This is a genomic window from Salinispora sp. CH2A1_6, from assembly GCF_056820975.1.
The window spans coordinates 1079295-1136965 of record NZ_JBXEDG010000003.1 but is presented as its reverse complement, the minus strand read 5'-3'; the positions used below and the strand labels follow the sequence as shown (position 1 = coordinate 1136965).

Genomic DNA, 57671 nt, shown 5'->3' with positions numbered 1-57671 from the left:
TCGTGGGTACGGCGGAGCAGCTCCAGCACCCGCCGGACGGTGAACTGGTCGAGCCGCTGGGCGAAACGGGGACTCTCCTCACCCGCCAGCACGTCGTACGAGCCGTCCGCGGCGTGCCGGAGATAGTCGTCGAGCTGGTCCAGCAGCTCCGGCCCTTCCTTGATCTCGATGTGCGCGAGGTCGCTGATCAGGTGCCGGATCGTACGGGCGTGCCGGGCGCTGCCCGCACGTAGCCCGAGCGTGCCCCGTAGCTCGTTGTCGTCCCAGGCCAGCACGCCCCGGCCTCGTACGCTGCCAACGGTCGCGGCGGCCAGCACGGTCGCAGTGGTTTTGTGCACGCCACCCTTGGGATTCGCGAACGCCAGCACCCGGGGGCTACCGAGCTCCCCCCGAAGGACGGTGGCGGCACGTTCCGATCCACTTGTCGCTGCGGGCTGCCGCCACTCCACCCTGGCGTAGCCGCGGCTTACCGCGGGCGGGTGCGCCGGCGCAGAGCGATAGTCGTTCCCAGACCGATACCCGGGATCGGCTGGATAGGTCGGCTCGGACCGATGGACCGAATCAGACTGGTAGCCGTTCCCTGCTGGCGGGGCGTGCCGGTAACCATTGTCGAGCAAGGCGTAGCGGGACTGCACCGGCGGCGACTCCGGTTCGGAGTAGCGGGACTGCACCGGCGGCGACTCCGGTTCGGAGTAGCGAGGCTCCGGGCCTGGGGTCCGATAGCCCAGATCAGCCCCATACGCCGGCTCGGCCGGTAATCCCCGCTCGCCCCGGTATGCCGGCTCACCTCGGTGCCCCGCTTCCCGCGGATCGGCCCCATAGGTTCGCGCCTGCCTGCCATAGGACAACTCGGCGGGCGGCGAGCCGGGGCCTGGCACCTGCGATCCGGCTGCCGGCACACGGGCCGCGTAGCCGCTGCCGCCGGCCCGTCGTGGCGATGGCTCGGCTGGGGCCGCAGGCCCCGACCGGTCCGGCCCGGCTGGCTCAGCCGCACGGCTACCGAGCCGCGCCCGGTCGAGCAACGCCCGCCACCGCGGTGCCGGTTCGGCCGGCTGGCCCCAGCCGGTCTCGCTGCCCTCCACGGCTCGCCCTCCCAAGCTCCATGCTGCCCCGCCTGACAGGCTACGAACGAAAGCCTATTAGGGCTATACCGGTCCGCCTGCCACCGGGCCGACCCCACCTTCCGAAACCGGTTCGGATACGCCGCCGTCGACCGTGTTCGCCGAGGTAGCCGGCGTGGTCGGCACCTCAGCGGCGGAGCTGGAGCCTGGTGAAATCGAGGGCGACTTCCGCGCGTCCGGGACTGGGTCGGCGACGGGCTCCTCCGTCGGCGTCGGCGTCGGCGGGCTGGGGGTGACCGGTTCGGGGTCCGGGGTGGGGGCGGCCGGGTCCGGGACGTACGGGGTGGGGGCGGCCGGCGTAGGCGTGGGGACCGGATCCGGGACCACCGGGTCGGGAACAGCCACATCCGGGACCACCGGATCAGGGACCACCGGATCAGGGACAACCGGATCGGGGACAACAACCGGATCGGGGACAACCGGATCCACCGGGGCGGGGGTGGTCAGATCAGAGTCCGTAAGGGGGTGCGCGACCACATCCTGCTCCGGCAGGGGCGGGGTGAAGACGGTACGGTCCAGCCGAAGCACCTCCGGCGCGGGGTCAACGACCCGTACATCCGGCTGGGACGCCACCTGGCGCAGCTCGATCGGCTCTGCGCGAACCACCGCCGCATAGACACAGGCGCACCCACCCCGGTAGGCCTTGGCTTCGGCCTCCGCCATCTGCGCCGCGCTGAGGTAGAGCCCGCGCTGCTCGCGCTGCTCCGGTCTCCCGTCACTGATCGCGGCGGCCCGGGCCCGATAGTCGCCCGCCTCCTGTTCCTTACGAGCCGCCAATTCGGCCACGGCGGTGATCACGTCACCTGGCAGGCCCGGCACGTCGATTCGGACAACCTCGGTCTGCCGCTCTGGTAACGGCACCCTACCGATGACAGCGGCGACCGGCACGGCATCGAAGACATCGGCGGCCTGATACGGCGTGAGGTACGTCGACAGCGAGACCAGCGCGAAGGTGCCGTTCTCCGGAGACGGGGACGCCGTCGGCAGGGCCGCCAAATCGTCCGTGGCGTCCTGCAGATAGCCGGGGATTGACTCCCCGGCAGCCACCCCGACCCGGGTCACCTCGTCCGCGGTGGGGGCACCGGCCTGCGGAGCACCAATCCCCCACACCGCGGTGACCGTCACCGCAAGGCAGGAGAGCAGCACAGCCGCGAGGAGGACCCCGGGTTGGGCAGGGCCCTGGGCCAGCCGGTTCGCCGTGCCCAAAAGGTGGGGTAGGAGCCGCTGATCCAGCTGGCGCAGCAGGTCACCGGAGCGCACGGACGGAGATCCCCCTCATCGCGTTGGATCGGTCAGGTCATCGCCGCGCCTAGTCCCGCAATAGTCCCAGCGCACGGCCCAGGTCGTCAGGGTAGTCGCTGACGAAGCAGACCTCCGCCCCTGTTCGGGGATGGCGGAACCCCAACTCCCGGGCATGTAGCCACTGCCGATCCAGGCCGAGCCGCTTGGCGAGGGTGGGATCGGCTCCGTACGTGAGGTCGCCCACACATGGATGACGCAACGTCGAAAAGTGCACTCGGATCTGGTGCGTACGGCCCGTCTCCAGCCGCACGTCCACCAGGCTGGCCGCCGGAAACGCCTCAAGCGTGTCGTAGTGGGTGATGCTGGGCTTACCACCCGAGACCACCGCCCAGCGGTAGTCGTGGTGTGGGTGCCGATCGATCGGAGCATCGACGGTGCCGCGCAACGGATCGAGGTGCCCCTGCACCACGGCGTGGTAGCGCTTCTCCACCTCGCGGTACTTGAACGCCCGCTTCAGGACGGTGTAAGCCTGCTCGCTCTTGGCCACCACCATGATCCCGGTCGTACCGACGTCGAGTCGATGCACCACGCCCTGCCGCTCGGCCGCACCGCTGGTGGCGATCCGGTGGCCGATCGCGGCAAGCCCACCGATCACGGTCGGTCCGGTCCAACCGGGACTGGGATGGGCAGCCACACCGACCGGCTTGTCCACCACCACGATGTCGTCGTCGGCATACACGACGCGGAGGCCGGACACCGCCTGCGGCACGACGGCCGGCGGAGCCGCCGGCGCCGGCAGCGTCACCTCCAGCCAGGACCCGGCCCGAATCTTGTAGGAATTTGCCCGCACCGCGCCGTCAACGACGGCAGCGCCCTCGTCAACCAGGGCCGCCGCGGTTGTCCGGGAGAGCCCGAAGAGCCGCGCGACGGCCTGGTCGAGGCGGAGTCCGTCGAGTCCGTCCGGGACTGGCAGCGATCGTTGGCCACCGCCGGCCGCGTACGCCGCCGTCATGCCCGCTCCCGCGGCACGGTGGGGTTCACCCGTCGTCCGTCCCGGCCGAGCCGGCTGCCGTCGCGCTGACGGCCGGTCAGTTCGAGGAACACCGCGAGGCAGACGCCACAGACCAGGGCGCTGTCAGCCACGTTGAACACCGGAAATGCCCGGCCGTACGGCTCGAGAACACTGATCATGTCAACCACGTGACCGACGAACCAGCCCGGTGCACGGAAGATCCGGTCCATCAGGTTACCGAGGGCCCCGCCAAGCACCAGCCCCAACGACACCGCCCAGGGCAGGGAGCGCAGGCGCAACGCCGCCCAGAGGATCCAGCCGATCACGAGGATGGTGATCAGCGAGAAGATCCAGGTGTGGTCGGCGCCGATGCTCCACGCCGCGCCGCTGTTGCGGGTGAGGCTGAGATAGACCAGGCCGCCCAGAAGCTCGACTGACTCCCGACCCTCCAGTGCCTGAAGTGCCAACTGCTTGGTCACGAAGTCGAGCGCCAACACGGCGAGGCCGATGCCGAACAGGATCGACGCGGCGCGGCGGCGATTCGTCCCACCGTCGGTCACTACGGGCCCGTCCGCCACGACGGGCCGGTCCGGCTCGGCCGGCTTGTCCGCTGCGACGGGCCGGTCCGGCTCGACGGCACTGTCCGGCTCGGGGGCCGGGCTGCCCACCGGCTCGGCGGGCCCGGCCGCCTCGGCGCGGCCGGATCCCGGGGTCGGTCCTGCGGTCATCTGCTCCCCATCGACGCTCGCGGCGGCGGCGCCGCCTCACCGGGCTGCTGAGGAGCGAGGCCTCAGCGCCGCTCCGCCAGCTGCTTACAGGTCACACAGAGGGTCGCTGACGGGAAGGCAGCCAGCCGCTCCACCGGAATCGGGTTGCCGCACCGCTCGCACCAGCCGTAGCCACCCTCGTCGAGCCGCTCCAGTGCCCGCTCGACCTGCGTGATCCGTTCCAGGATGCTGTTGGCGAGGGAGATCTCCTGCTCCCGCTCGAACGTCTTGGTGCCGGTATCGGCCTGGTCGTCCCCGGCCGAGTCGGTCAGCCGGTCGCGCTGCAGCTCGGTGATCTCGCTCAACGTCTGATCATACTCGGCACGAAGCTCGTCCCGCCGTGCTGCCAGGGCTGCCCGGATCTTCTCGGTCTCCGCCGCGCTGCGGGTGGACTTGGCCGCCGGCTTACGGCCGGCGGTCCTGGTGTCGGCTGGCTTCGCCATCGTCGCTCCCTTAGCCGCGGAGCCGCGGAGGACCGCGGCACCTGGACAGAGGCCGCCGCGTTCGGCGCCCCCAGGTACAAAACGGGCGCGCAGCCACAGGGCCGCGCACTCCGGAGGTTCGCAAGGATACGGAACGTACAGGCGTCCGACAATGTGGCGCACCGACGCCCTGACGCCCACCCCGAATTAACTCATCTCGGGCAAAAGGAACGCTAGCAGACCGATCACTCCAACCCTCGCCGTAATCACCAAACCCATACGCCGCCCTCCGCTGCCCGCCACCGCTCCGCCTCGTTCCGCAGCGCCCCAGTGCCTCAGCAGCGTCCCGGTGTCTCGGAAGCGTCCCGGTGTTCGCAAGCAAGAAGATCAGACTGCCGCCGGCCCTCGGCGGAAGTAGCCACCACCACCGCACCCCGCCAGCAGCACCCGTGGTCCAGGGCGGGGCGCAGCAGGGCAACGGTCAGGAACCGGGGACAGGGCACCGAGGGCAGGGCCGCGCACCAGACGCAAGACCAGGGACCGTGTGGCGGCCGACCGCCTCATCCGTCGCGGAGCTGGTGCAACTTCCGGGCGATCTCGGCGCCGACCCCACCGACATAAAAGATCTTGTTTCGACCAACCACCCCAGCGCCCAGTGAAACCGCTCCCCGCCGGACTCCAAGCGCCTCGGCGAGCGCACGGCGCGCCGCCTCGGTGGCCCGCCCGTCCACTGGGGGTGCCGTCACCGCGATTACCAGAGCAGGGCCGTAAGGACCCAGGTAGCGGCCCCCAACCCAGGACCGAGACGACCCCGGTTTGACCCGGACCGCGACGGTCAATGAGTCACCGCCGCGGGCGTCTGGCGCCTCAGGCACCGGTCCCGCCGCTGGCGATCCGCCCTTCTCCGGTCGACAGGGCCGCGACCGGGGCGCAGTGGGCACAAGGCGTAAAGCCGAGGTCCACCGCCTCGGCGACGGGAAGCGGCTCGGGCTCGCCGAGCAGCCGGGAACAGCCGGCCAGGTGATAGCGGGGGCGGGCGTCAACCACCCACACCTCGCGGTCGAGTCGGGCCAGCCGCGCTGCCTCCACCGGGGAAACCGACTCGGGAGCCGGCTCGTCGTTCGCGACCGGTCCGGAGACTGTGACCGGCGGCCCGGGTGGTTGCCGCCACCCGGTGCCGCCATGGTCGATCGGGGACCCATGCTGGCCGGGAAGCACAAAGCCGCCCGGTTGCCGGTCGACACTCCCGCCGCCTCGATCAGTCTCGGGCGGGGTCCGCTCCGCCCCAGCCCGGGCCGTGGCCGCCTGGCGGGCACCCACGACAAGCGCGACGGCGGCCAACAGACTGGCCGCGATGGAGACAACCAGCAGGAGGCTGGAGCCATCAGCGAGGCCAGCCACCAGCAGCACCACGGCAACGAGAATGAGCAGGATACTGGCGACTATCAAAGCCCACCCCCGCGTCTCGTTCCGAATCTGAGCGAGACCGGGCGACCGTCAGCGCGACGACCGCCGGCCAGTGTGGTCAGCGACCGGCCTCCAGCGCACCAGAGCGACCGCCACCGTAGGAGCCGGCGAGTCCGGCCGCGGCGAGGCCGTTGCCACCAGCGGCACGCCCCCCACCATCAGTCCGGTCAATCTCGATATCCGGGCCCTGCCCACGGCTGTCAAGGTCACGCAGCTGGCTCTCCAGGTAAGCCTTGAGGCGGGTGCGGTACTCGCGCTCGAACTGCTTGAGCTCCTCGATGTGCTTCTGCAACGCGGTGCGCTTGGTGTCCAGGCCACCCATGGCCTCCTGGTGCCGCTGGCGAGCGTCCCGCTCCAGGGCATCGGCCTTGGCTCGCGCCTCGCGGGTGACCTCTTCGGCCTTCGACCGAGCCTCAGAGAGCACCTGGTCGGCTTCCCGACGGGCGTCGGTGACGTGATCGTCAGCGGTCCGCTGGGCCATCATCAGCACCCGGAGTGCCTGCTGCTCGCCGTCGCCGCCGGCCGGCACGGCACCGGCGCCGCGGACCTGCTCCAGCTCCGCCTGCATCGCGCGAGCCGCCTGCTCGGCCCCGGCCTTGTCCCGCTGGACCCGGTCGAGCTGGGCCTTCACGTCGTTGAGCTCGGCGGCGAGCCGGGCGTCACCGCCGGGGCCGACCGGACCGGCGGGGCCACCGCCGCGCCCACCGCGCTCTACCTGAGCGCGCAGCTCGTTGTTCTCCTCGATCAGACGGGCCAGCTCACGCTCGACCTCGTCCAGGAAGGCATCGACCTCCTCCTCGTCGTACCCCCGCTTGCCGATCGGCGGCTTTTTGAAGGCGACGTTGTGGACGTCGGCCGGGGTCAGCGGCATCGAAACTCCTCGGGTCAGTTGCGGCCGCGAAAGCGCATCGGTCATCCAGCGGTCCTGATGATCGACGGCCCTAACACGAACTCCATCAGCACGAACAGGATAACCAGGAGCACAAGGGAGGCCAGGTCGATGCTCACGGTACCAATTCGCAGCGGAGGGATCACACGCCTCAACGCGTGGAGCGGAGGATCAGTGACGCTCCACACGGTTTCCAGCCCCGCAGACGCGCCACGCCCTGGTTGCCAACGCCGGCCGTACTGGAGCACCGCACTCAACACAAATCGGGACAACAAGATTAGAAGAAAGACAAACAAGACCAGATAAAGAACCTGGAGCAGGATTGACAACACGCTAGTGACGTCCCTTGCACTCGGGCTGATCAACTGAGGCTGAAGAAACCGCCCTCAGCGATCTTGGCTTTGTCCTCCGCAGTGACCTGGACATTGGCCGGCGAAAGCAGGAACACCCGGTTGGTCACGCGCTCGATCGTACCGCGCAGCCCGAACGCCAGCCCGGCGGCGAAATCGACCAGTCGCCGCGCATCCGCCTCATCCATCTCCGTCAGGTTGATGATGACGGGGACGCCGTCGCGGAAGTGCTCGCCAATCGTCCGCGCCTCCCGGTAGGTCGTCGGGTGCAGCGTGGTGATCTGGTAGCGCTGCTCCTCCTCCACCGGCACCCGCTCCCGGACCGGCGCCTGCGGCGCCAAGGCCAGATTGTCACGGGTGTGGTAGGTCAGGGCTCCAGACGACTCGGGAGCGGACCGGGTGATCGACCGGACGCTGGTGCGCTCGACCCGCTCCGACTCCTCACCCTCCTCGTGGTGATCCACGTCACTCGACCGCGCCGCTGCCCGCTCCAGGCGCCCCCGGTCGCCGAGCCGCGAACGGGGCGGAGCGGCCTCCTCGACGTCGTCGTCTTCTTCTCCGAAGTCCTCGGAGTATCGGCTCGACCGATACCGCGACTCGCGGTAGCCCCCCTTGTCGTAACCACCGTCGTCGTAAGCCCGCTCGTCGTCCTCCTCGACCAGACCGAGCCAGACCCCCGCCTTGCGCAGCGCACCCATCCCGCGCCCTTCCCGTCCGCCCTACGGCACGCACCCCCGTGCCATGTCGCCTGCCGCAAGTGGATCAACTTCTGCTCGTCGGATCGACACCCCCACGGCACGCGCTTCGCGTCGCGCGCCACAACCCCGACGAGAGGAATGCCACTCCCACCAAACAACACCGATGTAATTTGCTCCTGGCGGCCAGGCTACCGCAGCGTGGGGCGCATTCCGAGTAACGCGCTGCCTACCCGGACATGTGTCGCGCCGTGCCGGATCGCCGATTCCAGGTCCCCACTCATGCCAGCCGACAACAACCTCGCCTGCGGGTGCTGGACCCGGAACCCGGCCGCCACCTCCGCCAACCGGGCAAACGCCCGGTCCGCTTCCCAGCCCAGCGGTGCCACCGCCATCAATCCGCTGAGCCGCAGCCCATCGGCACCGGCCACCACCTCGGCCACCGGATCGAGACCCGTGTCCGGGTCGGTGGAGTCGGGTAACGCACCGCCGCGACCCACCGCCCCGTCGATGCTGACCTGGAGGAGCACCTCCAACGGCCGGTCCCGTTCGGCCGCCGCGGCCCGATCCAACGCCCGGGCCAACCGGACACTGTCGACCGACTGCACCACGTCGGCGTACCGGACCACCGACTTCGCCTTGTTCCGCTGCAGCTGGCCGATGAAGTGCCACCGGGGCGTCACGCCCGCCGCGGCCACCTCGGCGGCCTTCACCGCGGCCTCCTGGTCCCGGTTCTCCCCCACCTCGACAGCCCCGAGCCCCACCAGGGCGACAACGTCACTCGCCGGGTACGTCTTGGTCACCGCGATCATGGCCACCTCCCCCGGGTCCCGACCCGCCGCCGTACAGGCGTCGGCGATTCGGGTACGGACTCGGGCAAGGCCAGCTGCGAGATCGGCGCTCCGGTTGGTGGGCACCGCGGCGGGGGTGTTGGTCATCGGCAGGACTCAGGAACCGTTCTTGAGGAAGTCGGGGACATCGACGTCGTCGAAGAGAACCCGACGTGGCGACTGTTGCGGGGCGGGAGTGGTGGGCGGCGCCGGTACCGCTGGCGTGGCCGGTGCCGGCTGATTCTGATTCGTCTTACGGGCCGGCTCGGCCGCCTTGTAGGCGGGCGCGCCTCCGTCGAAGCCTGCGGCGATGACGGTGACCCGCACCTCGTCGCCGAGGGCGTCGTCGATAACCGCACCGAAGATGATGTTGGCCTCTGGGTGGGCCGCGTCGGTGACCAGTTGCGCCGCATCGTTGATCTCGAACAGTCCCAGGTCGGAACCGCCAGCGATCGAGAGCAACACGCCGCGCGCGCCATCCATGCTCTGCTCCAGCAGCGGGCTGGAGATGGCCGCCTCGGCCGCCTCCACCGCCCGGTTCTCACCCCGAGCACTACCGATGCCCATCAGGGCGCTGCCGGCGCCGCTCATCACACTCTTGACGTCGGCGAAGTCCAGATTGATCAGACCGGGAGTGGTGATCAGGTCGGTGATCCCCTGCACACCGGAGAGGAGCACCTGGTCCGCGGTGCGGAAGGCATCCATCATGGAGATGTTGCGGTCACCGAGCGCGAGGAGTCGATCGTTCGGGATCACGATCAGCGTGTCGCACTGGTTCCGCAACTCGTCGATGCCGGCCTCAGCCTGCACCTGGCGGCGCTTGCCCTCGAACGAGAACGGCCGGGTGACCACGCCGATGGTGAGCGCGCCGAGCTTGCGGGCGATGTTCGCCACCACCGGCGCTCCGCCGGTGCCGGTGCCCCCGCCCTCGCCGCAGGTCACGAAGACCATGTCGGCGCCCTTCAGAACCTCCTCGATCTCGTCGCGGTGGTCCTCGGCCGCGTTCTTGCCGACATCCGGGTTGGCACCGGCACCCAGACCGCGGGTCAGCTCCCGCCCCACATCGAGCTTGACATCGGCGTCACTCATCAGCAGTGCCTGTGCATCGGTGTTGATCGCGATGAACTCGACGCCCTTGAGCCCAACCTCGATCATTCGGTTGACGGCGTTCACGCCGCCGCCACCGATACCGACGACCTTGATGACCGCCAGGTAGTTGTGCGGAGGTGTCATCTGAAGGTCCTTTCCCCCTCGAGATTGGCATGGGCCGCGCCACTCGGCTTGCCCAGGATCAACGGTTGACGACGCGGCCATCACCAGGGCTCGGGTGTCAACCCTCACCCTCTACTAGAGGGTTACATTTATGTCAACCACTGATCCTCTTCGGGGCAACGTAAGCGCCTCCGCCCCATGTGCCAAGCAACCCGGCGGCGTGTCGCCCCGGCGGGCAGATCACACATCACCGGACGGTCACCACGTCCGGAGCGCTGACATCGATCGTGGCCGCCGCCCCGTTCAGCAACGCGGTGGCCACCTGCGCCTTGTCTGCCCCCCGGCTCGCGTCCCCCCACACCACCCGCCGCTCATCGCGCAGGTGAAGCGTGAGTCGGGCCAGCCCTTCCACCGTGATGTCCACGAGTTCGGCCCGCAGCTGCGGGGTGAGCACGGCGAGCACCGCCAGTGCGGCCCGGGTCTCCGAATCGGCCGGGCCCGGTGCCGCCAGCCGAATCACCGGTAAGCCGTCGGGGGGAGCCGACAGCCGGCGGAAGACGACCCCGGCAGCATCCACCACGAGAAACTGCCCCTCCTGCGGCACCACCGCCGCACCGGTCCGCTCGGTTAACCGGACCACGAGGGCATCCGGCCAGTCCCGCGTCACGTCAACCCGCTCGACTGCCGGCAGCCCACCGATGCGCTCCGCGGTGGCCGCGAGGTCCACCCGGGCCAACGGCGTGCCGTCGGGTACACCGGCGATATCACGCACCTCGACCGAGGTCACCAACTCGGCGCCCTCTACCCGCACCTCACGCACCCCGAACAGGCCAGTGCCGACCAGCACCCAACCGACCAACCCCGACAGCGCCAGTCCGCCAGCCGCGAGCGCCCACGGCAGAACCGCGCGCATTCGGCGCCGCCGGGCCCGGGCCATGAATCGTCGGGTTGAGGCGGGAACCGCGTCCCGCCCGGCCCGAACCAGCTGCCAGCGACGGACCGGCCCCCGGCGGCCAACACCCCCCTCCACCCCAGAGCTACGCCGACGCGTAGGCCCCGAACTCATCCGGCGGTGGAAGCATCGGGAGTGGAGCTACCCGGGAGGTCGGGGACGGTGCCCCCGATCGTCGTCGCACCCCCGACGTCACCGCCGGGCACGATGCCGGTGGGGCCCGCGGCACCCCGCTCCGACAACGCGTCGAGTAGCTGGTCGCCCAGGAGCGAACTGGGCGGTGCGCCCATCGTCACCACCACATCGCCCGGCTTGGCCCGGCGGGCCACCTCGACCGGAGCCGCCTCCCAGGAGTCCACGAAGACCTTCCGGTCGGCCGGCAGGGGCACCGCCTCGATCAGCGCCGCCGACCCCTCCCCCGGCTCCCGCAGTTCCCCGGGGCCGAAGACCTCCAGCAGCACCAACTCATCGGCGATGGCGAGGGCCTCGGCGATCTCCGCCTGCAGATCCCGGGTGCGGTAGAGCCGATAGGGCTGGAACACCACGATCAGCCCTCCGTCGCCGGCCACCTCCCGCAGCGTCCGCAGGGCCAGCGCAATAGGTGTCGGGTGGTAGGCGTACTCGTCGTAGACCAGCACATCGTCCGCGACGCCCTTTCGCTCGAAGCGCCGCCGCACGCCGGGAAAGGCCGCGAGCGCGGCCTGCGACGCCTCCAACGGCAGGTCCAACAGGTACGCGGCGAGTACCGCCGAGGCACTGTTGAGGCCCATGTGCCGCCCCGGCACCGGCAGCCGGAACTCCCCCAGCGACCGCCCGTCGATCTCGGCGAGGTACCGGATGCCCCGGGTGGATGAGGCCATCTCGGTCAGCCGTAGGTCCGCGTCGGCCGAGGTGCCATACGTGTACACCCGCCGTCCCTCGGCACGCAGCGTCTCGACCAGTCGCCGGCTACCCGCGTCGTCAGCGCAGGTGATGATGAAGCCGTCCGGGTCGGTGAGGCGGGCGAAATCAGCGAAGGCCGCTTCCAGGTTGGCCAGGTCACCGTAGGTGTTCAGGTGGTCGGCCTCGATATTGGTGATGATCGAGACAAACGGTCGATAGATCAGAAAGGAGCGGTCGCTCTCGTCCGCTTCCACCACGAAGTACTCGCCCGTGCCATGGTGCGCACCGGAGCCGACCTCGGATATCTCCCCGCCGATCACGAAGGACGGATCCACCCCGGCCTGTTGGAGCACCATGGTCACCATTGAGGTGGTGGTGGTCTTGCCGTGAGTGCCCGCCACCGCGACCGTCCGCCGGCCCGTCATCGCCGCGGCAAGTGCCTCGGAGCGGTGCAGCACCCGCAGGCCACGACGGCGCGCCTCCACCAGTTCCAGGTGGTCGGGCGGGATTGCCGAAGAGTAGACGACGGTGTCCACACCGTCGAGGTTGGCCACCTCATGACTCATGTGGATGGTGCCACCCAGGGCTCGCAGGCCCGCCAGCGATGGCCACTCGCGCAGTTCGCTGCCGGAGACCGAGATCCCGCGGGTGAGGAAGAGTCGGGCCAGGCCGCTCATCCCGACCCCACCCGCCCCAATCAGGTGGATGGCGCCGAGATCCTCCGCAGTCAGCTGACCGGCCGGCGAGAACTTCGCCGCACTCATCCCACTCACCGGACCACCGCCTCATAGACAAAATTGAGTAATGCTTCGTCGCCGTCGCGATGCCCGTACGCGGCCGCGGCAGCCCCCATGGTGGCCAGCCGGTGCGGGTCCCGGATCAGCGGAATCACCGTGCTCTCCACCCAGGCCGGCGTCAGCTCGGCGTCGTCAACGAGGAGCCCACCCCCGGCCTCCACCACCGGCAACGCGTTACGTCGCTGCTCCTGGTTGCTGTGCGGGTACGGCACATAGACCGTCGGCAGCCCGACCGCCGCCACCTCTGCGCAGGTCATCGCCCCGCCCCGGCCGAGCATCAGGTCGGCCGCGGCGTACCCCAGCTCCATCTGCGACAGGTAGGGCAACGTCACGTACGGTGCGGGCAGATCGGTCGGCACCGACACCGCCTCATTGCGTGCACCGACCACGTGCAGCACCTGCACGCCGTTGCGGGCCAGTTCCTTGGCCGCCCCGGAGACCGCAAGGTTGATCGAGCGGGCGCCCTGCGATCCGCCGGCGACGAAGAGCACCGGCAGGTCCGGACGGAGACCGAAGTGGGCGCGGGCGGCGGTCCGCATGGCGGCCCGGTCCAGACCGGCGATGCCCCGGCGTAGCGGCACCCCCACCACCCGGGCCCCGCGCAGCGACTCGGCCTGCGTCGGCTGGTGTGGGAAGCCCACCGCGACGTGCTTGGTGAACTTCATGCCCAGCCGGTTGGCCACCCCCGGCGGCACATTGACCTCGTGGATGACGATCGGCAGTTCCCGTCGCCAGGCGGCGAGGTACGCCGGGACCGAGACGTATCCGCCAAACCCCACCACCGCATCGGCCTGCACCTCGTCGATGACCTTGCCGGCCGCCCGGGCCGCGGTCCACATCCGGCCCGGGGTCTTCACCAGGTCCAGATTGACCGAACGGGGCAGTTGGTGTGCGGGGATCTGACGCAGGTCGTAGCCGGCGGGCGGGATCAGCTCGTTCTCCAGCCCCTTGGGAGTGCCCAGGCAGGTGATCCGGATACCGGAGTCGTGCCGGCGCAGGCAGTCGGCGAAGGCGAGTAGCGGGTAGATGTGCCCCCCGGTGCCACCTCCCGCAAGCACCACCGAACGCAGCGGACCCATCACCGTCTCCTCTCCTCCGCCGACCCACGCCGGGTCCGGTTCGCCCGGACGGCACGCGGTGCGGCCTGGTCCTCTTCATGCCGCCCCCGGGGCGCCCGGGCCCGGGGAGCTGGTGGGGAACTCGGGCGGCGCCGGCCGGGGAGCGGCGGCAACGGGGCCCAGACTAGTCGGACCCATCGGGCCGGCGGACGGGCATGCAGGGCTCTCGCCGCATCAGGTTCGGCGCGCGCGAACGAGGCGAGCATGCCGACCGCGGCGAACGTGACCACCAGGGCCGTCCCACCCTCGGAGATGAATGGCAGCGGCACGCCGGTCAGCGGCAGCAACCCGATCACGCCACCGATGTTGATCACTGCCTGGCCGATCAGCCAGGCGGTCGCCCCGGCGGCGGCGAGCTGCCGGAACCGGCCGGTCACCCGACGGGCGATCCGCAGCCCGGTGTACGCGAGCACCGCGAAGAGCGCCACGACCACACCGCACCCGACAGCACCCAACTCCTCAGCGATGATCACGAAGATGAAGTCGTTCTCCGCCGCCGGGAGCGCGCCCCACTTCAGGGAACCCTTGCCCAACCCGGTGCCGAACCAGCCCCCGTGCTCGATCGCGTACCGCGCTTGGAGCATCTGGTAGCACTCGTGCGCCTTGCAGGTGTCGAGCGGCGGCGGGTCAAAGAAAGTCGTCAGCCGGAGCAGCCGGAAATTGGGCCCCTCCCCGCCCGACCCGTTCGACCCGGCACCGAGGGAGGCGACCGCCACCAGCAGACCGACACCGAACAGGCCGATCGCGCTCAACACCGCGAAGACGCGCAACCGCACCCCGGCTGCCCACAACAGCCCGACGACCAGGGCCAGCAGACAGAGCAGCGTGCCGAGGTCGTTGTAGCCGACCAGTACGAACAGCAGCCCCAGCACCGGGAAGAGCGGCGTGGCCAACTCCCGCCACCAGCCGAGCCGGGCACCCTTTCGGGCGAGCACGTCCGCCCCCCACAGGACGAGGGCGAACTTCGCCAGCTCGGAGGGTTGGAGCTGGAGCGGCCCAAAGTACAGCCAGTTCCGGTCCGCGGAGAACGGGCCGACCTGTTCGACACCGGCCAGCGAGCCGACCACGAGCAAGAGATTCAGGAGCAGCAGCAGCCCCACCGCGCCCCCGAGGGCCGGCCAGGCGACCGCCTGGAAGGTGCGGACCGGCAGCCGCTGGCACGCCCAGAAGGCCACGATCCCGAACACCGCGAAGATGGCCTGCTCGGTCAGCGACGCGGTGGCGTCGCCGCGTACGGCGAAGTCCTCCACGCTGGTCACCGAGAAGACCATGGTGAGACCGATCAGCAGCAGCAGGCCGACGCTGAACAGCAGAAGGTAGTAGGAGGCCAGCGGCCGGTCCAGCAGGCCACGTAGCGCGGCCAACCCGCCGGTGGCGCTCAGACCGCGCAGGGGTGGAGCGTCCGGAGCCTCCTCGGGTGGCCGCGCTGCCGGCCGAGCCTCGGCGGTACGCGTACTCCCCGGCGGCCGGCGCCGCCCCGCCCCCGGGCTGTCCTCTTCATCTGGTCCCTCCCCCACCCGCCCATCATCGCGGGTGGGGGAGGCGTGGCCCTCGCAACCGTCTCCTCGGCGTGTCGAGACGCTGGGTCCGGTCAACCGACGCGGGCGAGGAACTCGCTGTAGAACAGGCCCAGGGCAATCGCCACACCGATGCCGGCGATGATCCAGAACCGCACCACGATGTTGACCTCGCTCCAGCCGGCGAGCTCGAAGTGGTGCTGCAGCGGTGACATCCGGAAGACCCGCTTGCCGGTGGTCCGGAAGGAGATGATCTGGATCACCACGGACATCGTGATGATGACGAAGAGTCCGCCGATGATCGGCAGCAGCAGGATCGTCCGGGTCGACATCGCCATCCCGGCGATCAGACCACCGAGGCCCAGCGCCCCGGTGTCGCCCATGAAGATCCTCGCTGGCGACGTGTTCCACCAGAGGAACCCAACGCAGGCGCCGGCCGCCGCGCCAGCTATCAACGCGATCTCCAGCGGGTCCCGCACCGCGTAGCAGTACTCCTGGGTGTAGTTCGGGTCCGCGCACCAGTGCCGGTACTGCCAGAAGGCGATCAGCGCGTACGCCGCGAGCACCATCACCGAGGCGCCGGTGGCCAGACCGTCCAGACCGTCGGTGAGGTTGACGCCGTTGGTGGCGGCCATCACCACGAAGATGAAGAGGATGACCGCACCGACCTTGGTGAGCTCCAGCGCCGGGATGTCCCGGATGAAACTCAACGTCGTGCTGCCGACCGTCTCCGTGTTGGTCACCGTGCCCTGAGAGTCGGTCATGGTGCTCGGGAAGTAGAGCGCGATCACCCCGAACACCGCGCCGACCAGGATCTGGCCAAGCAGCTTGCCGCGCTTGTTGAGGCCACCGCTGTGCCGCTTGCGGACCTTCAGGAAGTCGTCAATGAAACCCACCGCGCCGGAGAACACCATCAGCCCCAGCAGCACCAGCGCCGTGATGGTCGGCTCGACCTGGGCGATCTGCGCGTCCGGCAGCGTGGTCAGGGCCAGGTGCCCGGCGACGTACGCGATGACGGTGGCCAGGATGAAGACCACCCCACCCATCGTCGGCGTGCCCTTCTTGCCCTGGTGCATCACCGGCCCCTCGGCCCGAATGGGCTGGCCGGCCTTCAACCGGGTGAAGACCTTGATCGCAATTGGGGTGCAGAACAGCGAGACCAGGAAGGCCACCCCGACCGCGACGATGACTGCCCTCATGCCAGGCCACCGTCCGCCCCCGCGCCCCGATCGGTCCCGGCGTCGGCGCGCAGCGCGTCCGCCACCTCCCAGGTGCGGTACCGCGAGCCCTTCACCAGGACGACGTCACCGGGCCGCAGGTCTCCCCGCAGCACCTCGACGGCGCCCGCCTGATCGGTGAGCTGCACCGATTCTCCTTCCCAGTCACGTACCGATGTTGCGCCCTGATGGATGGGAGCCGCCGCCTCGCCCACCACGAGCAGGCGGTCCACCCCGAGGTCGGCCGCGAGTCGCCCGACCTCGACATGCCCGTCCTGCTCGTACGGCCCCAGTTCGGCCATGTAGCCGAGCACCGCGATGGTGCGCCGCCGCTCGAACCCGGCCAGCGCCCGCAGGGCGGCGGCCATCGAGGCGGGGTTGGCGTTGTACGAGTCGTCAATGACGGTGACCCCGTCCACCCGCTCGAAGACGTCCATCCGACGACTCGAGACCAGCCCGAGCTCGCCCAGGGCGGTCGCCAGCTCGGTCACCGGCATTCCCAGCTCCCGGGCCACCGCGGCGGCCGCGAGCGAGTTGGACACCTGGTGCCGGCCGGTCAGCCCGAGCCGCACCGGCGCGCGCCCCTCCGGTGTCACCAGCGTGAACGACGGCCGGCCCCGCTCGTCCAGCACCACGTCAACCGCGCGTACGTCCGCATCGGCCGCCTCACCGAAGCGGACCACCCGCGCCCGGGTTCGCGTCGCCATCGCGGCGACGAGGTCATCGTCGGCGTTGAGCACGGCCAGCCCTTCGGCCGGCAGCGCCGCAACCAGTTCCCCCTTCGCCAGGGCGATGGTCTCTCGGGAACCGAACTCGCCGATGTGGGCCACGCCCACGTTGAGCACCACGGAGATCTGCGGCGGCACCACCTCGCAGAGGTAGCTGACGTGGCCCACCCCGCGGGCCCCCTTCTCCAGCACGAGGTAGCGAGTGCCCAGGTCGGCCTGGAGTGCGGTGTAGGGGTGCCCCAGCTCGTTGTTGAACGACCCGGGCGGGGCGACCGTCGGCCCGAGCCGAGCGGTGAGGGCAGCGATCAGGTCCTTGGTGCTGGTCTTACCCGAGGAGCCGGTGAGGCCGACGACGGTCAGCTCGGGCAGCCGGTCCACCACCGCCCGGGCCAGTCGCCCCAGCGCCAGCCGGGCGTCAGCTACCAGCACCATCGGCACGCCGGGCAGTACCCGGGTGCCGAGCACCGCCACCGCACCTGTCCGGATCGCCCCTTCGGCGTAGTCGTGCCCATCCACCCGTTCCCCGGGGAAGGCCACGAAGAGCCCGCCTGGACCGACCTTGCGGGAGTCGAACTCGACCGAGCCGGTGACCGCGGCGCTCGGGTCAGCGGCGACCAACCGGCCGTCAACCGCTGCCGCCACCTCGGCCAGACTCAGCCGGATCACGGCTGCCCCGCCCGGTCGCCGAAGCGGGCTCGCAGCGCGGCGGCCAGCTCAGTGCGGTCATCGAAGGGATGCACCTGCCCACCTACCTCCTGCCCCTGCTCGTGCCCCTTGCCCAACAGCGCCACCACGTCCCCCGGCGCGGCGAGCTCGACCGCCTCCGCGATCGCCGCACGCCGACCGGGTACCTCCATAACCTGCGCCTCGGTGTCGGCCCGGCGTACGCCGGCGAGCACCTCGGCCCGAATCTCGGCGGGATCCTCGGTCCGCGGGTTGTCGTCGGTCACCAGCACCACATCCGCTCCCTCGGCGGCGGCGACGCCCATCAGGGGCCGCTTGCCCCGGTCCCGGTCGCCGCCGGCGCCGAGTAGGCAGATCAGCCGCCCGGTGCTGAACTCCCGCAGGGCCGCCAGCGCGGCGACGATCGCATCGGTCTTGTGCGCGTAGTCGACGACACCGCGCACCGGGCCCGGGGACGGCACCAGCTCCAGCCGACCGGGAACGCCGCCGCAGTCGGCCACCCCCGCGACGGCGGGCCGCGGCGCCACCCCGGCCGCCACCAGCAGGGCGACAGCGAGCAACGCGTTGGCGACGTTGTGCCGACCGGGCAGGGCCACCCCGGCGGGCAGGGTCAGCTCGTCCGGGCCGTGCAGGGTGAAGCGCTGTGCGTACCCCTCGCCACCGACCTCGTCGGCCCACCAGGTGGCGGAGCGGTCGCCGGCCGCGGAGTAGGTCACGGTGGCGGGCCGGCGCAGCGGAATCAGCGCCGGGTCGTCGTGGTTGAGCACCTCCATCTCGCAGCGGCCGTCGAAGAGCTTCGCCTTGGCGGCGAAGTAGTCCGCGGAGTCGGCGTGGAAGTCGAGGTGGTCCGAGCCGAAGTTGGTGTAGCCGCCGACGGTGAACCGAACGCCGCCGACCCGCCCCATCGCCAGGGCGTGGCTGGACACCTCCATGACCACGGCGGTGACGCCGCGCTCTCGGGCAGCGGCGAGCATGGCGTGCAGGTCGGTCGCCTCGGGCGTGGTCCGGACGCTGTCGATCACCAGATCCCCGAGGCGGGTCTCCACGGTGCCGATCAGGCCCGTGGTGTGCCCGGCCGCCCGCAGCCCCGACTCGACCAGGTACGCCGTGGAGGTCTTGCCCGCGGTTCCGGTTATCCCGATCACCGTCACCCCGGCCGTCGGGTCGCCGTACACCACACTGGCAACGTCACCCAGCACGGCCCGCGGGTGCGGCACCACCAGCATGGGCAGACCGGCTTCCGCGGTCGCCGCCACGCCATCCGGGTCGGTCAACACGGCCACCGCACCGGCCTGGGCCGCGGCCGAGACGAACTCGGCACCATGCCGCCGGGCACCGGGCAGGGCCGCGTACAGGTCGCCGGGGCGGACCTCCTGGCTGGCGTGCGTCACCCCGGTGATCGTCGGTTCCGCTGGACCGGACCGGAGGTCAACGGCGTCCGCACCGGGCTCGGCAGCGAGCCGAGCGGCGAGGTTACCGAGCCGGATTCCGGTCACGCTACGAGGGCGAGGATTGCCGGACACGGCGTCAGACCCTACCCGGTCGTCCGGTTCCGGCCACACAGCCGCCCCGGCGGTTCGTCGACACGCACCGATGATGTCCCGTCTACGCTGGTCAACGGGGAAAGACGGCAAAGTTGGGCGGTGGGGACGGCGACTGCGGCACCCGATAGTGCTGCAGAGTGAACCGCATCATGTCGGCGAACACCGGCGCGGCGATGTCGCCGCCCCCGCCACCCGGGGTCTGGGCGAAGACAGCGATCACGTAACGGGGCTTCTCCGCTGGAGCCATCCCGATGAACGACGCCACGCCGGGCTGCTTCTGCCCGTCAACCCACCGCAAGCCCGTGCCGCTCTTCCCGGCCACCCGGTATCCGGAGATCGCCGCGGCCCGACCGGTCGCGCCGTCAACGGTGGTCACCGCCTCCAGGATGGTACGCAGCTCGGCGGCGGTCTCCGGGGTCAGCACCTCCCGGGTCGTCGGCGCCTCCGGCGCTATCCGCTCTCCCTGCGGCCGGATGATCTCCTTCACCAGCCGCGGCGCGACGTACGTGCCGTCGTTGGCGATGGTCGCGTACGCGGCAGCCATCTGGATCGCGGTGGCGTCCACGCTGTGCCCGATCGGCACGGAGCCGTGCGACGAGTCGCTCCACTGGTCAGCGGGGAGCAGCGCGCCACCCGCCTCGCCGAACAACCCGACACCGGTCGGCTCGCCCAGCCCGAAGCGCTTCTGATAGTCGATGAGCCGGTCCGGACCAAGCTGGTCGGCGATGGCGATGGTGCCGACATTGGACGAATACGCCATCATCCCCGCCAGGCTCATCCGTCGACCGTTCGCCTTGGTGGTGTCCTCGAACGTGGTGCCGCCGAGGCGGACGGTGTTGGGGACGGGCAGCGTGGTGTCCGGGGTGATGACGCCTTCCTGGAGAGCGGCGCCGAACGTGATCGCTTTGTGCACCGACCCCGGTTCGACCACGAACCCGGTCGCCACGTCGACCCGGTCGGCCGGGTCGCTGTCGCGCCAGTTCGCGACGTCGTAGGTGGGGTAGGAGGCCTGGGCCAGCACCTCGCTGGTGCCCACCTCCAGGACGACCGCGGTGGCGGTCGAACCGTTGACCGCTTCCATCGCCTCGGCCAGCTTGGCCTGCACCATGTACTGCAGGTCCCGGTCGAGGGTGAGGCAGAGCGAGCTGCCCGGCTTCGCCTCGGTCGTCTCGCTGAAGCCCCCGGGGATCTGCGCGCCCCACCCCGCCTCGTAGCGTTCTTTACCGTCCTTGCCAGCGAGCACCTTGTCGTAGCCGGCCTCGAGCCCTTCCAAGCCGACCATGTCGTCGCTGGTGAAGCCGATCAGGTTGGCGGCCAGGCCCCCGCCGGGGACCTCCCGTCCCTCATCACGCCGGGTGTCGACACCCTTCAGCTCAAGGTCCTCGATCTGCTCGGCCACGTCAATGTCCACCCCCCGTTTGAGGTACACGAACTCCAGTTCGTAGCCGTTGCTCTTGCGTTTTCGCATCTTCTCGGCGAGTTCCGCCGCCGGGATGCCGAGCGGCTCGGAGAGCGCCTGCGCGGTGGTGACCGGGTCGTCGATCTGACTCGGGTCGGCGAAGACATACCGAGCCTCGACACTGTGCGCCAGCACCTCGCCGTCCCGGTCGTAGATCGAGCCACGAGGCGCCGGCAGGATGACGTTCCTCAGCCGGTCCTCGATTCCGGCACCGGCGTAATCCGGGTTCTCCACGACCTGCAGCACGACGAGCCGAATACCGATGACGGTGAACAGGGTCAGCGCCAGCGCGGTGCCGAGCCGCAGCCGACGGCCGGGGTCGGCCAGGCGGGGTGGCCTCAGCCGGCGGCGTCGCGTCGGCCGGGCTGAGGTTGGGCGCGGCGGGCGTCGCCGCGGTGGCGGCTCCTCCGCCGGTGAACGCCGGGGCACGGTGCGCACCACGGAGGTGCGACGTGGCGGGTTCGCCCGCCGGGCAGCGCTGGCCCGCCCACCGCTGAGCACCTGGAGTGCCGGACGGAACGGGTCACCGGAGCGACCGCGGTCCCCTCGCGGTGTCCGACGCGGCTCGGCGCGACCTCCGCGGGCATCCCCCAGCCGCTGCTCACCGATGCTGCGGCCGCGGGGGGTGTAGGCCCGGGCACCAGAGATGCCACCACCCGACTCTGCCGGGCGGGGATCGGCGGAACTGTCGGTGCGGGACGGGCCGCGCCGAGACCCCTTGGCGTCCCGGCGCGGCTCCTCCGATCTCGGCGGCACAGCTACCCCCCGGTACCCGGCTGGCCGACCCCCGACGCGGGCCCGCTGCCCGGCTGCGGCACATCAATGGCCGCGCCGCCGTCGGGGAGCTGGATGTAACCCGGCTCGAGCTCGACAAGACCAAGCTTGCGAGCGGCTTCGAGTAGATTGCCCGGCGCCTTCGCCTCGGTGATCTGTTGGTTCAGCTGCTGCTGCTCCAGGTTGAGGGTGGCCTGCTCCTTCTGGAGTTGAGACAGCCGAATCGCGTTCTCGTTGATCTTGGTGTTGACCAACAGGATGCCGAGCACCCCGCCGACCACCAGGACGACGATCAACGCGGCGAACGGGGCCCGCGGCACCGATACCGGAGCCGGTGGCGCCACCCGCAGCCGAGTCGTTCGGGTGTTGACAGTCCGCGCGCTCGGGCGCAGCGCCGCGGTGCCCTGGGTCGGGAACGCACGCGTGTCCCGCGCGCGGGTCGTCCCCGGCCGCCCCACCGGGGGCGTCTGGGTGCCGGTACGCGTGGCCCGCTCCGCCGCGACCCGGCCCCCCGGCCGCGGTGTGCGCTGCCCGCCGCCGGCCCCGTTCCGGCGGTCGCGCTTGTCAATCGTCATGTCCCTCCCCCTCATCATCCGTCCCTGTCCCGTCGTCCCCCGAGGCAGGCCGCCGCACGGCCGCCCCCGTCCCCGGTTGGTGCATCGCTTGGACCCGCCGCCGGTACCGTTCGCGGTCGGTACGCTGGCGCTGCTGCAGGGTCGGGTCGAGCCGTTCGGCGGCCCGCAGCCGCACCGAGGCGGCCCGAGGGTTCACCGCGACCTCCGCCTCACCCGGCAGCTCCGCCCCTCGGCTGAGGAGCCGGAAGGTCGGGCCGGTCCCGGGCAGTTCGACCGGAAGGTCGATCGGACCCTTGCTGCGGACCCGGTCCGCGAGCGCCACCTTGGTGAGCCGGTCCTCCAACGAGTGGTAGGAGAGGACCACCATCCGGCCCTCGATGGTGAGCCGGTCGAGCGCCGCCGGCAGCGCCGACTCCAGCGCCGCCAGCTCTCGGTTCACCTCAATCCGCAGCGCCTGAAAGGTTCGCTTTGCCGGATGGCCACCGGTGCGTCGGGCCGGCGCGGGGATCGCCTGCCGGACCAACTCAGCCAGCCGCGCCGACGAGGTGATCGGGGTGCGTTCCCGCTCCCGAATGATCGCCGACGCGATCCGCGGCGCGAACTTCTCCTCGCCGTAGACCCGCAGCACCCGGGCCAGTTCCGGGTGCGAGTAGGAATTGACCACCTCCTCGGCGGTCACTCCCCGGCTCTGGTCCATCCGCATGTCCAGCGGGGCGTCCTGCGCGTAGGCGAACCCGCGGTCGGGCGCGTCAAGCTGCAACGAGGAGACCCCGAGGTCGAAGAGGATCCCGTCCACCACCGGATGGCCGAGCCGATCGAGCACCTCGGGCAACTCGTCGTAGACGGCGTGCGCCAGGTGGACCCGGTCAGCGAAGCGGGCCAGTCGCACGCGGGCGTGCGCCAGCGCCTCGGTATCCCGGTCCAGCCCCACCAGCACGGTCCGCGGATGTGCCGTCAGGATCGCCTCGGCGTGCCCGCCCAGCCCCAGCGTGGCATCGACGTAGACCGTCTGATCCGTCCGGTCCAGCGCGGGAGACAACAGCTCGAGACAGCGCTCAAGCAGCACCGGCACATGCGCACCGCGCAATTCCCCCATGTCGCCCCCCACTGCTCCCGTCCCGTCTGTCGTGCCGTGCCTGTCGTTGGACGGTCCCCCCGCCGTCGTACCACCAGATCCCCATCCGCTCCCGCCCGCCTTCCGGCAACGGCCCCCGATCGGATTGCGCGCCTGGCACCGGGGAAGGGATGCCAGGAACTCAAAGCGGCTGGAGATCTCGCGGTACGCCAGGCGCCGTCGCGCCTACAGACCGGGCAGCACCCCCTCCTCGATGTCAGCGAATTCGTCTTCGCTCTCGGCGAGGTAGCTGTCCCAGGCGACCCGGTCCCAGATCTCCACCCGGGTGTGCGCACCGATCACCACCAGATCCCGGTCAAGTGCGGCATACTCCCGCAGGTGACCCGGGATTGTCACCCGACCCTGCCGGTCGGGAACCTCGTCGTGCGCGCTGGCGAAGAAGACCCGACTGTAGGCCCGGGCCGCCTTGTGCGTCATGGGCTGCGCGCGTAACTGGTCCGCGATGCGCTGGAACTCCGGCGTCGGGAAGACATAGAGGCAACGCTCCTGCCCTTTGGTGATCACGACACCCCCCGCCAGCTCATCCCGGAACTTCGCCGGAAGGATCAGCCGACCCTTGTCGTCCAGGCGCGGAGTGTGGGTGCCGAGGAACACGGCCCAAACCCCCTCGCCCTTCAAGCGGCGTTCGCGGCGCCGCTGACCCCCGGGCCGGTGGGCCCTCCCGGCCGCACCATCGGGCCCCACTCTACTCCACTTCCCTCCACCCGCAACCAGAAACGCCCGCGTGGCGCGGCTGCCGCCCCGCCAAAACCGCACGTCAAAGCGGGTGGAGCGGAGTGGAGGGCGGCACCGCCCCAGCGACCGCCCACCGTCCGACATAGATCGACCCCTCTCCCCGCCCCGATGCACCCGGCCGCGCCGGACAACGAGCCGAAGCGTTCCGCCCCAGCAGCGATCTGGAGAGCCCACCGGTGGAGTAACCTCGCTCGCGTGACGGACGCGAGAATGCCCCTACGGGCGAAGGTGGCCAGCTCTGTGTCGCGGACCGCCGCGGCCCTGTCGCGGGCCGCAGGCCGCGGGGACGGCTCGGTCATCGGTGGTTGGATCGGCCTCAAAATCGACCCCGAACTCCTCGCGCACCTCGCCGCGGGCCGCGCCATCGCCCTGATCTCCGGCACGAACGGCAAGACCACGACCACCCGACTCGCCACCGCGGCAGTCGGCGTGCTCGGCAAGGTCGCCACCAACTCCTTCGGCGCGAACATGCCCACCGGGCACACCTCGGCGCTCGCCAAGGCCGGCAGCACCCCGTACGCGGTACTCGAGGTGGACGAGCACTACCTCGCACAGGTGCTGGACGCCACCGACGCCCACGTGGTGGCGCTCCTCAACCTCTCCCGCGACCAGCTGGACCGGGCCCGGGAGGTCGCCATGATGGCGCAGCTCTGGCGGGCGGCGCTGATCCGCCACCCCGAGCTGCGGGTCATCGCCAACGCAGACGACCCGATGGTGGTCTGGGCCGCCAGCCCGCCGGCCAACCACGACCAGCGGATCAGCCCGCCCCAGGTCGTCTGGTTCAGCGCGGGCCAACGTTGGCACGACGACTCCTGGGTCTGCCCCGAGTGCGGCTCGACCATCGCCCGGCAGGACAACCAGTGGTGGTGCACCGGCTGCCCGCTGCGCCGACCGCAGCCGCAGTGGTCCGTCGAGGACGACGGCGTGATCGACCCGACCGGCGCCTGGCACAAGGTCCAGCTCCAACTCCCGGGCACGGTCAATCTCGGCAACGCCGCCACCGCCCTCGCCGTCGCGGCGGAATTCGGCGTACGACCGGTTGACGCCGTACTCCAGCTCAGCTCAGTCACCTCGATCGCCGGCCGGTACGCCCAGGTCGAGCGAGCCGGACGGCTGATCCGCCTGCTGCTGGCGAAGAACCCGGCCAGCTGGCTGGAGGCGTTCGACATGGCCGACGAGGCACCGACACTGCTCTCCATCAACGCCCGCGACCCAGACGGGCTGGACACCTCCTGGCTCTTTGACGTCGACTTCAGCCCCCTGCGGGATCGGCAGGTGCTCATCACCGGCGACCGGGCGTTCGACCTGGCCGTCCGACTCGACGTGAACAACGTGCCGTTCCAGCACGTACGCACCTTCACCGAGGCGATCCAGTCGGTCCCACCGGGCCGGCTGGAGGTCATCGCGAACTACACCGCGTTCCAGGACATCCGAGCGGAGTTGGACCGTGTTCTCTGACAGCCTGCGCATCGTCTGGGTCTACCCCGATCTGCTCTCCACCTACGGTGACCGGGGCAACGCACTCATTCTGGCCAGCCGCGCCCAGCGCCGCGGCTACCCGGTCGAGGTGCTGGAGGTCCGCTCCGACCAACCGCTGCCCGCAACCGCCGATATCTACCTGGTCGGCGGCGGCGAAGACGGCCCCCAGGCGCTCGGCGCGCAGCGGCTCATCGCCGACGGGGGCCTGCACCGCGCCGTCGCGCAGGGCTCGGTGGTCTTCGGCGTCTGCGCCGGCTACCAGATCCTCGGCTCCTCATTCTTCGCCAAGGGCACCAAGTACGCCGGCCTGGAGCTGCTGGACCTCTCCTCCGACCGGGGCCCCTCCCGCGCCATCGGCGAACTGGCCGGCAACATCGACCCACGGCTGGGTCTGCCGCCGCTGTCCGGTTTCGAGAACCACGGTGGGCGTACCCACCTCGGCCCAGAGGTGTCTCCGCTGGCCCAGGTGACCGCCGGGATCGGTAACGACACCAGAACCGAAGGGGCCTGGCGGGGCAAGCTGCTCGGCACCTACTCGCACGGACCAGCCCTGGCTCGCAACCCGGCCCTGGCCGACCTGCTGCTGCGCTGGGCAGTCGGCGTCAACCAGCTCCCCCCGCTGGACGACACCTGGTCGGATCGGCTCCGCGCCGAACGCCACGCCGCAGTAGCCGCCGCCGCCCGACCATGACCCACGACGGCCGCCGCGACACCACCCCCCGCGGCGGCCACCACGATCCGGGCACCCCCCGCCGCCCCGACCGCCGGCACCCCCCTGCTTACCCGCCCCGCTGGTGGCGGGGACAGGACCCGGCGGCCGGCCGGTTCGGTCTGCTACTGCTCCTGCTCGCCGGGTTCGGGGTGGCGCTGCTCGTGGTTCCCCGCCCGGACCCGACCGCCCTGCCCCACCTGGCCGACCAGTTGGGCGGGTACGCCCCGGTCGCCGCGATTGGTGGCGGAGCGCTCCTGCTCGTCGCGCTGGTCCCCCGCACCTTCATCACCCTGGCCGCCGGTGCCCTCTTCGGCGCGGTGGAGGGGGCCGCGTACGCGCTCGGCGCGGCCCTACTGGCAGCTGCCATCGGGTTCATGGTCGGTCGGTTCCTCGGTCGGGAGTTCGTCGCCGACCGGATTCGCGGTCGGCTAGCCCGGCTGGACGGCTGGTTCACCCGCCAGAACGTGCTCGGCGTCGTCACCGTACGACTGCTGCCGATCGCCGGATTCGGCCTGGTCAGCTACGGCTACGGCACCACCGGGGCGCGGGTGTTGCCGTTCCTCGTCGGCAGCGTCGTCGCCTCCGCGCCGACCGCGTTCGGATATGCCGCCGTCGGCGCCGCGGTCGCCTCGCCCGGCGAGGTCAACTGGTTCGCCGCGGCCCCGGCCGGGCTCGGCCTGATCGCGAGCGCGGTGCTCGTCCACCGCTGGTGGCGCGCCGAGCGGGCCAGGGCGGCAGGCACCCCAGAGCGGACTCGTAGCCGGCGCTGACCACACGCACACGGAGTTGTGGTGGGGCGGGCGCTCACCAGACCGGCACCCACCGGCACCACAACTCCATGATCAGCCGTGCGGGCTGACGAGCGGACCTCAGGCCACGACGGAGACCATTCGGCCCCGGACCACAATGACCTTGCGGGGTTCCTTGCCAGCCAGCGAGGCGGCGACCGCCTCCAGCGCCGCCGCCCGGACGGTCTCCTCCGCCGCGTCGGCCGGCACCTCGATCCGACCCCGCACCTTGCCGTTGACCTGCACCGGGTACGTCACCGACTCGGCCACCAGCAGGGCCGGGTCGGCGACCGGGAAGTCGGCGTAGGTCAGCGAGGTCTCGTGGCCCAGCCGACGCCACAGCTCCTCGGCGACGTGCGGAGCAAACGGCGCCAGCATCAGCACCAGCGGTTCGGCCACCTCCCGCGACGTCTCCGGCAGCCGGGTCACCGCGTTGGTCAGCTCGATCAGCTTCGCGATCGTGGTGTTGAACCGCATCGCGTCCATGTCGCCCCGGACCCCGTCCACGATCCGGTGCAGCAGTCGGCGGGTCGCCTCGTCGGCCGGGGCGTCCACCACCCGGGACGCGCCGGTGCGCTCGTCCACAATCGCCCGCCAGACCCGCTGCAGGAACCGGAACGACCCCACCACAGCCCGCGTCTCCCAGGGGCGGGAAACCTCCAGCGGGCCCATCGACATCTCGTACACCCGGAAGGTGTCCGCCCCGTAGGCGGCACACATCTCGTCCGGTGTCACCACATTCCGCAGGGACTTGCCCATCTTGCCGTACTCGCGGTTGACCTGGACCTCGCCCAGGTAGTAAGCGCCGGAGCGCTCGACCACCTCCTCCGCCGGCACGTACGCCCCACGCGCGTCGGTGTACGCGTACGCCTGGATGTAGCCCTGGTTGAACAGCTTGCGGAACGGCTCGAAGCTCGACACGTGCCCCAGGTCGTACAGCACCTTGTGCCAGAACCGGGCGTAGAGCAGGTGCAGTACGGCATGCTCGGCGCCGCCGACGTACAGGTCGGTGCCCCCGCAGTCGCCCTCGCCGCGCGGACCCATCCAGTACCGCTCGGTCTCCGGGTCGACGAAGCGGTCAGTGTTGGTGGGGTCCAGGTAGCGCAGCTCGTACCAGCAGGAGCCGGCCCACTGCGGCATCACGTTGGTCTCCCGGGTGTAGCGCTTCGGACCATCACCCAGGTCCAGCTCCACCTCGACCCAGTCCCGCCGTCGCGACAGCGGCGTCTCCGGGTTCGACTCCGCATCCGCGGGATCGAAGGTGCGGGGCGAGAAGTCATCCACCTCGGGCAGCTCGACCGGCAGCAGTTCCTCCGGCAGGGCGATGGCGGCGCCGGTCTCGTCGTACACGATTGGGAACGGCTCACCCCAGTACCGCTGCCGGCTGAACAGCCAGTCCCGCAGCCGGTAGGTCACCGCGCCCGAGCCGTGGCCCTCCGCCTCCAGCCAGGCGATGGTCCGGGCCTTGGCCTCGACGACGCCCAGGCCGTTCAGGTCCAGGCCGCGTGCGGGTACGGCGCTGTTGATGGCCGGACCGTCCCCGGTGTACGCCTTACCGGCAAAGCCCTCGGCCGGCTGGACGGTACGGACGATGGGCAGGTCGAACACCTCGGCGAAGGCCCAGTCCCGCTCGTCCTGACCGGGAACCGCCATGATCGCGCCGGTGCCGTAGCCGGCCAGCACGTAGTCGGCGATGAAGATCGGAATCTGGGCCCCGGTGACCGGGTTGGTGGCATACGCCCCGATGAAGACGCCGGTCTTCTCCTTCGTCTCGGCCTGTCGCTCGAGGTCGGTCTTCGCCGCAGCCACCTTGCGATAGGCCGCCACCGCCGCCCGTGGGCTGGCCTGCCCGCCGGTCCAGGACTGGGGAACCCCCGCCGGCCAGGCCGTCGGTACCAGTTCGTCCACCAGGTCATGCTCGGGCGCCAGCACCAGGTAGGTGGCGCCGAAGATCGTGTCCGGCCGGGTGGTGAAGACGCTGATCCGCTGCTCGCCCCCCGAGTCCGGATCCGAGGCCGAGGCGGGGAACTCGATGTGTGCGCCGATCGAGCGGCCGATCCAGTTCCGCTGCATCAGCTTGATCGGCTCGGGCCAGTCCAGCTTCTCCAGGTCGTCCAGGAGCCGGTCACCGTACGCGGTGATCCGCATCATCCACTGCTTCAGGTTCCGCTTGAAGACCGGGAAGTTCCCCCGCTCAGAGCGGCCGTCGGCGGTGACCTCCTCATTGGCCAGCACGGTGCCCAGCCCCGGGCACCAGTTGACCGGGGCCTGCGAGACGTACGCCAGCCGGTGTTGGTCAACGACGGCCCGCTGCTCGGCGTCGGTCAGCTCACCCCACGGTCGCCCGTCGGGGGTGCGCCGGGCACCGCCGGAGAACTCGGCGACCAGCTCGGCGATCGGGCGGGCCCGCTCCGCCTCACGGTCATACCAGGCGTTGTAGATCTGCAGGAAGACCCACTGGGTCCAGCGGTAGAAGTCGGTGTCGATGGTGGCCACCGAGCGGCGCTCGTCGTGGGCCAGCCCCAGCCGGCGCAGCTGCGCCTTGTACCGGGCGATGTTCGCCTCGGTGGTGGTACGCGGGTGGGTGCCGGTCTGCACCGCGTACTGCTCAGCGGGGAGCCCGAAGGCGTCGAAGCCCATCGCGTGCAGCACGTTCCGCCCGGCCATCCGCTGGTAGCGGGCGAAGCAGTCGGTGCCGATGTAGCCCAGCGGGTGGCCGACGTGCAGCCCGGCACCCGACGGGTACGGGAACATGTCCAGTACGTACAGCTTCTCCGCTCCCGCCCGCGGATGCTCCGGGTCGGCCAGCGGGCCGGTCGGGTTGGGGGCGTGGAAGGTGCCCTCGCGCTCCCAGGTGTCCTGCCAACGGCGCTCGATCTCGTCGGCCAGAGCCGCCGTGTAGCGGAAGGGGGGAATCTCGCTGGCCGGTGCGGCTGCCTCAGTCATGGCTCTCCTCGCTTCAGTCGGCGCGGATGGTCTCGTGCGGTGTCGGTTCGGTGCTCGCCACCCGCCGGCGGGACCGGGCCGGCGACGGGCACAAAAAAGCCCCTCGCACAGGAGGGGCCGCCGTGCTGTCGCGCGCTCAGCGCATCAGCACGGCCCGGTAAGAAGCAGGAAGACTCCGGCCATGCCCCGGAGTCTACCCCGCCGGCACCCGCGAGCGCGCCCGCGGCCACCCGGGGCTGGTCATCCCAGGCCAACCATCCCGGCCCGTCCTGCCCGGGCCGGTCATCTCCCGGCCGGTCATTTCCGGCCCGCCCGCCGGCGCGTCGCGGGGACCCGCCCACCGAGTTCGTCGTAGCGCGTGCTGTCGGCCAGCGGGCTACCCGCCCGGTAGGCGGCGCGGGCCAGGGCATACCCGCCGACCGGCGCCGAGACGAGTTGCAGCCCGATGGCGACCAGGCCCACCAGCACCGTCCGGGGGCCGGGCAGCAACAAAAGCACCGCCAGCAGGACACAGATCAGGCCCAGACTGCCGGACTTCGCGACGGCGTTCATCCGGTTGTAGACATCGGGCAGTCGGATCAGTCCGAGGGAGCTGATCACGATCAGGCCGGCGCCGATGACCAGCAACGCGGAGGCGATCAGCAGCCGGATCACGGCCGCCGCCGGTGCACCAGGCGGGCCAACGCGACCGTGGCCAGGAAGCTGACCAGGGTGCCGGTGAGGACCAGGTCCAACAGTCCGGGCGCGTCCAACCGAACCGCCAACACCGCCACCGCCGCCAGGAACACGAAGAAGCCGTGGTCGAGCGCGGCGGCGCGGTCGGCGTCGGTGGGACCGACGATCAGCCGGCCGAGCACCACGATCATCGACAGGGCGAGCACCACCAGCACCACGTCGAGTAAGGGCATCCGTCACCCACCTCCCTCACTACCGATCCGGCCGCCGCCGACCGGTCGGACGGCAGCCAACAGCCGCCCCTCCAGCTCCGCCACGCCGCGGCGAAACGCCGTCGCGTCCGCGGCGTACATGCCGTGCACCCACATCACCCGCGGGTCCCGCCGTACCGCCAGCGCGAGGGTGCCCGGGGTCAGGGTCACGAAGAGCGTGAGCAGGGCCACCTCGGTGTCGGTCCGGGCGCGCAGCGGAACCCGGACCACCGCGGGCTGCAGCCCGAGGCCCGGAGTGACGATCTCCCGGGCCACCACCAGGTTCGCCTGCACCAGCCGCCCCGCGAACCAGACCAGGAACCGCGCGACCCGCGCGACCCGGACCGCGGCCCGCCACACCACGCCACTCATCGTCCGCGCACCGCCCACCACACCACGTCGCGCACCGAACGCCACACCGTGCCGCTCATCGTCCGCTCACCGCCCGCACATACCCGGCCGGCTCCAGCAACCCCGCCGCGGCGGCGTCGGCCACCTGCAACAGCGGCCCGCCCAACGGCCCGAGCAGCAGCGCGCACCCGCCGAGCGCCAACGGCGGTCCGAGCAGCGCCAGACCGGGGCGGGCGGTTCCTTCCCGGGCCGCCCGCGGCGCCTCACCCCAGAACGCGACCCCCCAGATCTTCAGCATCGACAGCAGCGTCACCAGGCTGACCAGCACCGCCACCGTCAGCACGAGCCAGTCACCGACCTCGTTGGCGGCCCGCAGCACCAGAAACTTGGCGAGGAACCCGCCGAACGGGGGCAGGCCGGCCAGGGACAGGGCGGCGACGCCGAAGGCCAACGCGAGCAGCGGGCTGGACGAGGCCAGCCCACCCAGCCGGCTCAGCCGGTCGGTACCACGGGTGGCCCGCACCGCCGCCGCGCACAGGAACAGTGCCGCCTTCACCAGCACGTACTGGGCCAGGTAGAAGATGGCGGCGGCGAGACTCGCGGCGGTGAACAGGGCCAGCCCAAGCAGCACGTACCCGATCTGGCTCACCATGTGGAAGGACAACACCTTCCGCATCGAACCGACGCCGATCGCGCCGAGCACCCCGATCACCATGGACGCCAGCGCCACCGCCACCAGCAACGGGTGATACGCGGAGTCACCGCCGTACAACACGGCGTAGATCCGGATGATCGCGTACAGCCCCACCTTGGTCAGCAGACCGGAGAAGAGCGCGACGACCACCGGTGACGCGACCGGGTAGGCGCGGGGCAGCCAGTCGTGTAGCGGCACGAGCGCGCCCTTGAGCGCGAATGCCAGCAGCACGACACCGCCGGCGACCGCGGCGGCGGGGACCTCCCGGGCCACACCGGCGAGGTCCGCGAGCCCGACCGTACCGGTGACCCCGTAGAGCAGTCCGACACCGGCCAGCAGGATCGTGGAGCCGAGCAGGCTGGTGGTGATGTACACCCGGCCGGCGCCGGCCCGCCCCGGGCCGCCGGAGAGCGCCAGCAGCACGTAGGACGGAACGAGCATGACCTCGACCAGCACGAACAGGTTGAACAGATCGGTGGTGAGATAGGCGCCGTACGCGCCCGCCGACAGCACCATCGTCAGCGGCAGGAAGGCCTGGCGGCGGTCATCCCCGGTCCCGGCGGCAGCCACCAGACAGGCCAGCACCACCATCGCCGAGACCGTGACCAGCAACGCGCTCAGCGGGTCGGCCGCCAAGGTGATCGCGACCACCGGCGGCCAGTTGCCGACCCGGAGCACCGGAACCCCGCCGTCGGCGGTCGCCACCAGCAGGACGACACCCACCGCGATGACGGCCGCCGTAGCGAGCAGCGCCACCACCCGTCGCAGCACCAGTCGGTCGGGGACAGCGAGCAGCACGGCGGCAGCGAGGAGCGGGCCCGCCACCGGAACAATCAGCAGGATGCTCACCGCGGCCCCCCGTCCCACGTCTCCGGTGGTCGACTCCCCCGCCGGGAGGCACGGCGCAGCAGCCGCAGCAGGTAGACGGTGATGCCGAAGGTGATCACAATGGCGGTCAGGATGAACGCCTGGGGCAGCGGGTCGGCGCTCTCCGCGCCCCCGCCGTCAACCGGCGGCTCCCGCCGGTGCAGCCCGCCAGCCGCCAGCAGGAGCACGTTCACCGCGTGCCCGAGCAGCACGAAGCCGAGCACCAGCCGCAGCTGCCCGGGGCGGAGCAGGAGGAAGACGCCGGCCGCCACCAGCACCCCGACGATCAGCGGCCCGCTCATCGGACCCGCTCCCGAACCGGCCCGGGCGCAGGACCGGCGGGCGCGCTGTCCAGTCGACGGACCGCCGCCACGACCAGGGCCAGCACCATCAGGTACACACCCAGGTCGAACAGGAGAGCCGACGACACCGAACCGACGCCGGGCAGGGGTAACTTGACCGGGGCCAGGAAGGCCAGGCCCCCGGCCAGCGGCACCAAGCCCGCGACGAGTGCCAGTAGCAGACCGACGGTGAGCAGCGGCGCTCCCCGGAGCCGGCCCAGCAGCGGCGCTCCCGCCGGGTGCGCCAGGTGACCGAGTCCGACCGCGCTACCAGCGAGCAGAGCGGCGATGAACCCGCCCCCGAGCTCCTGGTGGCCGCGGAGGAACAACACCGCGGACGCAACGAGCATGACCGGAGCCAGCACGCGGTACGCCAGCTCGAGCACCGGATCGACGGCATGCCGTACCGCGTCGGGGCGATCCCGTACGGCTTCGGCCGGCCGGGCGAGCCCGATCAGCCCAACCGCGACCACCGCGAGTACGACCGCCTCACCGAGGGTGTCCAGGGCCCGGATGTCGACGAGGATGGTGTTGACCAGGTTCTGCCCACCGGTCGCCGAGGACGCCTCCCGCAGGTACCAGTCGCCGACGGGCGAGAGGTCGCGGCGGCCGGTCAACGCCGCCGTCGCCGCCGTCGCCGCCACCCCGGCGAGCACTGCCAGCCCGATGCCGGCGCCGATCCCCACCCGACGGCCCGGCGCGACCAACCGACCGGGCCGGCCCCGCAGGGCGAGCATGACCACCACCGTGGTGAGCACCTCGACCAGCATCAGGGTGAGCGCCACGTCCGGTGCCCCCGTGGTGAGAAACCAGACTGCCAGGATCAGGCCGACCGCACCGGTCAGCGCGACCGCCGCGAGCGCCGAACGGGTGGTGACCAGGCCGGCGAGGGTGACCAGGAGCAGCCCGAGCACGAGCCAGTCCCCGGGCCGGGTGGCATCCGGGTGCCGGGTGGGTAGCGGGCCGAGGAGCAGCGCGGCGACCGCCGCCAGCGCCACCACGGCGAGCAGCGGCCGGGCCAGGTAGGGGGCGGGAGCCGTGACCTGGGCGGGTCGGGCCACGACTGCCCCGAAGCGCACCAACGCGCGCCGCCACCGCTCGAGGTATCCGGTGAACGGAGGCGTGGTCGGTATCGCCGCGAGCACCGGATCGGTCCGGCGCCGGTACCAGAACAGCAGCGTCCCGAGCAGGACGGTGAGCGCGGAGAGCCCGAGCGCCGGAGTAAAGCCATGCCAGAAGGCCAGGTAGGGCGCCGGCCCCTGGGGCCGGGCATCGCTGGCGGCCCGCTCCACCATCGGGCTGAGGAGGGCGACGACGGGGCCGAGGGCGGTGGCGAGAAGCGCTGCGACAGCTGCCGGTGCCAGGAACGACCAGGCCGGTTCGTGCAGCTCACGCTGCCGGGTCGGGCCGGAGAGGACACCGTGCACCAGCCGCGCGGCGTACGCGAAGGTGAGCGTCGCGGCGAGCACCGCCAAGCCGGCGGCGACCCACCCGAGCAAGGGCACCTCGTCCACCGTGACGAGCGCCTCGAAGATCGCCTCTTTGCCGACGAAACCGATCGTCGGCGGCAGACCGGCCAACGACATGGCCGCCAACACGGTTAGCGTCACGGTGATCGGCATCGACCGCCGCAGCCCGGACAGGGCCCGGATGTCCCGGCTGCCCGCCTGGCGGTCGATGATTCCCACCAACATGAACAGCGTCGCCTTGAACAGGGCGTGCGCGATCGTGTACAGGATCGCCGCCGCGTCCGAGGCGGGCGTGCCGACGCCGATGACGCTGACCAGCAGGCCGAGCTGGCTCACCGTGGAGTACGCGAGCAGGGCCTTGAGATCGTGTTGGCGCAGCGCCAACACCGCGCCGACGATCGCGGTGAGCAGCCCGAGGCCAATCAGCGTGAGGTCCCAGGGCCACCGACCGCCGAACAGCGCCGAGAAGCGCATCAGCAGGTAGATGCCCGCTTTCACCAGCGTGGCGGCGTGCAGGTAGGCGCTGACCGGGGTGAGGGCGACCATGGCACCGGGCAGCCAGAAGTGGAAGGGCACCTGCGCCGACTTCGTGATGGCCGCGAAGATCACCAGGGCGCCCGCCGCCCAGGCGGGTCCGGTCGCCAGCCGGCCCGGATCGGCCAGGATCAGCTGGAGATCGCTGGTGCCGAAGCTCGCGATCAACACGACCACCGCCACCAGCAGCGCCACGCCACCGGTGGTGGTGACGACGAGGGCCTGGATCGCCGGCCCGCGAGCCTCCGAGCGACCGTCCTGCCCGATGAGGACGAACGACAGGATGCTCGCCAGCTCCCAGAAGACGAACAGCAGCAGCAGGTCGTCGGCGAGCACCAGACCCAGCATCGCCCCGGCGAAGAGGGTCATCGTCACGTACACCCGGGTGTGCCGGCTGCCCGGGCTCAGGTAGCGCGGACAGTACGCCATCACGAACGCGCCCACTCCCAGCACCAGCAGGGCGAAAATGAGACTGAGCGCGTCCATCCGCAGCTCCGCGGAGATCCCCAGCGACGGTAGCCACGGCCAGTTGAGGATGATCGCCTGGTCGGCGAGGAGCGCGGGACGCTGGGAGAGGAGCAATCCCGCCCCGGTCAGGTAGCCGACGGCGAGCACGTACCCGGCGTTTCGCCCCAACCACCAGGTCAGCACCGGCGCTACGGCGGCGAGGAGGAACTGCCCGCCGAGGACGACAGCGAGAATCATGCCGGCCCGCAGCAGCCGGGCCGGCGTCGCCCACGAGCACCCGGCCCCGCCACGGCTGCCATCGCCTTCTCCCTACTCCACCGACCGCGTCACTCCACCGACCGCGTCGGGGCTGCGGACTACCCGTTCGGTGCCCTTCGACACCTCCACCGACGGACGAATAATCCGGACGTATGCGATGGAACACCGGTGGCGGTCGGCTGCGGTGACAAACATCGCTAGCCTGAGAGGCCAGTGAGATTTCAGCGGCAGATGAGGTTCGCGCGTGACCACGCGAACCAACGGCGGTTCAGCCGCTCCGAACGGAGCCGCCGTCGAGGCGACGAGGAGGACGTCCGTGACCCAACAGACCCGGGACGAGGTGGGCGGTCTGCTGCCACACGATGAGTTCCGCGCCGCCGGTGACGCCATCGTGGCGAATATCGAACAGGTCATCGAGGGCAAGACCGCCACCGTGCAGCTCGCCCTCGCCGTTCTGCTCGCCGAGGGCCACCTACTCATTGAGGACGTCCCCGGAGTCGGCAAGACCAAGCTGGCCAAGGCGCTGGCACGCTCGATCGACTGCTCGGTACGCCGCATCCAGTTCACCCCCGACCTGCTGCCCAGCGACGTCACCGGGGTCAGCGTCTACAACCAGGAGACGCACGACTTCGAGTTCCGCCCCGGCGCGGTCTTCGCCAACCTGGTGGTCGGCGACGAGATCAACCGGGCCTCGCCGAAGACCCAGTCAGCGCTGTTGGAGTGCATGGAGGAGCGACAGGTCACCGTGGATGGCGTGACCTACCCGCTGCAGACGCCCTTCATGGTGGTCGCCACCCAGAACCCGATCGAGATGGAGGGCACGTACCCGCTGCCGGAGGCCCAGCGCGACCGCTTCACCGCCCGGATCGCGATGGGGTACCCGGATGCCGGGGCCGAGCTGGCGATGCTCGACGGGCACGGGGCCAGCGACCCGCTGGAGTCGCTACGCCCGGTCTCCGATGCCAGCACCGTCAACCGACTCATCACCCACGTCCGGCAGATTCACGTCGCCGACGCGGTCAAGCGGTACGCGGTGGAGCTGGTCACCGCCACCCGAGAGGCCCCCGACCTCCGCCTCGGCGCGTCGCCCCGCGCGACCCTCCAGTTGCTGCGCACCGCGCGCGCGGTCGCCGCGCTCGAGGGACGCGACTACGTCCTCCCCGACGATCTGCAGGTACTGGCCGTACCGGTGCTGGCGCACCGGATCATCCCGACCGCCGACGCCCAGCTGGCCCGACGCACCACCGACACGATCGTCTCCGATCTGGTGCACCGGCTGCCGCTGCCGCAGGAGCGCCGGCGTTCCTCGTACGACACCCGGCCCGCCACCGACAGCGCCCGCGCCCCGTACGAGCCGCGGAGGGCGTGAGGTGCGCGACGGGCTACGCGGGCTGACCACGCGGGGCCGGTCCTTCCTCGCCGCGGCGGTCGCGGCGGGGATCTCGGCCATCATCCTCGGTGAGCGGGACCTGCTCCGGGTCGCGGTACTGCTCACGGTCCTGCCGCTGTTGGCAGCGCTCTACGTCGGCCGCAGCCGGTACAAGCTGGCCTGCAATCGCTCGTTGGAGCCAGAGCGCATACCCGCCGGCGCCAGCTCCCGGGTGGTGCTGCGCCTACAGAACCTGTCCCGCCTGCCCACCGGAACGCTCCTGCTGGAGGACCGGCTGCCGTACGCACTGGGCAGCCGGCCCCGGGTCGTGTTGGACCGGCTCGGCGCGCAGCAGGCCAGCTCGGTGGCGTACACGGTGCGGGCCGACGTACGCGGCCGATACAAGATCGGACCACTGACGGTCCGGATAGCCGACCCGTTCGGTCTGTGCGAGGTAACCCGGGCCTTCCCCGGCACCGACCAGTTGACGGTGGTCCCGCAGGCCACTCCCCTGCCCACGGTCCGGCTTCCCAGCGAGTATGCGGGCAGTGGCGACAGCCGGGCCCGGTCGGTCGCGGTGCACGGCGAGGACGACGCGGCGACCCGGGAGTACCGGCTGGGCGACGACCTACGGCGGGTGCACTGGAAGTCCACCGCGCGCACCGGTGAACTGATGGTCCGGCGCGAGGAGCAGCCCTGGGAGAGCCGCGCCACCGTGCTGCTGGACACCCGGGCGTACGGGCACTGCGGTGACGGGCCGACGGCCAGCTTCGAGTGGGCGGTCTCCGCCGCCGCAAGCATCGCCGTGCACCTGCGCCAGAGCGGCTATCGGCTACGGCTGCTCACCGGCTCCGGTACGGACATCGACGCGACGGAGGCGACCGGGCACGGACTCCTCCTGGACAACCTCGCCGACGCGCGTCTCGACCAGCGGACTGAGATCGCCACGCTGGTCCGGGCGGTTCGGCAACACGTCACCGGCGGTCTGATCATCGGTCTGTTCGGGACACTGAGCACCGTTGAGGCAGAACTGCTGGCCGCGCTCCGCGGCAACGGGACCACCTGCGTGGCGTTGCTACAGAACAGCTCCACCTGGCTCACCCTGCCGGACAGTGCCCGGGCCGAGGCCGACGACGCGTACGGCACCGCCGCGCTCGCGCTGGTACGAGGTGGCTGGCGAGTGATCGGCGTAGACCGCGGCTCCCGGTTGCCGGTCCTGTGGCCGCAGGCCGGCCGGGGCTCGCAGGGCTTCGCCGTTCGGGCCGCGTCGGCCGAGACCGTGGCGAGCAGACGATGAACCGGAGGCCGCACAGATGAACTCCCACCGGAACCTCGGCTTGGTCGCTGCCGCCGCGACCCTGCTCGCCGCGGCGCCGTTGTCGGCCGTCTTCGACCGCTGGACCTGGCTGGTCCAGTCGACCATGGCGGTCGCGATGGTGGCCGCGGTGGCCGCCCTGGCCCGGCTGGGGCGCGCCCCGCGGTGGGGGCAGGTGCTCGCCATGCTCGGTGGCCTGTTGCTCGCCCTGACGTGGCTCTTCCCCTCCGGTGCCGAGTTGCTGGGCGTGGTGCCGACCCCGGCCACCATCGGGCACTTCGGGGCGCTGGCGGAAGCGTCGCTGGTAGACATGCGCACCTACCGCGTGAAGGTGCCCGACACCGACCCGATGCTCTTCCTCACCGTGCTCGGCATCGGCGGGGTCGCCGTGCTGGTTGATCTGATGGCGGTCGGGCTGCGCCGGCCCGCGCTCGCCGGCCTGCCGATGCTGGCCATCTACTCGGTCCCGGTGGCCATCTACGTGGACAGTGTCCCGCCGCTGCCGTTCGTCATCGGCGCGGCCGGTTACCTGTGGCTGTTGGCCGCCGACAACGTCGACCGGGTCCGGCGGTTCGGCCGGCGATTCACCGGCGACGGTCGGGGGGTGGAAGGGTGGGAGGCCTCCCCGCTTGCCGCCGCCGGTCGCCGGCTCGCGGCGATGGGGGTCGCGGTCGCGGTCCTGCTGCCGCTGGCGGTGCCGGGGATGACCGGCGACCTACTCGACAGATTCGGCTCGGGTAGCGGGGAGGGCACAGGTGGAGCGGGCCGGGGTACCACCGGCCAGGTTGACCTCTTCTCGGCCCTGCGGGGCCAGCTCAACCAGGGCGAGATCACTGACCTGGTGAAGGTGACCACCAATGCGCCGTCCCCCGCCTACCTCCGGTTCGGCTCTGCCGACCAGTTGCGCAGCGACGGCTTCCGGCCGCGGTCTCCCAGTGGCCCATCGGCCAACCGGGAGTTCAATCCGACCGTGCCGGAGCGGGAGGGAGTCACCCGCGCCCGCTACCAGGCGACGGTGGAGGTGACGGAGAGTTTCGACATGCCGCTGCTGCCGGTGTACGCCGAGCTGGCGCGGTTGAACCTGAACGGCAGATGGTCCTACGACCCGGACCAACAGGTCGTCTTCTCCAATCGGGAGCGTTCGTCGGGCAAGCGCTACGAGTTCGAGTACGTGCAGTCGACCTACTCCCCGACGGCCTTGCGGCAGGCCCGCCCGCTCCCGGTCGAGCACAGCCTCCGCCGGCAGACAGCCACGCCGACGGTGCCCGCGGTGGAGGAGTTGGTGCAGGAGCTCACCCGGGACCAAGGCACCGAGTACGACAAGGTACGGGCCATCTATGACCACTTCGCCACCGAGAACGGGTTCAGTTACGCCCTCAGCACCGAGGGGGGCACCAGCGGTCAGGAGATCGTCGACTTCCTCGCCAACAAGGTCGGGTTCTGTCAGCAGTACGCCGCCGCGATGGCGTGGTTGGTTCGGGCCGCCGACATTCCGGCTCGGGTCGCCTTCGGGTTCACCACCGGCACCAAGTCCGACGGTGACGTCTACGTACTGACCAACCGTAATCTGCATGCCTGGACCGAGGTCTACTTCGACGGGTTCGGTTGGGTTCCGTTCGATGCCACTCCCGCGTACGGCGTGCCGGGGTCCATCCGATCCGACTGGGCCCCCGATCTTGAGGTGGAGGAGGAGGTTGCCCCGGAGCCGAGCGCGACAGCGGGGCCGGCGGACCCGGGTTCCGGGACGGGTCAGAACCAGCTGGAAGAAGGGCTGGAGGAAGAGCTGTCTGGGGGGTCGAGTAGCACCGGCATCCCCACCCGGACCGGGGCGTCCTGGCTCTGGTGGGTGATCGGGGTGCTGGCCCTGCTTCTGCTGTTTACCGCCCCGGCGCTACAGCGGTCCGCCCTACGCCGGCGGCGCAGTGGCAGTCGGATACCGTCGGCTGTGCCGATTGGGGTGGCCACGGGTGAGATGTCCTCGGGCGACCAGCGCATGGTGGTGCTGGCCGACGCGGACCGGGCACGGGCCGACGCGCACGCGGCCTGGGACGAGTTGCTGGACACGTTGGTGGACTTCCGGCAACGGATCAACCGGGCGGAGACGCCGCGCGCCACCGCCAGTCGGCTCGCCCGAGACACCTTCCCGGCGGACAGCGAGGCCACAGCGGCGGTACGGCTGCTGGGCCGGGCCGAGGAACTCGCCCGCTATGCCCCGGATCCGCGCCCCGGGGAGCCGCTGCTGCCGGCCCTGCGCCGGGTCCGGGCCGCGCTCGTGGCGGGATCCAACCGCCGCACGCGCCTGCTGGCGGCAGTCCTGCCCCCGTCGATGATGCTGCGTTGGCGGGTCGGCGTCGCAGACGCCTCGGCCCGCCTGGTGTCGTCCTACGGTCGGCTCCGGGCCGCGACCCTACGCTGGAGCCCACGTCGGCTGTTCGCCGACCGCCACCCCCGCTGACCACACCCGCCCCAACCGGCGACGACCGGTTGGGGCGGGTGTGGGTCAAGAGCTCACCGGCGCCCCTCTGGGCGCTGCCGCCACCGGTCCTCCATCCGGTCCAGAATTGACGGTCGACGACCCGACCGACCACGGGGCCGGCGACGCGTCGTCGTCCCACCCACGACATGCAGGTCGGGGGACTGCGACCGCCGGTGTGACTGCGCCCCGAAACCCAACGCGGCCAACATGACGACGAAACCCGCCACCGCTAGCGGCGGGGTCTTGATCACCGCGCCGTAAACCAGCAGGGACAGGCCGACGACGACCACGCCGGCGGCGATGAGCAGACGACGCCGCGCGTGGAAACGCGGGTCGCTGGCGCGCACGGCCGAGGCGAACTTGGGGTCCTCGGCAAGCGACCGCTCGATCTGATCGAACAGCCGCTGCTCGTGCTCCGAGAGCGGCACGGCACTCCTCCCCGGTCACGTTGGTCGGCCCGGGCGGCCGACAGACCGTGGCAGCCAACCAGCTGCTTACCCGCAAGTCTACGAGGGCCCTCGCGCCTCGGAAAGCGGGACGACCTATGGCCGGCGCTGATTTTCCCCCAGGTGCTGGTCACGGGCGCGCAACAGGCTGGCTGGACCGATGACGGACCGTCCGAAACGGGCCGCGGCGGCGTCAACGGCGCGTTCGGCTTCCCGCCATCCCCGCGCAGGCTCGCCGAGGACGAGTTGCCGAGGTGCGTCCCGGACGGGCAGGATCTGCTCGACCCGGATGCCGACCAGCCGAATCGGTTCCCCAGGGTCGAGTAGGGTGTAAAGCGCCCAGGCGGTGTCGAACATCTCCCGACCAACATCGGTCGGAACATCGAGACTGCGGGAGCGGCTGACGGTACGGAAATCGGCCAGCCGCACCTTCAGCGCCACCGTCCGCGCCACCTGGCCGGAGCGGCGCAGCCGGGCACCGACCTTCTCGGCGAGCCCGAGCAGGGCCCGGCGGATCTCCCGCCGATCGGTCACGTCAACGTCGAACGTCACCTCCGCACCGACCGACTTCTCCCCCCGCTCCGGGGTGACCCGCCGCGGGTCTCGCCCCCACGCCAGCTCGTGCAGGTGCCGAGCCGCGGCAGTACCGAGCGCCGGACGGAGCATCCCGTCCGGCGCCCGTGCCAGCTCACCGACGGTGACCAGGCCGAGCCGGCGCAGCGTCTCGGCCGACCGCTCCCCAACCCCCCAGAGCGCCTCCACCGGCAGCGGATGCAGGAATTCGAGCACCCGCGCGATCGGCACCACCAGCAGCCCGTCCGGTTTGGCCCGCGTCGAGCCGAGCTTCGCGACGAACTTGCTCGACGCCACCCCGACCGAGCAGGTGAGCCCCACCTCGGTCGCCACCCGCTCACGGATCAGTTGGGCGATCGTCGACGGCGGGCCGAACAGCCGCTGGGCGCCGGTCACGTCGAGGAAGGCCTCATCCAGGGAGAGCGGCTCCACCAGCGGGGTGACATCCCGGAAGATCTGCATAACCCTGCGCGAGGCGGTCGTGTAGGCGGTGAAATCGGGTGCCAGGAAGACCGCATGCGGGCAGAGTGCCCGGGCTCGCGCGGTCGGCATCGCGCTGTGGATGCCGTACCGTCGGGCCGGGTAGCTCGCCGAGCTGACCACCCCCCGCGGCCCGAGCCCGCCGACAACGACCGGCCGCCCGCGCAGCTCCGGCCGGCGGTGCACCTCGACAGCGGCGAAGAACGCGTCCATGTCAACGTGCAGCACTCGACATCCGGAGTCATCGGCGTCCGGCCCGAAACGTGGGTCGCCGCCGCGCGGCAACGACTGGCTGCGGCCCATACCCGGAAGGCTAGTGCGGGTGTCCCCGCCCTGACCAGCGGCGCGACAGCGGACCCGCAGCTCAGCCCCGGACCACCAGCAGTGGAATCGTCATTTCGACCGCGGTGTCCGAACCGTGGTACGCCACCAGCCGGCTCGCCATCGGCGGCTCGGACCGCGTGGCCAGCACGGCGTAGCTGCCGTTGCAGAGCACCACCACGTCCCCGATCCGGCCCAGGTGCTCCTCGGGCACCGGGCCGAACCAGCCAGCAGCCACCAGCTCCGCCCGGGTGGTGACCCGGGCTGCAGCGCCGAGCACGGCCGACCAGGTGGCCACCACGTCGTCCTGGGCACCGGGCCGCACGTGCAGGTAGCGAACTCGGGGCTCGCCGGCCACCACCGTCACGCCGGCGCGCAGGCGCGGGTCGGTGTCCAGGTCGAACCGGTGCTCGGCGGGAATGTCGAGCTGACCGTGGTCGGCGGTGACCAGCAACGCCGCGTCCGGCGGCAGCTCTTCCACGAGACGAGCCAGCAACCGGTCGACATCGGCCGCGGCGGCGCGCCAGGGCGCCGAGTCGACCCCGCTGAGATGGCCGTGCCGATCGAGGTCCGGATGGTAGCCAGAGACCAGGGTGGGCCCGGGCCCGGCCGTCAGCGCGGCCAGCATCTCCCGACCCAACTCGGCAACGCCCGCCGCGCCCCGGTAGTCGCCGCCCCGATTGGCCGCCAGAGTGAGGCCGCTGCCGCCGAACTCGGGCCGGCTCACCACTGTCGCCTGGACGCCGGCAGCCCGGGCCCGCTCCAGCTGGGTGGGGACAGGCTGCCAGCGCAGCGGCTCCGGGTCGCCGGCCCAGTCAATGTGGTTGAGCACCTGGTCGGTGCCGGGAACCCGCAGGGTGAACCCGAGCACTCCGTGGGCACCGGGGGCAGTGCCCGTGCCCAGGGTCACCAGGCTGGTCGGGGTGGTAGACGGAAAGCCGGAGGTGAGCGGCCGGCCCGCGGTTACGGTCAACCCAGCCAGAGCCGGTGCGTACGGCGTGGCGGTGGGGATCTGATGCCAGCCGAGCCCATCCACCAACAGCACAGCGATCCGGCGCACACCGTCGAGCGCGGCGGTCAGGCCGAGCACGTCGGTCGCGCCGGGCACCCCCAACACCGCGAGCGCGGCGGGCAGGACGTCGGCGAGGCTCGCCGCGCCGTACCGGGGGGCGATGATCCCGAACGGATCGCTCGCCCCGAAGTCAGCGGCGGCGGGCGAACCGGTGCTGGACCACGGCGGCGGGGTGCCGGACCGGCGGGTCTGCTCCGGCGGGCCGGTCATGCTCGCCGACGGGCGAACAGGTGTAACTGGGCGGCGAGGTCCCGCCAGGGCGGTTGGGCGGCGAGCGCCAGCTCCAGCTCCAGCAGGGCGGCGGGCTGGCCGTCGGCGACCGCGGCGGGCAGCAGGTCGGTGAGGACACGTACGCCGTGAATCTCCTCGACCTCCAGACCCGCGGCCGCGAGCAGCGCGGCCGCCTCATCGGCGGCGAAGCGCCGCCGCAGTGTGTCCCGGGGACCGGCGGCTCCGGAGGAGCCGGCGGCGAGTAGTGCGGCGGCATCCAACTGGCCGGTCATCGCCCGACCGAGTACGGCGGCGGCCCGCCCGGCGACCAGCGCGCTCGCGGCCCCGCCGGGGCGCAGCGCGCCGGCCAGCGCGGCGACCACCGCCGCCGGGTCGTCAACCACCTCCAGGACGGCGTGGCAGAGCACCAGGTCCACGCTGGCCGGCTCCACGAGCCCGGCGAGCGCGTCACCGTCACCCTGCACCGCGCGCACCCGGTCGGCGACCCCGGCGTCAGTGGCGCGGCGGGTCAGCGCGGCGAGCGCGTCGGGATTGGCGTCCACGACGGTCACCCGGTGCCCAGCCTGGGCCAGTGGGACCGCAAAGCCGCCGGTGCCCCCACCCACGTCGAGTACGGTCAGGTCGGCACCGGCACGGCGGTCCAGCTCGGCGCGCAGCACCGACCAGATGACGGCGGTACGCGGGGTCAGCGGCGGGCCAGTGAGCCGCCCTCGGGTCTGCTCCACCTCGACCAGCCTAGTCACCACGTCCAGTCCCGTCCGGAACGGCTGGCCGGTCAGGATTCGCCGCCGGTGACGGCCTCCTCCTCGTGCCGCGAACGCACCGAGTTCGCCACGGGCCCCTCGGTGATCTCGTACTCCCGGGCCTCGGCGTGATGGGTGGGCACCCACCCGGCGCCGAGCCGGGTCCGGCTCGTGTTGGCCACCCCACCGTTGTAGGCGCGATTCCCCGTCATCAGTTCGTCCCCTCGTACCGCGCGGGCCACGTTGCCAGCGCGGGCAGGAGTCTCCCGCCGCCCGAAGCGAAAAACCGTAACCCGAATCACTTGACGATCACCGGAAATCGCGGGCGGGCTGCCGAACCTGGAGTTCAATCGGGTCCAATCGGTCAGCAGTGAGATTGATCACCCCCTCGTGTCGGCGGAGGAGGCCCCGGACCACCAGCCCCCCACTGTTCTTCGCCACCTGCCGATAGCGCTGCCACAACCCCGGGGAACAGGTGACATTGAGCATCCCCGTCTCGTCCTCCAGGTTGAGAAAGGTGACCCCGCCCGCGGTTGCCGGACGCTGCCGATGGGTGACGATCCCACCAACCCGAACCCGCCGGCCGGGCTCCACCCGCGCGAGCCGGGCGATCGGCACCGCCCCCAGGGCGTCGAGCTGGTCCCGGACGAACCGGGCCGGATGGCTCTCCGGCGACAGCCCGGTCGCCCAGACATCCGCGACGAGACGATCGACCGCCGCCATCCCGGGCAGCGTCGGCGCCACCGTGCCGGGCACGGTACCGGGCAGGCGGTCGGGATGCTCCTGGGCTGCCGCCCCGGCGCTCCAGAGCGCCTGCCGTCGGGTCACGCCGAAACACGCGAAGGCATCCGCGGTGGCCAGCGCCTCCAGTTGCGCGGCGGTCAGGCCCACCCGTCGAGCCAGATCTGACATGTCCCGATACGGCCCGCGTGCTGCCCGCTCGGTCTCGATCCGCTCGGCCACCTCCGCGCCGAGCGTACGCACGCTGCCCAGCCCGAGCCGGACCGCCGGACCGCCCAGCCCCCACGCGTGCGGCGGCTCCCCCGGCTGGCTTCCCCAGCGGGTGTTCGAGGTGGACTCCAGAACCGCCCCGGCACCGCTGGCATTGACATCCGGCCGACGGACCTCCACCCCGTGCCGACGAGCGTCATCCACCAGGGTCTGCGGCGAGTAGAACCCCATCGGTTGGGCGTTGAGCAGGGCGGCCAGGAACGGTGCCGGGTGGTACCGCTTGAGCCAGGAGCTGGCGTAGACCAGGTAGGCGAAGCTCATCGCGTGGCTCTCCGGGAAGCCGTAGCTGGCGAACGCGGTGAGCTTGCGGTAGACATCGTCGGCCAGCTCACCGGTGATGCCCCGCTCGGCCATACCGGCATAGAGCCGATCGGCGATCCGGGCCATCCGCTCCGCCGACCGCTTGGCCCCCATCGCCCGACGCAGCTGGTCCGCCTCGGCCGCGTCGAAGCCGGCCAGGTCGATGGCGAGCTGCATGAGCTGCTCCTGGAACAGCGGCACGCCCAAGGTCTTCTCCAGCGCGTTGCGCATCAGCGGATGCGGGAAGGTGACCGGCTCCTGGCCGTTCTTACGCCGGATGTACGGATGCACCGAACCGCCCTGGATCGGGCCCGGCCGGATCAACGCCACCTCCACCACCAGGTCGTAGAAGCAGCGGGGCTTGAGCCGGGGCAGGGTGGCCATCTGGGCGCGGCTCTCCACCTGGAACACCCCGACCGAGTCGGCCCGGCAGAGCATGTCGTAGACCTCGTCGTCGTCCAGGGTCATGTCGCCCAGCTCGAGCCGCGCCCCGATCAGGTCGTAACCGTCGTGCAACGCGGCGAGCATGCCGAGGCCGAGCAGGTCGAACTTGACCAAACCGACGGCGGCGCAGTCATCCTTGTCCCACTGGAGCACGCTCCGGCCGGGCATCCGCCCCCACTCCACCGGGCACACCTCGATCACCGGCCGGTCGCAGATCACCATGCCACCGGAGTGGATGCCCAGATGCCGGGGAAAGGTCTGCACGGCGTCGGCGTACGCCACCACCGACTCGGGGATGCCCTCGACATCGACCGCGGCGACCGAACCCCACCGATCGATCTGCTTGCTCCAGGCATCCTGCTGGCCGGGGGAGAACCCAAACGCCTTCGCCACGTCCCGCACCGCCGACCGGGGCCGGTACGAGATGACATTGGCGACCTGAGCGGTGTGCTCCCGCCCGTACCGGGCGTAGACGTGTTGGATCACCTCCTCTCGACGGGAGGACTCGATGTCCACGTCAATATCCGGTGGCCCATCCCGCTCCGGGGCGAGGAAACGCTCGAAGAGCAGCCGGTGACGGACCGCGTCAACATTGGTGATCCGTAACGCGTAGCAGACCGCCGAGTTCGCCGCCGACCCCCGGCCCTGGCAGTAGATGTCCTGCTCACGGCAGAACGTGACGATGTCGTAGACCACTAGGAAGTAGCCGGAAAAGCCCAGTTTCTCGATCATGTTCAGCTCATGTTCAAGCTGCGCGTACGCCTCGGGGTGCGCCTCCGGTGGGCCGTAGCGCTCGCGTGCCCCCCGCGCCGTGAGATGACGCAGCCAGCTCATCTCGGTGTGCCCGGAGGCCACCGGATATGCCGGTAGCGCCGGGGCGACGAGCTGCAGGTCGAAGGCGAGTTCCGCACCGAACTCAGCGGCTCGGGCCACAGCCCCTGGATAGGCGGCGAACCGAGCCGCCATCTCGGCACCGCTGCGCAGGTGGGCGGTGCCGGCAGCGGGTAGCCAGCCATCGATCTCGTCCAGGCTGCGCCGAGCCCGGACCGCGGCGAGAGTGGTGGCCAGCCGGCGCCGTCCCGGAGTGGCGTAGTGCACGTTGTTGGTGGCCACTGTCGGTAGCCCGGCGGCCCCCGCCAGCTCGGCGAGGGCGTCGTTACGGTCGGTGTCAACCGGGTGGCCGTGGTCGGTCAACTCCACCGCGACCATCTCCGCGCCGAACAGCGCGGTCAGCTGATCCAGCTCCCGGGCCGCCGCGTCGACTCCCTCGGTGAGCAGCGCGGCCGGCACGTGGCCCTTGCGGCAACCGGTGAGCACCAGCACGTGATCCCGCAACTCGGCCGCGACCTCCGCCAACTCCCCATAGACCGGACGGCCCTTCTCGCCACCGCGCAGCTGGGCGCGGGAGATGGTGGCGGCCAGCCGGGCGTACCCCTCGTGGCCGTGGGCGAGTAGCAACAGGTGCCGCCCGAGCGGGTCCGGCTCGCCGTTGGGCACGCCCGGCAGGTCGAGGGAGAGCTCCGCACCGAAGACCGTCGGCAGGTGCAGGGCACGCGCCGCCTCGGCGAAGCGCACCACGCCGTAGAAGCCGTCGTGGTCGGTCACCGCGAGCGCGGTGAGCCCCAGCCGGACGGCCTCCTCGGCCAGTTCCTCCGGGTGGCTGGCACCGTCGAGGAAGCTGAAGTTGGTGTGCGCGTGCAACTCGGCGTACGGCACCACATCAACCGGGCGGGCCGTCGCGGGCGGCGGATGATACGGACGCCGACCGGCCCGGGCGGGGGCGTCGCCGCCGTCGGCCTCCGCCGCCAGCGGGTCCACCACGTGCAGATGCCGCTCGCCGTCGCGAGTGCGACGTTGCCCCCGGGTGGATTCGCCGCTGAGCACCCGCTCCAGCTCCGACCATGGCAGGTCCGGGTTGTGGAAGCTCATCGGTGGCCGCCTGCGCCACTGAGACTCATCGGTCTCCCCCTGCGTCACAGAGATCAGTCATAGCTCGCCTCCACCAGCCACCGGCCCCCCTCGGCCGCGAGCAGCAGGGCGCCACCATCGGCGAGGCAGACCTGAAACCGGGCCCGCCGCCGGGCCTCCGCCGGTTCCCACCACCGCTCGTCAACCGGCCACGGACCAGTCCATCCGGTGATCGCCACCGGCCGGCCGACCCCGATGGTGAGCCATGCCGGTGCCGCACTCACCGCCAGCCGTGCGCTGACCACGACGGGCTCCTCGACAGCGTCCTGCACGGCAGCGGCCAGCGGCTCGGGAAGCACCACCGCTGGCGCCGGCGGTGGAAGCCGGCCCGGCCACGGCGGCTCCCCCGGCCGGCCCGGCAACCACCCCGACGTGGGGGGCCCGGGGCGGGCCGACCGGCGTTCATCGCCCCACGGCACCAGGCGCACCTGGTCGGCCGGGGAGCGCCCACCGCCGAGTACCGCGGTGACCACCGCCTCGGGGCCAAGGAGACCCTGGATCCGGCTCAGCGCCCGATGCGCCCGGTCCCGCTCCTCCCCGGCCTCCCCCCACAGGCCGGGCTGTAGGCCCCCCAGCGCGACCACCCCGTCGGGCACCAGCCGTAGCCGGACGATGCCGGCGGTGGGCCGCACCGGTTCGGCACCCGACCGGCCGCCGGAGAGCCACCCGTCGAGCTGCCACCGCGTCCGGTCAGCGATGGCAGCGGCGGTGAGCAGACCGTCGTGCCGCCAGGTTCGGTGCAGTTCCTGACCGTGCGCGGTCACCGCCTCAATACCGAGACGGGTGCAGGCCAGCCCGTACGCGGCGAGGCGGTCGTGCAGCCGCTCGGCCAGTGCGCGGGCGACGAAGGCCGCCGCGTCAACCCGGTCGAGCGGTTCGTCCTGGTCCGCGGTGACCGTCAGATCCACCGGAGGTCGCCGAACCGCGAGCGGGCGATGGTCCCGCCCCAGGGCCAGCCGGTGGGCCAGCGCACCGTCGGCGCCGAATCGGGCCAGCACATCGCCGGGGGACAGCGCGGCGAAGTCGCCGAGGGCGCAGATCCCGAGCCGACGCAGCAGGTCGGCCAGGGCCGGTCGGCCGAGCGCCTCGACCGGCTGGTCGGCGAGGAACCGCGGCGTCCCGCCCGGGGGGACCACCCGGCCACTGCGGGCAGCCAGCCCGGCGGCGAACTCCCCGTCAGCGATGCCGACCTGACTCTCCACCGCACAGGCCTGGGCGACGTGCTCGATGATTCGCTCCGCCGCCACCTCCTCACCGCCGAGGTGGCGGGCCGGGCCACGGGCCGGTATCGCGCACATCCCGGGGCGAACCACCGCCACCCCGGCCACCAACTCCTCGACTGCGGCCACCACCGGCTCGAACGCCCGGGTGTCCCGGGCCGGATCGTGGGCGAGGACGGTGAGTCGGGGGCATCGACTCTGCGCCTCCCGCCGCCGTAATCCTCGACGCACTCCCTCGGCCCGGGCCGACTCGGAGCAGGCGACCACCCGATTGGCGTGCAGTACCGCGACCGGGTCGGTGGCGGACACCCCCTCCACCAGCTCAGCAGCGACCACCGGCCAGTCCGGGCACCAGAGCACCATCGTGCGGAGCCCGGTCATGCCGAACCGGCCAGGGTGAGCGGCCTGGGCGCGTCGGTGGCCGGTGGCACCGCGCGGAGTCGGCCGGCACCGGAACGCCCAGTGGGCGAACCCGCCCGGGTACCACGGGTCGAATCCGGAACCACCTGGGTTGAACCCGCACCGGGCAGCCAGATCGTCACCTCCCGGGGACGGGTGGCGGCGCCCCGGCCCCGCGCCACCACGGTGACCTCCCGCCGCCGCAGCCGGCCCCGGCCGACACCGATTCCCTGCCAGACTCCCCGGGTCACCTGAAGGGTCAGGTCGGCACCGTCCCACCGTCCGTACGGGACAAGGACGCTGCCCCGTTGCCGGGCCCGAGCCGCCAGCCGGCTGGCGATCGATGTGGACGCCGTGGCCGGGACGGCGGCGACCACGACATCCACCCCGTCGATCAGCGTGGCGACGACGGTGGCCCACTCGGGCCCCGGATTCGGCACGAGGGCGAGCCGGTCCAGGGCGATCCCGAACTCGGCGGCGGCGACCGCCCCGAAGGTCGGCACCCCGACCACGGCGCACCACGAGCCGGCCCGGGACGCCTCGGCGAGCAGCGCCAGGACCAGGGAGGTGGCGCCGCTACGCCGGGGCTGGCCAGCGGCGACCGAAATCGTGCTGCCGCGGCGTAGCCCCCGGTTGGGCAGCAGGCCGGTCAACTCGGGGGCCACCGGCAGCACCCGCTGCTCCTTGATCAGATCCGGCGCACTCGCCGAACGCACCAGACCCGCCAACGCGGCGGAACCGACCACCATGCGGCCCGCCATCGGACCTACCCCCTGTCGTGCTGTCGTGCTGATGGATCAGCGCATTACAAATAGCTCAAGAACTCACAAAACGGACTTACTTAGAAGGATTAACCCCCACCGCCGCCAACACCTCCGGCGTCGCCGCGGCTCAAGCCACCCGGCCCCCAAGGGACGGCGCTCGCGCCACCCCGAGCGCGGCCTCCACCACCAGCACGAACTCCTCGGCGGCGCGCAGCAGGTCGTCCGCCTCCCGGGAGGTGACGACCCGCGGGATGCCGGCCTCGGCAGCGGCGCGCTTACTGGCGGCCAAGGCAAAGAACCGGGCCCACTCGTCGAGCTCGGGGGCGACACCGGAGAGCAGGACCCAGACACTGGTAACCCGGCTACGCCGAGTCGGCACGGGGCGGGCACGGGCAGCGAGCAGCGCCGCGGCGGCCCGCAGAGCAGCCAGGTGGGCCGCCGCGTAGCGGAGACCGTCGGGGCTGGTACGGGCAGCTTCGACGAGCCCGCGACGGGCCACCGTGAGGAGCTGGACCGGGGTGCGCTGCGGCAGCATGTGGGCCGGCACCGTCGACGCCGGAGCTGGCTTGGTCGGCATGTGCTGTCTCCTCCTGGGGCCGAGGCGCCACCCGGCGGAACTGATCCGCCGACGGGCCGCCGGGTCGACTGGTGCGGAGGAAGACGCACCGGTGGGGCCGACCGGGCATGGACGCTTCCCCACACCACACCCGGCCGGCATGACCGGCAGGGTCGTCGCCCACCGCCGGGGGTCGTGGCGGCGGGCGACGCTCCCGCCTGACGGGCCAGGGCTCGCGACTGCCCACGACCCTGGGCGCGACCCCGCGGTGCCGCACCCGCCCGGAGCAGCGCCGCGAAACACCGCTCCGGCTGTCGGAACGGGCGTGCGAAGAAGCAGTCAACGCTCCAGCCACAACGCTCGAGTAAGCCAACCCGTGGGCAAGCCGAACCGCAGACAGGCAGGCCCGCGGGTAAGCAAGCCTCGGTTAACAACCCTCGGCAATCGAACACCCGTTCTAACTACCGCTGACAGTACACCCTCCCGCCAACAAAAACACACCGTGTGCCGCGCGTCGCCGCACGTCGGCCGCGCGAACGCCGCCGCACCACCGCAGTCAAACCTGGCGGCCCGACCGCCGCGGTCGCCACCTCGGCCCCACCGCCCACCGGCCACCACCGCCGGGCGTGGCCAACGAAGGCGCCTCGGGGCGCACCGGGAAGAATGGCCGGATGCACCCACACCCGAAAGTACGGGCGACGCAGGAGGCGCTGGACGGCGCTGGCGCACTCGACGGCGCTGGCGCACTCAGCCTCGTTCGCCTGTTGCCCGACGCGGTCCACACCGCCGCGGCGGCCGCCGCCGCTCTCCATGTCGAGATCGGGCAGATCGCCAACTCCCTGGTCTTCGAGACCGCCGACGGGCCGCTGCTGGTGCTGACCTCCGGAGCGCACCGGGTCAACACCGTCAGCCTCGCCGCGACGATCGGCGTCACTCGACTCCGACGGGCCACGCCGGAATTCGTCCGCGAACACACCGGGCAGGTCATCGGTGGAGTCGCCCCGGTCGGCCACCCCCGGCCGCTGCGCACCCTGGTGGACATCGCCCTCGACAAGTACGACGAGATCTGGGCCGCCGGCGGCGTACCCCGCGCGGTCTTCCCCACCACCTATCCTGAGCTGCTGCGGGTAACCGGCGGCACCCCGGCCGAGGTGGCGTGAGCGGGCTTGTCGAACGAGCCACGCCCGGTCAACCACCGGGCGCCGGTCCCCGAGTTGGTCACCCTGCATGTGTGGCAGACCAGCCGAGCCGGGCTGCCCCGGGCGCTGGCCCGGATGGCGGCCGACCCGCGCCGGCTCCGCGCGCTGCCCGGCATCCGCTTCGCCAAACTTCTCGGCACCGGGACCGGCACCGGCTTCGGCCCACGCGACGCGGACCTGACCCGGTGGGCGGCGCTGACTGTGTGGGACTCCCCCGCCGCGGCCACCGGTTTCACCGGCTCCCCGGTGGGACGGGGCTGGGCACGTATCGCCCGCGCCGCCGCCCGAATCGACCTACGCCCGCTCACCAGCCGGGGCGAATGGTCCGGCCGGCGGCCGTTCGGTGACCCACCAGGCGGGCAATCCAACGGCCCGGTGCTGGCACTGACCCGGGCCCGGCTCCGCCCCGCCCGAGCGGTCGCCTTCTGGCGGGCGGTACCCCCGGTGGCCCACGCGCTACACACCGCACCTGGCCTGCTCGCCCGCTTCGGCATCGGCGAGGCGCCGCTGGGCTGGCAGGGCACGGTCAGTGTGTGGCGCACCCCGGCGGAGCTGGTCGCATTCGCGTACCGTCACCCCGAGCATCGTGCCGCGATCAGGCGAACCCCCACCGAGGGGTGGTACGCGGAGGAACTCTTCGCCCGGTTCGAGGTACGCGACGTGGTCGGTGACCGGACGGTGCTGGGCTGGACCACGGACGGCGGAACGAAGGTGGGAACGGCATGAGGCTGGTGCGGTGGACACCGGACGACCTCGTCCGGCGGTTGGACGACGTGGTGGCCGTCTACGGCGAGGCGATGGGGTACCGCGCCGATCTGCTCAGGGCGCGGCGCGGCTACATCGCCTCCCACGTCCGCCGCCCCGGCTTCCGCGCCATCGCCAGCCTCACCTCCGAAGGCCACCTGGCCGGATTCGGCTACGGATACCACGGGAAGCCCGGCCAGTGGTGGCACGACCAGGTGGGGCGGATGCTGGACCCGGCCACCCGCCGCCGCTGGTTGGCCAGCTGCTTCGAGGTGGTCGAGCTGCACGTCCGACCACCCGCACAGGGGCACGGGCTGGGCGCCGGCCAGCTGCGCGCCCTGCTCGGGATAGCGGAGGGGAGCACCACCCTGTTGTCCACCCCGGAGGCAGACGAGCAGCACTCCCGAGCCTGGCGACTGTACCGACGCTTCGGCTTCGTCGACGTCCTGCGCGATTTCCGCTTCCCCGGTGACGAACGCCTGTTCGGGGTACTCGGCCGGGACCTGCCGCTCCCTCCCCCCGTCGCCTCCGGAAGGGTCCCCACATGACCCGGCCCATCGCCCTGCCGGAGCACGCCCTCCGAAGCACCTGGGCACTGTTGGCCGTACTTGTGCTGGTGCAGATCTGCTACCCCCTGACCATGGGGCAGACCCGAGCCCGGCTGACCGTCGCCACAGTCCTGCTCGGCTACCTGCTCTCGGTCGGCCACGCGCTACTCAGCCGGGGTCCCCGGACGGCGGCGGCGTTACTCGTCGTGGTCACCGGCGGCGGCTTCGCCATCGAGGCGCTCGGAGTGGCCACCGGGTTCCCGTTCGGCAGCTACGACTACGCGGAGCAGCTCGGGCCGAAGCTGGCCGGGGTACCGCTGATCATCCCACTCGCCTGGACCTGGATGGCCTGGCCCGCCTGGCTGACCGCGGTCCACCTCACCGGCGGTGGGCCGACCGGGGGCACCGGACCCGCTGTCCGCCGAATTGCGCTGGCAGCGGTCGGACTGGCCGCCTGGGATCTCTTCCTCGACCCGCAGATGGTCGCCGAGGGGCACTGGGCCTGGCGGAACGCCACTCCCGCGCTGCCCGGCCTGCCCGGCATCCCCATCAGCAACTACCTGGGCTGGCTGCTCTTCGCGGTGCTGGTGATGGCCGCCCTGCGGCCACTGGCCGGCACCGCCGTGGCCACCACCGACAGCCGCGACGCTCCGATGCTCGCGCTCTATCTGTGGACGTACGGCTCCAGCGTGCTGGCCCACGCCGTCTTCCTCGGCCTGCCCGCCTCGGCCGGGTGGGGGGCAGCGGTTATGGCGCTGACCGCGGTGCCGCTGGCGGTGACGCTGCTGCCCCGACGCCTCCGGCCGACGCTGTTGCCCCGACGCCTCCGGCCGGCGCTGTTGCCTCCCCGACGCGGCCGGAGGACACCAGCGGGCCGACGGCGTCGCGCCGACACGTCGGTATGAGCGACCCCGCCCGGCGTCGCGCCGCCGGCCCCCGCCGAGGCGGGGCGCCGACATGATCCTGTTGCTGGCGATCCTGGCCGGCGTGACCACGCTGACCACACACACCCTGGTCAACGCGGGCCGTTGGCTACGCCGCCCGGTCGGGACGCCGGCGACGGTGACCGAACCGGTGGCGGTGCTGCTGCCGCTGCGCAACGAGGCCGCCCGAGTCACCCCGTGCCTACGCGCGCTGCTGGCCCAGCGCGGTGTGCCACAGCTACAGATCATGGTGCTCGACGACGGGTCAACCGACGGCACCCGCGAGGTTGTCCGCACGGTCGCCGGCGACGACCCCCGGGTCACCCTGCTCGACGGCGACACTCCACCGCCGGGTTGGCTGGGCAAGCCGCACGCCTGCTGGCAGCTCGCCGCCCGAGCTGACCCGGCCGCCACCGTACTGGTCTTCGTCGACGCCGACGTGGTGCTCGCCCCCCACGCCGTGGCCGCGGCGGTCGGCGAGCTACGGGCCGCGCGGGTAGCGCTGCTGTCGCCGTACCCCCGGATCCTGGTCACGACGGTGGCCGACCGGCTGGTTCAGCCACTGTTGCAGTGGTTGTGGCTGACGTTCCTGCCGCTGCCCGCGATGGAGCGGTCGGCCCGGCCGTCCCTGGCCGCGGCCGGCGGGCAGTTCCTGGTCGTGGACCGGGCCGGGTACACCGCCGCCGGTGGACACGCGGCGGTGTCCGACCGGGTTCTGGAGGACGTCGAGTTGGCCCGAGCGGTCAAGCGGTCCGGCGGCCAGATCGCCCTCGCCGACGGCTCCCAGCTGGCCACCTGCCGGATGTACGACGACTGGCCACAGCTGCGCGACGGCTACTCGAAGTCGCTGTGGGCCTCGTTCGGTCGTCCCTCGGCCGCCGCCACGGTGGTCGCGCTGCTGCTGCTGCTCTACACCGCCCCGGCACTGGTCGCCGTGGCCGCGCTGGTCGGCGGTGCGCCGGGGACAGCCACCGTCGCCGCTGGGGCCTACCTGCTCGGGGTCGCCGGGCGGGTGGTCAGCGCCCGGGCGACCGGCGGTCGGTGGTGGCCGGACGCGTTGGGGCACCCCGCGTCGGTAGCGGTCCTCGGTTGGCTGACCCTGCGGTCGTACCATCTGCGGAAGCGACGGCGCCTGAGCTGGCGGGGCCGTCCGGTCAGCTAGGAGGCGCACCATGGCGCGGGTCGTGATCGTCGGCGCCGGGGTGGGTGGCCTGACCACCGCCGCCCGGCTGGCCACCACCGGGCACCAGGTCACCCTCCTGGAGCAGGGGGACACGGTGGGCGGCAAGCTCGGCCGGTACGTACACGACACGCCCGCCGGCCCCTTCCACTTCGACACCGGGCCCAGCCTGCTGACCCTGCCCCAGGTGTTCCACGAGCTGTTCGAGGCCACCGGGGCGAAGCTCGACGAATACCTGGACCCGGTCCCGCTCGACCCGATCGTGCGACACGTCTTCCCCCAGGGAGGACCAACGCTCGATTCGTGTGCCGACTCCGACGAGTTCGCCGCCCGCATCGGCGCGGCCTTCGGCGAGCGGGCCGCCGCCCAGTGGCGGCGCCTCTGGCAGCGTGCCGAGCGGGTCTGGACGGCCTCGGAACGGGATGTCCTGCGCCGCCGGGTCGACTCGCCCCGGGACCTGGCGATGCTGGCCTGGCGGCTGGGTGACCTGGCCGCTATCGGGCCGGGCCGCACACTCCGTGGACTCGGCCGCGCCCACCTGTCCGACCCCCGGCTCCGGATGCTGCTCGACCGGTACGCGACGTACGCCGGAACTGACCCGCGCCGGGCGCCGGCGGCCCTCGTCGCGGTCCCGTACGCCGAGCTGGCCTTCGGCGGCTGGTACCTCCGCGGTGGCCTGGGCACCCTCGCCGACGCCCTGCTGACCCGCTGCCTGGATCTTGGGGTGGTGGTACGGACCGGCGTCCGGGTCACCCGGATCGACGCGGCGGGCGGACGGGTGCACGGTGTACGCCTCGCCGGCGTAGACGCCCCCGTGCCGGCCGATGTGGTGGTGTCCAACGTTGACGCGCTCACCCTCTACCGGGACCTGCTGCCCACCCCACGACGGCTGGCCGCGCTGACCGACCGCAGCCTCGCCGGCTTCGTGCTGCTGCTCGGCGTACGCGGGGACTCTGGGCTGGCCCACCACAACGTCTTCTTCCCCGACAGCTACGACAGCGAGTTCGACGCGGTCTTCGGGGCACCCGGGCGGGGGATTCGGGCGCGCCCGGCCCCGGATCCGACGGTCTTCGTCACCGTGGCCGCCGACGAAACGGTCCACCCGGCTGGACACGAGGCGTGGTTCGTGCTGGTCAACGCCGCACGGCAGGGCACCGCCGCCGATGCTGTCGACTGGCGACGCCCCGGCCTGGCCGAGGCGTACGCGGACCGGATCCTGGACGTGTTGGCCGCGCGAGGGGTGGATGTACGGGACCGGCTGCTGTTCCGGGAGATTCGTACCCCGGCCGACCTGGGCGCTGCGACGGGCACACCGGGCGGAGCGATCTACGGCACCACGGGCGGCCTGCTCCGCCCGCCAAACCGGGGTCCGGTCCGCGGGCTGTGGCTGGTCGGTGGCTCCTGCCATCCGGGCGGGGGGCTGCCGATGGTC

The 57671-nt window shown here is 71.7% G+C and carries 51 protein-coding genes (2 of these 51 cut by a window edge); 12 read left to right on the top strand and 39 right to left on the bottom strand.

The features are described from left to right. From AC1UKG_RS10235 to mraZ, 23 genes are all read right to left on the bottom strand, one after another. Positions 1 to 1082, bottom strand: the 5' portion of a protein-coding gene (locus tag AC1UKG_RS10235) for an AAA family ATPase (protein WP_026271227.1). 388 nt of this gene lie to the left of the window's left edge; the window shows 1082 of its 1470 coding nt (coding positions 1–1082); it begins with the start codon at positions 1080 to 1082; its stop codon lies off the left edge, out of view. Between the two features lie 63 nt (positions 1083 to 1145). Further along, the gene (locus tag AC1UKG_RS10230) at positions 1146 to 2381 is read right to left on the bottom strand and encodes a hypothetical protein (RefSeq protein WP_482642682.1); all 1236 of its coding nucleotides are present in this window, start codon (positions 2379 to 2381) and stop codon (positions 1146 to 1148) included. 49 nt (positions 2382 to 2430) lie between these two features. Then, on the bottom strand, positions 2431 to 3375 hold the full coding sequence (locus tag AC1UKG_RS10225) for an RluA family pseudouridine synthase (protein ID WP_482642681.1): 945 nt from the start codon (positions 3373 to 3375) through the stop codon (positions 2431 to 2433). Beyond that, complete coding sequence (gene lspA / locus AC1UKG_RS10220; protein WP_018742813.1) at positions 3372 to 4103, bottom strand: signal peptidase II; 732 nt, start codon at positions 4101 to 4103, stop codon at positions 3372 to 3374. Before lspA ends, AC1UKG_RS10225 begins: the two co-directional genes overlap by 4 nt. A gap of 62 nt (positions 4104 to 4165) precedes the next feature. Next, positions 4166 to 4585, bottom strand: a complete 420-nt coding sequence (locus AC1UKG_RS10215) for a TraR/DksA family transcriptional regulator (RefSeq protein ID WP_012183523.1) — start codon at positions 4583 to 4585, stop codon at positions 4166 to 4168. Between the two features lie 539 nt (positions 4586 to 5124). Further along, positions 5125 to 5439, bottom strand: a complete 315-nt coding sequence (locus tag AC1UKG_RS10210; RefSeq protein WP_026271228.1) for a DUF167 domain-containing protein — start codon at positions 5437 to 5439, stop codon at positions 5125 to 5127. Beyond that, on the bottom strand, positions 5432 to 5977 hold the full coding sequence (locus AC1UKG_RS10205; RefSeq protein WP_482642680.1) for a hypothetical protein: 546 nt from the start codon (positions 5975 to 5977) through the stop codon (positions 5432 to 5434). The genes AC1UKG_RS10210 and AC1UKG_RS10205 overlap by 8 nt, the downstream gene beginning before the upstream one ends. A gap of 112 nt (positions 5978 to 6089) precedes the next feature. Then, on the bottom strand, positions 6090 to 6902 hold the full coding sequence (locus AC1UKG_RS10200) for a DivIVA domain-containing protein (RefSeq protein WP_018742816.1): 813 nt from the start codon (positions 6900 to 6902) through the stop codon (positions 6090 to 6092). A 41-nt stretch (positions 6903 to 6943) separates the two neighbouring features. Next, positions 6944 to 7252 carry a YggT family protein gene (locus AC1UKG_RS10195; RefSeq protein ID WP_012014418.1) on the bottom strand — a complete coding sequence of 103 codons (309 nt, stop codon included), beginning with the start codon at positions 7250 to 7252 and terminating at the stop codon, positions 6944 to 6946. A gap of 29 nt (positions 7253 to 7281) precedes the next feature. Beyond that, positions 7282 to 7968, bottom strand: coding sequence for a cell division protein SepF (locus AC1UKG_RS10190; RefSeq protein ID WP_018742817.1), 687 nt, complete (start codon positions 7966 to 7968; stop codon positions 7282 to 7284). 188 nt (positions 7969 to 8156) lie between these two features. Further along, complete coding sequence (locus tag AC1UKG_RS10185; protein ID WP_018742818.1) at positions 8157 to 8903, bottom strand: YggS family pyridoxal phosphate-dependent enzyme; 747 nt, start codon at positions 8901 to 8903, stop codon at positions 8157 to 8159. A 9-nt stretch (positions 8904 to 8912) separates the two neighbouring features. Next, a complete protein-coding gene (gene ftsZ / locus AC1UKG_RS10180; protein WP_018730744.1) occupies positions 8913 to 10028 on the bottom strand; it encodes a cell division protein FtsZ in 1116 nt (371 codons plus the stop codon). A 226-nt stretch (positions 10029 to 10254) separates the two neighbouring features. Next, positions 10255 to 11037, bottom strand: coding sequence for a cell division protein FtsQ/DivIB (locus AC1UKG_RS10175; protein ID WP_026271229.1), 783 nt, complete (start codon positions 11035 to 11037; stop codon positions 10255 to 10257). A 32-nt stretch (positions 11038 to 11069) separates the two neighbouring features. After that, positions 11070 to 12614: a UDP-N-acetylmuramate--L-alanine ligase gene (gene murC, locus AC1UKG_RS10170; RefSeq protein ID WP_482642679.1), complete on the bottom strand. Its 1545-nt coding sequence runs from the start codon at positions 12612 to 12614 to the stop codon at positions 11070 to 11072. Continuing rightward, complete coding sequence (gene murG / locus AC1UKG_RS10165) at positions 12611 to 13717, bottom strand: undecaprenyldiphospho-muramoylpentapeptide beta-N-acetylglucosaminyltransferase (RefSeq protein WP_020608476.1); 1107 nt, start codon at positions 13715 to 13717, stop codon at positions 12611 to 12613. Before murG ends, murC begins: the two co-directional genes overlap by 4 nt. Beyond that, entirely contained in the window at positions 13717 to 15147 is a 1431-nt protein-coding gene (locus AC1UKG_RS10160; protein ID WP_050564233.1) for a peptidoglycan glycosyltransferase FtsW, read from the bottom strand. The genes murG and AC1UKG_RS10160 overlap by 1 nt, the downstream gene beginning before the upstream one ends. A gap of 200 nt (positions 15148 to 15347) precedes the next feature. Beyond that, entirely contained in the window at positions 15348 to 16472 is a 1125-nt protein-coding gene (gene mraY / locus AC1UKG_RS10155; protein ID WP_018742824.1) for a phospho-N-acetylmuramoyl-pentapeptide-transferase, read from the bottom strand. Continuing rightward, positions 16469 to 17884, bottom strand: coding sequence for a UDP-N-acetylmuramoyl-tripeptide--D-alanyl-D-alanine ligase (locus AC1UKG_RS10150; RefSeq protein ID WP_482642678.1), 1416 nt, complete (start codon positions 17882 to 17884; stop codon positions 16469 to 16471). The genes mraY and AC1UKG_RS10150 overlap by 4 nt, the downstream gene beginning before the upstream one ends. Then, the gene (locus AC1UKG_RS10145; protein WP_482642677.1) at positions 17881 to 19425 is read right to left on the bottom strand and encodes a UDP-N-acetylmuramoyl-L-alanyl-D-glutamate--2,6-diaminopimelate ligase; all 1545 of its coding nucleotides are present in this window, start codon (positions 19423 to 19425) and stop codon (positions 17881 to 17883) included. The genes AC1UKG_RS10150 and AC1UKG_RS10145 overlap by 4 nt, the downstream gene beginning before the upstream one ends. 91 nt (positions 19426 to 19516) lie before the next feature. Further along, a complete protein-coding gene (locus tag AC1UKG_RS10140) occupies positions 19517 to 21661 on the bottom strand; it encodes a peptidoglycan D,D-transpeptidase FtsI family protein (protein WP_026325151.1) in 2145 nt (714 codons plus the stop codon). Between the two features lie 2 nt (positions 21662 to 21663). Further along, entirely contained in the window at positions 21664 to 22254 is a 591-nt protein-coding gene (gene ftsL, locus AC1UKG_RS10135) for a cell division protein FtsL (RefSeq protein ID WP_018742828.1), read from the bottom strand. Continuing rightward, complete coding sequence (gene rsmH / locus AC1UKG_RS10130; RefSeq protein ID WP_033663615.1) at positions 22244 to 23350, bottom strand: 16S rRNA (cytosine(1402)-N(4))-methyltransferase RsmH; 1107 nt, start codon at positions 23348 to 23350, stop codon at positions 22244 to 22246. The genes ftsL and rsmH overlap by 11 nt, the downstream gene beginning before the upstream one ends. A gap of 204 nt (positions 23351 to 23554) precedes the next feature. After that, on the bottom strand, positions 23555 to 23983 hold the full coding sequence (gene mraZ, locus AC1UKG_RS10125; protein WP_018742830.1) for a division/cell wall cluster transcriptional repressor MraZ: 429 nt from the start codon (positions 23981 to 23983) through the stop codon (positions 23555 to 23557). A 351-nt stretch (positions 23984 to 24334) separates the two neighbouring features. On the opposite strand from mraZ, the gene AC1UKG_RS10120 reads away from it, so the two are divergent. From AC1UKG_RS10120 to AC1UKG_RS10110, 3 genes are read left to right on the top strand one after another with little or no spacing between them, the layout of a single operon-like run. Next, positions 24335 to 25582: a Mur ligase family protein gene (locus AC1UKG_RS10120; protein WP_018742831.1), complete on the top strand. Its 1248-nt coding sequence runs from the start codon at positions 24335 to 24337 to the stop codon at positions 25580 to 25582. Beyond that, on the top strand, positions 25572 to 26294 hold the full coding sequence (locus AC1UKG_RS10115) for a glutamine amidotransferase (protein WP_018813695.1): 723 nt from the start codon (positions 25572 to 25574) through the stop codon (positions 26292 to 26294). The genes AC1UKG_RS10120 and AC1UKG_RS10115 overlap by 11 nt, the downstream gene beginning before the upstream one ends. Then, positions 26291 to 27085 (top strand): VTT domain-containing protein, encoded by a 795-nt coding sequence (locus AC1UKG_RS10110; RefSeq protein WP_018813696.1) that lies wholly within the window; start codon positions 26291 to 26293, stop codon positions 27083 to 27085. The genes AC1UKG_RS10115 and AC1UKG_RS10110 overlap by 4 nt, the downstream gene beginning before the upstream one ends. A 99-nt stretch (positions 27086 to 27184) precedes the next feature. On the opposite strand, the gene leuS is transcribed toward AC1UKG_RS10110, so the two are convergent. The 7 genes from leuS to mbhE form a co-directional block, all read right to left on the bottom strand. Then, complete coding sequence (gene leuS, locus AC1UKG_RS10105) at positions 27185 to 30049, bottom strand: leucine--tRNA ligase (protein WP_018813697.1); 2865 nt, start codon at positions 30047 to 30049, stop codon at positions 27185 to 27187. A 297-nt stretch (positions 30050 to 30346) separates the two neighbouring features. Then, positions 30347 to 30703, bottom strand: a complete 357-nt coding sequence (gene mnhG / locus AC1UKG_RS10100) for a monovalent cation/H(+) antiporter subunit G (RefSeq protein WP_018742835.1) — start codon at positions 30701 to 30703, stop codon at positions 30347 to 30349. After that, complete coding sequence (locus AC1UKG_RS10095) at positions 30700 to 30957, bottom strand: monovalent cation/H+ antiporter complex subunit F (protein WP_018742836.1); 258 nt, start codon at positions 30955 to 30957, stop codon at positions 30700 to 30702. Before AC1UKG_RS10095 ends, mnhG begins: the two co-directional genes overlap by 4 nt. Positions 30958 to 30960: 3 nt before the next feature. Further along, positions 30961 to 31347: a Na+/H+ antiporter subunit E gene (locus AC1UKG_RS10090; protein WP_026271233.1), complete on the bottom strand. Its 387-nt coding sequence runs from the start codon at positions 31345 to 31347 to the stop codon at positions 30961 to 30963. 55 nt (positions 31348 to 31402) lie between these two features. Next, the gene (locus AC1UKG_RS10085; RefSeq protein ID WP_018742838.1) at positions 31403 to 32887 is read right to left on the bottom strand and encodes a monovalent cation/H+ antiporter subunit D family protein; all 1485 of its coding nucleotides are present in this window, start codon (positions 32885 to 32887) and stop codon (positions 31403 to 31405) included. After that, positions 32866 to 33189: a sodium:proton antiporter gene (locus AC1UKG_RS10080; RefSeq protein ID WP_018730724.1), complete on the bottom strand. Its 324-nt coding sequence runs from the start codon at positions 33187 to 33189 to the stop codon at positions 32866 to 32868. The genes AC1UKG_RS10085 and AC1UKG_RS10080 overlap by 22 nt, the downstream gene beginning before the upstream one ends. Next, positions 33186 to 35936, bottom strand: coding sequence for a hydrogen gas-evolving membrane-bound hydrogenase subunit E (gene mbhE / locus AC1UKG_RS10075; protein ID WP_018813702.1), 2751 nt, complete (start codon positions 35934 to 35936; stop codon positions 33186 to 33188). Before mbhE ends, AC1UKG_RS10080 begins: the two co-directional genes overlap by 4 nt. 337 nt (positions 35937 to 36273) lie before the next feature. Between mbhE and AC1UKG_RS10070 the strand changes: the two genes are divergently transcribed. From AC1UKG_RS10070 to AC1UKG_RS10060, 3 genes are read left to right on the top strand one after another with little or no spacing between them, the layout of a single operon-like run. Continuing rightward, positions 36274 to 37326 (top strand): AAA family ATPase, encoded by a 1053-nt coding sequence (locus AC1UKG_RS10070; protein WP_018740050.1) that lies wholly within the window; start codon positions 36274 to 36276, stop codon positions 37324 to 37326. A 1-nt stretch (position 37327) separates the two neighbouring features. Beyond that, entirely contained in the window at positions 37328 to 38623 is a 1296-nt protein-coding gene (locus AC1UKG_RS10065; protein WP_018813703.1) for a DUF58 domain-containing protein, read from the top strand. 16 nt (positions 38624 to 38639) lie between these two features. Further along, a complete protein-coding gene (locus tag AC1UKG_RS10060) occupies positions 38640 to 41096 on the top strand; it encodes a transglutaminase TgpA family protein (RefSeq protein ID WP_018742841.1) in 2457 nt (818 codons plus the stop codon). A gap of 53 nt (positions 41097 to 41149) precedes the next feature. On the opposite strand, the gene AC1UKG_RS10055 is transcribed toward AC1UKG_RS10060, so the two are convergent. From AC1UKG_RS10055 to AC1UKG_RS10015, 9 genes are all read right to left on the bottom strand, one after another. Next, on the bottom strand, positions 41150 to 41545 hold the full coding sequence (locus AC1UKG_RS10055; protein ID WP_018730718.1) for a DUF3040 domain-containing protein: 396 nt from the start codon (positions 41543 to 41545) through the stop codon (positions 41150 to 41152). 114 nt (positions 41546 to 41659) lie between these two features. Next, positions 41660 to 42919 (bottom strand): DNA polymerase IV, encoded by a 1260-nt coding sequence (locus AC1UKG_RS10050; RefSeq protein ID WP_026271234.1) that lies wholly within the window; start codon positions 42917 to 42919, stop codon positions 41660 to 41662. Positions 42920 to 42980: 61 nt separating this feature from the next. Further along, positions 42981 to 44219 carry an alkaline phosphatase family protein gene (locus tag AC1UKG_RS10045; protein ID WP_018742843.1) on the bottom strand — a complete coding sequence of 413 codons (1239 nt, stop codon included), beginning with the start codon at positions 44217 to 44219 and terminating at the stop codon, positions 42981 to 42983. Continuing rightward, positions 44216 to 44986 carry a methyltransferase domain-containing protein gene (locus tag AC1UKG_RS10040; protein ID WP_018742844.1) on the bottom strand — a complete coding sequence of 257 codons (771 nt, stop codon included), beginning with the start codon at positions 44984 to 44986 and terminating at the stop codon, positions 44216 to 44218. Before AC1UKG_RS10040 ends, AC1UKG_RS10045 begins: the two co-directional genes overlap by 4 nt. Positions 44987 to 45015: 29 nt before the next feature. Then, positions 45016 to 45195: a hypothetical protein gene (locus tag AC1UKG_RS10035; protein WP_018223243.1), complete on the bottom strand. Its 180-nt coding sequence runs from the start codon at positions 45193 to 45195 to the stop codon at positions 45016 to 45018. A gap of 97 nt (positions 45196 to 45292) precedes the next feature. Next, positions 45293 to 48667 (bottom strand): error-prone DNA polymerase, encoded by a 3375-nt coding sequence (locus tag AC1UKG_RS10030; RefSeq protein WP_018742846.1) that lies wholly within the window; start codon positions 48665 to 48667, stop codon positions 45293 to 45295. A gap of 53 nt (positions 48668 to 48720) precedes the next feature. After that, the gene (locus AC1UKG_RS10025) at positions 48721 to 50307 is read right to left on the bottom strand and encodes a Y-family DNA polymerase (RefSeq protein ID WP_018742847.1); all 1587 of its coding nucleotides are present in this window, start codon (positions 50305 to 50307) and stop codon (positions 48721 to 48723) included. Continuing rightward, positions 50304 to 51086: a hypothetical protein gene (locus AC1UKG_RS10020; RefSeq protein ID WP_018813707.1), complete on the bottom strand. Its 783-nt coding sequence runs from the start codon at positions 51084 to 51086 to the stop codon at positions 50304 to 50306. The genes AC1UKG_RS10025 and AC1UKG_RS10020 overlap by 4 nt, the downstream gene beginning before the upstream one ends. Before the next feature lie 130 nt (positions 51087 to 51216). Next, positions 51217 to 51666: an SAV_6107 family HEPN domain-containing protein gene (locus tag AC1UKG_RS10015; RefSeq protein WP_018813708.1), complete on the bottom strand. Its 450-nt coding sequence runs from the start codon at positions 51664 to 51666 to the stop codon at positions 51217 to 51219. Positions 51667 to 52316: 650 nt separating this feature from the next. On the opposite strand from AC1UKG_RS10015, the gene AC1UKG_RS10010 reads away from it, so the two are divergent. The 6 genes in view from AC1UKG_RS10010 to AC1UKG_RS09985 are tightly spaced (at most 52 nt apart) and all read left to right on the top strand, a layout consistent with a single transcriptional unit that may run on beyond the window. Then, entirely contained in the window at positions 52317 to 52805 is a 489-nt protein-coding gene (locus tag AC1UKG_RS10010; RefSeq protein ID WP_018742850.1) for a YbaK/EbsC family protein, read from the top strand. A gap of 6 nt (positions 52806 to 52811) precedes the next feature. Further along, positions 52812 to 53570, top strand: a complete 759-nt coding sequence (locus tag AC1UKG_RS10005; RefSeq protein ID WP_018742851.1) for a hypothetical protein — start codon at positions 52812 to 52814, stop codon at positions 53568 to 53570. Next, complete coding sequence (locus AC1UKG_RS10000) at positions 53567 to 54136, top strand: GNAT family N-acetyltransferase (protein ID WP_018742852.1); 570 nt, start codon at positions 53567 to 53569, stop codon at positions 54134 to 54136. Before AC1UKG_RS10005 ends, AC1UKG_RS10000 begins: the two co-directional genes overlap by 4 nt. Beyond that, positions 54133 to 55041, top strand: a complete 909-nt coding sequence (locus AC1UKG_RS09995; RefSeq protein ID WP_482642676.1) for a carotenoid biosynthesis protein — start codon at positions 54133 to 54135, stop codon at positions 55039 to 55041. Before AC1UKG_RS10000 ends, AC1UKG_RS09995 begins: the two co-directional genes overlap by 4 nt. 52 nt (positions 55042 to 55093) lie before the next feature. Then, positions 55094 to 56221 (top strand): glycosyltransferase family A protein, encoded by a 1128-nt coding sequence (locus AC1UKG_RS09990; protein ID WP_018742854.1) that lies wholly within the window; start codon positions 55094 to 55096, stop codon positions 56219 to 56221. A 10-nt stretch (positions 56222 to 56231) separates the two neighbouring features. Next, a protein-coding gene (locus tag AC1UKG_RS09985; protein ID WP_018742855.1) for a phytoene desaturase family protein crosses the window boundary here: on the top strand, positions 56232 to 57671 show its 5' portion. The gene runs 48 nt beyond the window's last position; the window shows 1440 of its 1488 coding nt (coding positions 1–1440); it begins with the start codon at positions 56232 to 56234; the stop codon falls past the right edge of the window.

Excerpts from the sequence above, each read along its gene's own strand:
- AC1UKG_RS10225 (WP_482642681.1), bottom strand. The coding sequence starts at position 3,375 with ATGACGGCGGCGTACGCGGCCGGCGGTGGCCAACGATCGCTGCCAGTC.
- lspA (WP_018742813.1), bottom strand. The coding sequence starts at position 4,103 with ATGACCGCAGGACCGACCCCGGGATCCGGCCGCGCCGAGGCGGCCGGG.
- AC1UKG_RS10215 (WP_012183523.1), bottom strand. The coding sequence starts at position 4,585 with ATGGCGAAGCCAGCCGACACCAGGACCGCCGGCCGTAAGCCGGCGGCC.
- AC1UKG_RS10200 (WP_018742816.1), bottom strand. The coding sequence starts at position 6,902 with ATGCCGCTGACCCCGGCCGACGTCCACAACGTCGCCTTCAAAAAGCCG.
- AC1UKG_RS10190 (WP_018742817.1), bottom strand. The coding sequence starts at position 7,968 with ATGGGTGCGCTGCGCAAGGCGGGGGTCTGGCTCGGTCTGGTCGAGGAG.
- AC1UKG_RS10185 (WP_018742818.1), bottom strand. The coding sequence starts at position 8,903 with ATGACCAACACCCCCGCCGCGGTGCCCACCAACCGGAGCGCCGATCTC.
- ftsZ (WP_018730744.1), bottom strand. The coding sequence starts at position 10,028 with ATGACACCTCCGCACAACTACCTGGCGGTCATCAAGGTCGTCGGTATC.
- murG (WP_020608476.1), bottom strand. The coding sequence starts at position 13,717 with ATGGGTCCGCTGCGTTCGGTGGTGCTTGCGGGAGGTGGCACCGGGGGG.
- mraY (WP_018742824.1), bottom strand. The coding sequence starts at position 16,472 with ATGAGGGCAGTCATCGTCGCGGTCGGGGTGGCCTTCCTGGTCTCGCTG.
- ftsL (WP_018742828.1), bottom strand. The coding sequence starts at position 22,254 with ATGACGATTGACAAGCGCGACCGCCGGAACGGGGCCGGCGGCGGGCAG.
- rsmH (WP_033663615.1), bottom strand. The coding sequence starts at position 23,350 with ATGGGGGAATTGCGCGGTGCGCATGTGCCGGTGCTGCTTGAGCGCTGT.
- AC1UKG_RS10120 (WP_018742831.1), top strand. The coding sequence starts at position 24,335 with ATGCCCCTACGGGCGAAGGTGGCCAGCTCTGTGTCGCGGACCGCCGCG.
- AC1UKG_RS10110 (WP_018813696.1), top strand. The coding sequence starts at position 26,291 with ATGACCCACGACGGCCGCCGCGACACCACCCCCCGCGGCGGCCACCAC.
- leuS (WP_018813697.1), bottom strand. The coding sequence starts at position 30,049 with ATGACTGAGGCAGCCGCACCGGCCAGCGAGATTCCCCCCTTCCGCTAC.
- AC1UKG_RS10095 (WP_018742836.1), bottom strand. The coding sequence starts at position 30,957 with ATGCCCTTACTCGACGTGGTGCTGGTGGTGCTCGCCCTGTCGATGATC.
- AC1UKG_RS10090 (WP_026271233.1), bottom strand. The coding sequence starts at position 31,347 with ATGAGTGGCGTGGTGTGGCGGGCCGCGGTCCGGGTCGCGCGGGTCGCG.
- AC1UKG_RS10080 (WP_018730724.1), bottom strand. The coding sequence starts at position 33,189 with ATGAGCGGGCCGCTGATCGTCGGGGTGCTGGTGGCGGCCGGCGTCTTC.
- mbhE (WP_018813702.1), bottom strand. The coding sequence starts at position 35,936 with ATGATTCTCGCTGTCGTCCTCGGCGGGCAGTTCCTCCTCGCCGCCGTA.
- AC1UKG_RS10060 (WP_018742841.1), top strand. The coding sequence starts at position 38,640 with ATGAACTCCCACCGGAACCTCGGCTTGGTCGCTGCCGCCGCGACCCTG.
- AC1UKG_RS10050 (WP_026271234.1), bottom strand. The coding sequence starts at position 42,919 with ATGGGCCGCAGCCAGTCGTTGCCGCGCGGCGGCGACCCACGTTTCGGG.
- AC1UKG_RS10045 (WP_018742843.1), bottom strand. The coding sequence starts at position 44,219 with ATGACCGGCCCGCCGGAGCAGACCCGCCGGTCCGGCACCCCGCCGCCG.
- AC1UKG_RS10035 (WP_018223243.1), bottom strand. The coding sequence starts at position 45,195 with ATGACGGGGAATCGCGCCTACAACGGTGGGGTGGCCAACACGAGCCGG.
- AC1UKG_RS10030 (WP_018742846.1), bottom strand. The coding sequence starts at position 48,667 with ATGAGCTTCCACAACCCGGACCTGCCATGGTCGGAGCTGGAGCGGGTG.
- AC1UKG_RS10025 (WP_018742847.1), bottom strand. The coding sequence starts at position 50,307 with ATGACCGGGCTCCGCACGATGGTGCTCTGGTGCCCGGACTGGCCGGTG.
- AC1UKG_RS10020 (WP_018813707.1), bottom strand. The coding sequence starts at position 51,086 with ATGGCGGGCCGCATGGTGGTCGGTTCCGCCGCGTTGGCGGGTCTGGTG.
- AC1UKG_RS10015 (WP_018813708.1), bottom strand. The coding sequence starts at position 51,666 with ATGCCGACCAAGCCAGCTCCGGCGTCGACGGTGCCGGCCCACATGCTG.
- AC1UKG_RS10010 (WP_018742850.1), top strand. The coding sequence starts at position 52,317 with ATGCACCCACACCCGAAAGTACGGGCGACGCAGGAGGCGCTGGACGGC.
- AC1UKG_RS10000 (WP_018742852.1), top strand. The coding sequence starts at position 53,567 with ATGAGGCTGGTGCGGTGGACACCGGACGACCTCGTCCGGCGGTTGGAC.
- AC1UKG_RS09995 (WP_482642676.1), top strand. The coding sequence starts at position 54,133 with ATGACCCGGCCCATCGCCCTGCCGGAGCACGCCCTCCGAAGCACCTGG.
- AC1UKG_RS09990 (WP_018742854.1), top strand. The coding sequence starts at position 55,094 with ATGATCCTGTTGCTGGCGATCCTGGCCGGCGTGACCACGCTGACCACA.